This window comes from Bacteroidota bacterium (genome assembly GCA_016715425.1).
Taxonomy (GTDB): Bacteria; Bacteroidota; Bacteroidia; order Chitinophagales; family BACL12; genus JADKAC01.
Genome location: JADKAC010000006.1, coordinates 1 through 57671 on the forward strand (window position 1 = coordinate 1; position 57671 = coordinate 57671).

The window sequence follows — 57671 nt, forward strand, 5'->3', positions numbered from 1 at the left end:
GACACTGCTAACTTTGAACTGAATGCATAAACCAAACTTTTTCATTTACCATGACAAACAAATAATGATTAGAAAGATTCAACTTGGCAAAACAATCTGAGTTTTCAAGGACTACAAGTGGGACAATTCACAGACGGCATAAAAGACTTCAAGGAGAAGAATGTAATTTATGGCTGAACTATTCAGGCAAGACAACAACTTGCGAATATTTTCTTCGCTTCGGGACAAACAAATTCACGAAAAATATCCACGTGCAGGGAGCTTTAAGATTGTTTGCGATGATGACAAGAAAGAACTTTACACAGGCTGACTTGACAACATTTGGATATGGAGTGGTGTATTCAATCTAGAGCTTATCAAGCAACAAAAGGGATACGAATGAAAGTTTGGATGCAATTTCCTTTGATGTTGGACAGAATGTAGGAATCAGAGAAGAGATTGAAAAAATGAAGACCGAATAAATTCCATTGAGGGGACAGAAACTATTATTGGAAAAAAGGCAACCACCAACCTGCCTAGACGAGTTTAACAATCTCGAAGGATGGAAGCATACCAATGAGGCATTTGGACAATAAAGATTGATGCTTTTAACAGAGTCCAATAGAGTTCAACAAAGGACACTTAAAAGGAATAAAACACAAGTTGGAAAAATAACCTTGCAGCACAATATTAATTGTAGATGCGAACATCTTAGCAGAAATCAAAAGACTGCACTTGCAAGCAACGACAAAAACGAAATTGATAAAATAGTTTTACGCAAAGCGTAAACTATTTATGATAGCGTTGAGGCTATTCTAAAAGTAGAGCCACTTCAAACAGAAGTCATTGAAGTTTTAGAAAACAACAATGATATTTTATAAGTGGGCAAAAGAAGGGCTTGAATTGCATACCCACGATAACAAAGAAGATTGTTCCTTTTATGTGAAATAAAATTACAAAAGACAGATATAATTTACTTAACACCAAGCTAAATGCTTCTGCCAAACTCCTGCTCTGAAAGAAAATTGCAAGCTGTTACTAACAAACGAATCAACGGCACTTGACAATCCTAAAACATACCGAAAAGTAAAATGACTTTACTGATAAAATGCCACAAACGAATTTGAAAACAAGTTGAGAAATGGAAGGAAATAAAAAAGTATATAAGAAATTTTAAAGAGCTTTTCAGACGAATTAGATAGAAAAGAGAACGGAAATATTTTTAATTTCTCTCACAGTAATTGAATATGATTTGGTTTCTGTAGACGGTGTTAGGTGAACTGGATTGTTGGGACATCCAAAAATAATTGATACTCATAACGCTTTTGTAAAAACTTAATGAACAGCAAAATACAGCTCGGAGAAATTAAAAACATCCTGTTGCTGACTTCTTGGACAGAGAGATATGGTCAAAGAAAATGCGAAAAATTATTCTGTTGAATGTTTAAGAAAATACGATTGTCTAATTGCTAAAATTAAAATCTAAGAACAATGAACCCTTTAGCAAAACTTAAAAAGATGTTGTTGCTGGCAAAAAGAACTTGATAAATTTTATTAAGGCATTTTTTTAAATCGTGAAGACATAAAAATTCATCTAACAATGGACGACAGATTTGCATTGCAAAGAGGAAATGATTTTGCTGAAAATTTAAGCGAAGGTGGGAGACTGTACCTCATTCGCTTATTTTTAGTTACATTAGATGTTTTCACGGAGAGAAAGAAACGAAGAAACAATTATTTTATTGACGACCCAATCCCAAGTCTTGATGCAAATCATATAGCACAGATTTATTCTCTAATAAACTCTCGCTTCTTTAGAAAAGGCGAAGACCTATTGCAGCCAGAGGCCGCAATCAATTGTTTCAAGCAACTTTTTATTTCTACACACAATTTTGAATTTTTCTCCTTCCTAAAAGATTCATCACAACTCAATAAATACAACAGTAATCCTAAACACCCGTTGTCATTACTATTTTATCTACATTGAATCGGTGAAGACAACTCTTCAAATAATCCCTTTACCTAAAAGTTTGAGACTTAAATCTGAGTATGTTTATTTGTTTCAAATTCTATTCAAGTTTCATAAAGACGGTTGCAAATTGGAAGACGATAGCTTACACTTATGCCAAATGCTTTAAGACGATTTCGAAATTTATACTTTGATGAAATCTCTGACTCAACTGGAGAAGTTGATAACCGAATTGACTTATTATTGGCAACACTCATAATTTAAAAATACTGCATCACTTCTCTCATTTCACGACATTTGAAAAGGCAACAAAACATGATGAGTTAATTATGTTACTACCTGACGCAATGGAAGAAACTTATGGACATTGATAAAGAACACGCTCAAATATTTTGAATCATTAAAGAGAGCAATTAACGAACCTTAATAACATGACTACGAAACTTGAAACGATGATTCCTGATGACAGTAGCCCAGTAGATAACAGGCGTTTTGGCAAAAAAGCGGGTTCAAAGTGCTTAAATGAAGTTTTGTGCTTCGTATCAAGTTCATGCTGGCAGACAGTTTTGTGCTTCGAAATCCGCTTCTTCGCCAAGCGCCAAACGTTATAGCCAATGGTGGACGACCGTTACAACGACAAACGACCGACCGGAAAATTTAAACATAAAACAAAGACAAACCATTTGACAGGTGACCAAAGACATCAGAAACAATATTGCAAATGGACAGCATCTTAACCGACCCGCTGACCAACTTATATTTTTATTTTTCCCCACCGCACAAACAAATTGAAATGCTGCCGACACACAATTGGCACATTTACGCAAGCCGCACAAGCCGACACACAAACCCAAGCTTGCAAAAGAGCCAATTCTCCCACCCACCACGGAACGGTAACGGACTTTAAAACGTAATTTTGAGTATCTTAACCGACTGGAAATTGTATTGAATTAAATGGCAGAAAGAAGCAAAAGCCAAGAATAAAAATTAATAAACTCCTTGAGGAATCAGGGTGGAGCTTCTTTGACACTGGACAAGAGTAAGGCGACTATTAAACTTGAATCTTCCATCACAATGGACGATTTAGGCGAAGACTTTGAACATTCAAAAACGGTTTCATCGACTTTTTACTGGTTGACGAAAACCAAAACCCAATACTTGTTTTAGAAGCTAAGAAAGAAAGTTTGAATCCACTTGTTGGGAAAAGAACAAGCAAGAAATTATGCCAAATCTCAAAAGGTTAAATTCATTATCCTTTCCAAACGGAACGCTTCATTATTTATGGAACATTGAAACTGGAAACCCTGAACAAATACAAGTATTCCCGACACTTGAATCCATCAAACAATATTATCAATTTAATCCCGAGCCAAGTAAATTAGTTAGCGAAGAAATTAATGACGACTATGTTGTTTTAACTCAACTTCCGAACTACAAACAAATACCAGAGTTTCAAGACGAACACAAAAGAAGGATTTAATTTTCAATTTAGCGTCGTTTCCTTCGCTATTATCAAAAGTTGAAGCAGTCAAAAGCGGTTCAACAATCAGCAACGAAGGCAAAAAGCGTCTCTTATTGGAAATGGCAACAGGTACAGGAAAAACCTTGACTGCTGCTGCATTGATCAAACTCTTTTACAGAACTGGAAACGCAAGACGCATTTTATTTTTGGTTGACCGTTTGGAATTGGAAGAACAAGCAGAAAGATTTTACCAACTATTTAAAAAAACGACATTACAACAGTTGTTTACAAAGAGAAGAAAAACGGATTGGCGTAAAGCCGACATCGTTGTTACCACCATTCAATCGTTAATGGTAAACAACAAATACAAAACACTATTCTCACCGACCGACTTTGATTTAATTATTTCCCGATGAATCGCACCGACTTTTAGGTGGCGGAAACAGCAGAGCATTGTTTGAATATTTCTTGGGTTACAAACTAGGTTTTAACGCACACCAAAAGATTACTTAAAACATTTAGACACCAACAACATTGACGACCCAAGAGAAATGGAACGAAGAATGTTACTTGACACCTACACAACCTTCGGTTGTGAGAGTGGCATTCCTACGTATCGTTATACACTTGTGGACGGTGCTAAAGACGGCTATTTACGACAGCCGATTGTTGTTGATGCAAGAACGGATGTTACTACCAAACTTTTATCGGAACAAGGTTACGGGATTATGGTAACGGTTGCTAGTACCGAACAAGAAGACATTTTAGAAGAGGTAAATTACAAGCAAAATCATTTTGAACGGAAATTTTTCAGTGATGAAACCAACCGTGTTTTTTGCAAAACATTTATTGAAAACGGACTGAAAGACCCAATCAATGGAGAGTTTGGAAAGTTTGGTTTTTTTGTTTCGCAAAACCACGCTGCAAAAAATTGGCTCAATTGCTCAATGAATATGCACACCAATATTTCTGGCAAGTATCAAAGCGACTTTGCAGTTCAAGTAACTTCCAATGTGCAAAACAGTCAGCAAATGACTGTTGATTTTAGCAACGATAAATTACTAGGCTTTAGCAATTTTGCCAAAGACAAAGAAATTTTAGAATCTGCAAAACAAGTAAGGCAAGAGTTTGTGTAACCGTTGGAATGATGACAACTGGTTGGGATTGCCCAAATATTTTGAACCTTGGTTTTAATGAGACCAATTTTTTCTCCAACAGAATTTATTCAGATAAAAGGACGAGGAACTCATATTCAAATTTGAACACAAGTTCAAAATGACTTAGGCGAAGAAGAATCTGTTTCGATTGACAAAACAGCCTTTAAACTCTTTGACTTCTTTGCTACTTGCGAATACTTTGAAGAAAATATCAGTACGACCAAGTATTGAAATTGCCTGTAAACTTTGACAAAGGCGATGATATGCCGATGGTGGACAACAACACCCATTAAACCCAAAAGAGAAGGTTACGAATACAAAGAGGACGACAGAATCCATTCTTTCCACGAGCAGCAAAGTTGACTTTACAGGAATGAAAAGTTGACCGAATGTTTTTCAGTTTGAAGAAAAGGAAAACTGATGATGAAATAACACAACTGATGGAGGCAGGTGATGTGGAAGTAGCTGCAAGAGCCAAAGAAAAAATATGACAACAAACCTGAAGAATATTTTGACTTAGAAAAATTACCCAAGTCATTAAAAATTGACCGGTAAATTGGTTGGCGTGAATTGTTTGGAACTCATTTATTTCGGTAATCAAATAAAGGCAAAGACGATTTGTTAAGTGATGAATTTGAAAATTCATTAGCACCAACAACGTTTCCAACATCCAAGATTGCAAGGCTTACGCTATTTCTTTTGCGTGCATATATCACTGACCCAAGTGTGAGAAACATTATAGACCAACAAGATTTTACAGAATTATATCACAACCCAAGTTTTAATGTAGAAGACTTTAACCGTGTGGACGATGAAATGAAAAGCAAATTGCCTTACTACATTAAAACCTACGTTCCATTAAATAAATTTTTATCTGCCTAAGAAATGTTAGACGCAACTACAAAGAAGAATATTGACGATTGCCGTGATGTGTTGGTAGGTAAAGTGCCCGACCCGAAAAGCCAGATTGAGCAAATTACATTGGCTCTATCTATAAGTTTATGGACGATATGGATAAAAGCCGTTGAAGTTTAAAAGGCAAAGCAAAAAATTCTTTTCAGGCGAATATGCCAAATACGGTTGAGAAAATTATTTGACCCTTCGTTAAGCGGAATTGATATGCTTTTCGCTTATAGCGAAGCATTGGAAAAATTAAATACCAATCCCAACATTCCCGAACTGTTCCGTAACATTTTAAAAATGCTTATTTGCCTTACCGCGAACCAAGCACTTTAAAACTGTTTTAAAATACATTAACGAATTTGAATACAGCCACAGCGAGAAACTGGGTGATGCTTTTGAATACTTGTTGAGTGTAATGGGAAGCCAAAGGCGATGCAAGGGCAGTTTAGGACACCCCGACACATTATTGATTTTGTAACGGCTTGTGTAAACCCACAGAAAAACGAAACTGTACTTGACCCAGCTTGTGGAACAGCAGGTTTCTTATTGAGTGCCTACAAACACATATTAAATCAAAACACCGACAAACGCCAAGGCGATAAACTAAACCAGACGATAGAAAAACTCGCAACCAATTTTGTGGGTTACGACATAAGCCCCGATATGGTGCGGTTGAGTTTAGCAAATATGTATTTACACGGTTTTGCAACGCCACTTATCCACGAGTACGACAGTTTGAGTAGTGAAGACCGTTGGCAAGAAACCTTTGATGTATATTGGCTAATCCGCCATTTATGACACCGAAAGGCGGCATACGACCACACAAGAGATTTAGTGTAAGTGCAAAAAAAAGCGAAGTGTTATTTGTGGATTATATTGTTGAACATCTAAATACAAACGGTCGTGCAGGAATAATTGTGCCCGAAGGAATAATTTTTCAAAATGGTAGTGCTTATTCCAATTTAAGGAAAATAATGTTAGACAACAATCTTGTGGAGTTGTAAGCTTGCCAGTTGGTGTCTTTAATCCTTATACAAGAACAACCAAAACAAGCATTTTAATTTTTGACAAACAAATTAGGAACAACATTAATGGAGTTTTCTTTCTTAAAATAAGTAATGATGGCTTTGAGCTTGGTTCTGAACGCAAACCTATAGATTAAAATGACCACCTAATGCACTCCGATATAATTAATAAACTGCGTAAAACAAAACCAAAATGAAGTTCGCAATTCCGAATTGTCATTTACTATTCTCTCAAAAGAGCAAATACTAGAAAGACCAGGCTATAATCTTGCAATACTTAATGATGTAGAAGAAGCAGAAGATGAGAATTATGATAATATTGAAATTGGTAAAATACTTTAGCCGATTAAAAAATCAGTAAAGTTGGATGATTCAGTAATTTATAAACAGATTACTGTAAAAATGAATGGTAAAGGTGTAATTCTTAGGCAAGAAATAATTGGTTCTAAAATCAAAACTAAAAGCCAATTTCTTGCATCAAAAGGCAACTTCATTATGTCAAAAATTGATGCGAGAAATGGGGCATTTGGAATTGTTCCTGCTGAATTGAACGGTGCTATTGTAACTCAAGACTTTCCACTTTTTAAAGTGAATTCGGAGGTTATGTTACCTCAATTTTTAAACATCGTTATACAGTCCCCACAGTTTATAAAGATTTGCCAAACAACGAGTGTAGGCACTTCCAATAGAAGAAGATTGAAGGTTGACAAATTCTTAAAATCACGAATTCCACTTCCGAATATCGAAGAACAATCTAAATTTCTTGAGAGAATAAATGCAATTAATCAAAATTGATGACTTGAAAGGAAATAGGCATATTGAATGTTGAAATGAATATAGAAGTTTTAAATGTTTGGGGCGCAAAAATGAAGTGGAAATAAATTAATAATATACATACAATAATGACAGATAACGCAGCACATAATTTATTGAATCTGACTTTGCAAACTGGATGGTTGGTAAAGGAAAAAATAGAAAAAGAGATAATCAAACTGGTTCTTTCTTTTCGGTTTGTTACCTAGTTGAAAAGGACGGAGAAACTTGTTTCTTAAAGGCTTTTGATATCATGAAGTTTAATTCCATTTCTATTCCCGGAACTGGTATAATGGACGTTATGAATGATATGTCAACTGCATACAAATACGAAAGAGATTTATCAGAATTCTGTAAAAACAAACACGTTACAAAAGTTTCATTTGTACGTGAAGCTGGCGAGAAAAAATGTAAAAGGATATTCTTTTTCTATTGTTCCATATTTAATTTTTGATTTAGCTGAAGGTGATATAAGAAAGCGTTTAGATTTTTCCACAAAACTTGATTATGCTTGGCGATTGAAGTCATTACATGATATTGCAGTTGGCTTAAAACAACTACATCAAATTGAAGTTTCGCATCAAGATTTAAAGCCTTCAAATGTTTTGGTATTTAGTTCTGAAAGTAAATTAGGTGACTTAGGACGTTCAATGTGCAAGGATATGGATGGGCCTTATAATAAAATGGCATTTACGGGTGACAATACTTATGCACCACCTGAAATTATGTATGGATATTATGAAAAGGACTGGTTAAAACGTGTGTTTGCAACTGACTGTTATTTACTTGGTAGCTTAGTAGTTTTCTATTTTTCGGGAATAAGTATGTCTGCACTCATTGAAAGCAAATACCTGATAATTTTAGTTGGGAAAAATGGAAAGGAACATTTGACGAATTAAAATATTATCTTGAAGATGGATTCTCTAAAGCTTTGCGGGAGTTTGAAGATAATATTTCACAAGAGGAATTTAAAACAGATTTAAGAGTTCTTATTGAGTATTTGTGCCATCCATTTCGAAAAAAAGAGGACACCCAAAAAGTGTTTTATCAAAAGGAAGTAACTACAGTCTTGAGAGATTTGTAACTATGCTAGATGTTTTAAAACGTAAAGCTGAATTAATTGTAAAGAGTTAAGAATTGGCAAATCTATTTGAACATAAAGACCGAAGGGTAGTTCCAAACTGGAGAAGTTTTGGTAAAACTACCGTACTTGGCGAATTGAATTCGTTTCAGGAAGAAAGAGCAATACCATCAAATGTAGTTACAATTGATGATTATATTCTCGATTGGAAATTTAATAGAACTGTAATTCACGCTTCTGATTTACTGAGTGCAGCCTTAGTAAATAACTTCATCAATGATGGCAACGTAATTGAAGCAGCCAATTTTGTACTTCAAAATTCTGGCAAAGCAACAAAATCGCAAGTGTCTTTAGCCAATAAAATTCTGAACAAACCTGAAATTATTGACTTATCAGTTGCATTCAAGACTGTTACATTTGATAACTTAAGTGGACTAATTAATCCAGCTCCAATTCATCAAAAAATTAAGGAGACAAGAGATTTATTGAAATTCTATCCTTACAATGCAATATTGTATGTAGAACTTTCAAGGTATTATTCAATACTTGGAAATAGAGAAAAGGCAATAAAAGCAATGAAGACAGCATTGCATTTAACTGAAAATAACAGGTTTGTTTTAAGAAGTGCAACAAGATTATTTGCTCATTATGATGAATTAGATTATGTTCATGATATACTACGAAAAAGCCCACTAACGAACTTTGACCCTTGGTTAACATCAGCTGAAATTTCAATCTCCACAATTAGAAATCGGACATCAAGATTTATAAAAAGGGAATTGAACTTATAAACTCAAAAAACATTTCACCATTTAACTTTACTGAATTAGCCAGTTCACTTGGCACAGTTGAACTACTAAATGGTAGTGTTAAAAAAAGTAGAGAGTTATTCAATAAAGCATTGATAAACCCTAATGATAATTCATTAGCACAAGTTGAGTGGGCTACAATAAAAGATAATCAACTAAACTTAAATCCATCAATCTATAACGTAGGTTTAAATTTTGAAGCACAGGCACTTGATAATTTTCAAAATCATGATTATGAATTGGCTTTAGACAATGCTGCCAAATGGTTCATGGATATGCCATTTTCAAAAAGACCAATAATGTTTGGTTCAAACTTAGCAAGTACAATTCTTAAAGACCAAGAAAAATCTATTGCTTTTCTTAATGCAGGTTTACACAGTCATCCAAATGATCCTCAATTAATAAATAATTTAGCGTATGCTTTGGCACTTGACAATAGAGCAAAAGAAGCATTTGAACATTTAAATAAAATTAAACACGACATCCAATTAGACGAACCAACAAGAATTTGTTTAACAGCTACTAAAGGACTTGCAATGTTTCGTAGTGGTTTTGCTGACCCAGGCAGACACTTGTACATTGAAGCAATTGAAAGAACCAAACAAGCAAAAAACCAAACACTTAATTGGATTGCAATTCTAAACTATGCAAGAGAAGAAATAAGAATAGGTTCAGAATACATAGAACCAGTAATGGAAGCAGTTGCAAAATACCAATTGAAAGCAAAGACATTGAAGTAACAGTTTTAAGAAAAGATATAATGGAAGCATACGAAAAACATAAACAGACAAAGACATAGCCATCGCACAGGTGTAAGCACATTTGCAATTCGCACAAGCCAACGCACAGACCAAAAATTGCAAAAGAGCTTCCACCTCACCGACCCAAAAGAGAATTTCATTTTTTTTTCTCCAACGCTTTAAAAAATAAAAAACGCAACGCACAACCGACACTCAATGACACAGAAACTCAATACTGACAATGGTTTGCAAGGACGGTGGACAAAAACCACTGGCTATAACAGCACCTACCCAAAAGGCGGGGTTTCGTGTTCCAAAGACAGTTTTGTGGTTAATGGAAGTTTAGTTTTTCAAATCAAGTTTTGTGGTAAAAGTCCCGCCCTTCGGGTAGCTGCAAAACGTTAGGCGTAATGCTATGACGACCCTGCAAACAAAAGACATATGAATATTTTACAGAAAATATCAAGACAAATAATTAAGAAATCGTTTAACCTTTCGGTTTGGACAATCGAGCAATTTCACGACAAAAATTACTATGCTGACCAAGTAGAAAATTTAAGAAAATATCCAATTGGAACGTTAGGACACGACATTGCTAAATGCCTTGACGACAATAAGCTTGGACTTGTTCCTAAATATGAAAGTCACGACCTAAAACACGTATTGCTCGACTTTAAAATGACACCCGTTGACGAAATTAGAATGCAAGCGTTTATGTTAGGAAACGGCAATTATACAATTCCTTGTTTTGCTATTCTGACATTTGGAGCAATCCTTTTGCCAGACGAGTGGTTGACATTTTATAAGGATTTTAAAAGCGGACAAAAATCCAAACCTATTTCAAGTTGGACAATTGAAGAATGTGCTGATATCCAAACGCAATCTTTAAGAAAACAAGTAATCGAGACGAGAACTGAAAAACAAACAATATTAACAATGAAGACTATTACTAAATATGGAGCATTGGCTTCAATTATTGCTGGAATATTTGGAATGCTATTTTGCTTACCATTTCTATTTTCTTCAAACATTGCGGACTTAATTGGAGCAGGTTTTCCTTTTTATTGGTGGAGCAGTTTTGATAGTAGGCGGACTATTTACACTTTCAAATCTAACCCGACCAACTCCAAAATATGCTTAACGAAGGACGAGAAATGCCAGCCACTAATCGAGTAGACGGCTCCGTCAACTTTCGCTGACGGAGTGCGCCTCTCACACCACTAATCATACGGGTCTCGTAATTAGCGGTTCATTAAGTTGTGGGGATACACAGGTGTAATATTGCAGCATGGATTGATACCCTTTTTTTCTTAACCTTTCCAAAGTAATGGTTGTAGTGAGTATAGGTGATTGCGCTATCGCCCAGCCTCCTTTTCTCGTGCGACTTAACATATAGGCATGTCGCTGGTCAACTCCTAATCGGATCAGGTTTTCCGTTTCCTCTCCGGCTTTTCCAGTCATGCCAGATGCAGTAGCGCAGCCTGTTTCTTACCCAGCTATCCACAGCTTTGAGTTTGCCCGAAATACTCGCCATTCGGAAGTAGTTGATCCATCCCGTTGCACTTCTTTGAGTTTCTTTATCCGCTCATCAAAGCTGGCAGGTAGGGTCTTCGCTGGCAGGTAGGGTCTTCTTTGTAATGGCTTTGAGCTTTTCAAACTCCCTAAAAACTACCCACACATTTCTGTTGAATAGTAATTGCATTTTATGGGTGTTAATTTGCAATTTTATGTATGTAATACATACAAGGAACAAATAGAAATCAAGCTATCCTTTTTAGTGAAAACTTAGATGAAATTAATAGTACAGATAATGATGTGCGACTGATAGATTTATTTGCAGAAGGATATTAAGTTTAATATGCCAATTTGTTTTTTCAGCACAGAAAGTATTCTTATAAAAAAATCATCTCTGTAAGCCGCTTAAACCCCATTCAATAAGTTTTTAAAAGCGAGAATTATTACCTTTAAAAAGTAATGGAGGTTTTTAGACAGACTGACGTTAGCGGGTCATTGTAGGACGACAAACTTAACAGAACAAATAATGAATATTCAAGACCAAATCAAAGAATACATTGCTTCACAACCTGAGACAAAACGTTCAGACATCGAAACCTTGCATAAACGCATACTTAAAGCATTACCAAAATGTAAATTATGGTTTTTAGATGGTAAAGACGACAAAGGGAAAATTGTTACCAATCCTAATATTGGCTACGGACTTCTGATCATAAAATATGCTGACGGTAAAACCAAAGAATTCTACCAAGTTGGTATCAGTGCAAACACGACAGGAATATCTGTTTATATTATGGGTATTCAAGATAAAAAGTATTTACCTGAAACCTATGGAAAAACAATAGGTAAGGCAAGTGTAACGGGCTATTGTATTAAGTTCAAATCACTTGAAGACATTAATATTGAGATACTTGATGTTGCCATTCGAGACGGTGTTGAGCAGACAACAAACTGAAAATTATAAAGTAATTAAATGACAACAACCAATCAAGACAAAAAACAACGCAATATTTGTGGTGAAAATCGACACCTTCGCCAAGCTGCAAAACGTAAAACTGTCTAAAAGCCACCCACACATTTCCATTGAATAACAATTGCATTTTATAGGTTAGGATTTGCAATCTTATATATGCAATACATACTAGAATCCCATAGAAATAATGTGGTATTATCTGCATCGAAATAGATATACTTATCCAGATCCAGCATATCAAAATCCAGATTTCTTGAAATAAATCCTCAATGCTATGATGTGAGTGAAAATAATTCATTGATAGCTGTTGAAACAAAAGGTTAACTCAACTAAAAATCAAATTTTAAAAAAGAAGAAATTCATTTGCATATTTGCCTTCAGTCAATTGCAGTTAATTAATTTAATTCCTATTTAAATATTCATAATAAAGGCTTTCACGTGATTACTCAAATCACAACAGTATAATTTGAATTCACATTGATTAAGAAAGAAAAACAAACTACAGTATTTTGCAGCTAAACTTCACTATACTTTTAGACCTCATAGGCACATTCGCTTTTGCAATAAGTGGTATTCGGATAGCATCAGGTAAACAAATTGATTGGTTTGGTGCATTCGTTATTGGTTTGGTAACCGCTATTGGAGGAGGAACACTCAGAGACATATTGCTTGAAACTACCCCTTTTTGGATGACGGATGCCAAATATTTTCTGACCGTAGGAGTTGCCCTTGTTGTTACATTGCTGTTTAAAGAAAAACTATTTAAATGGGGCAATACATTGTTTTTGTTTGACACCATCGGACTTGGGTTATTTACAATAGTTGGTATTACCAAAAGCATCGATGCAGGACTACCTTTTTGGGTCTGTATTGTTATGGGAACAATTACAGGTTCTGTTGGTGGTGTAGTAAGAGATGTATTGCTAAACGAAGTGCCTTTGATTTTCCGAAAAGACATTTATGCTCTTGCGTGTGTTGCAGGTGGAGGAGTTTATTTCATATGTAGTTACCTTAACTTGCCGACAGGTTTGACAGAAATTATTGCTGCATTAACTGTAATTGTAATTCGATTGTTAGCCGTAAAATTTCATATTCATTTACCGCAGCTACAGCCAATGCACAAAAACTGAACGACTAAATGAATTAAAGAATGAGAAAATTTGCAGAAGAAACTGCGTTCAGAGAAACAAGTTTTTGTCCAAGAAGTGTCTCCCGCTGCAAGCGGTGACGCTGCGCAAATGAATTTAGTACTACTTCCGTTTCCGCAGGTTTCTTGTCTCCATTAAAAATAATTAATCCATAAAATCTCAATTCATCAGGGCGTAATTTCTTCCTGTCATCCATCCACAAATAGTAATCAACTTCTTCATCATAATGCATTATACATCGGCTTTTGAGTTTTTCAAACCACATGAAAACCCTAATTATGTTTTCGAATTCGAATGAGCGAAAACAATTATTGGAAAAAGCGGTTTTATAATTTTTAAATTTTATTGCCCGATCAAAAATTGGCTTGATAAATTCTGAAGACCAAGTTAAAGAGAACGTATAAAATGGATCATTTATAATAAATACAATAAGAAACCGAATTGGAATTAATTAATGTCCTTCAAAATAATTATTTGACTTAATAGAATATTATGAAAAAATCCTCAAAATTTATCCCTTTAATCTGTATAAGTGCATTGGCATTGATGACCAGTTGTAACCAAAACGATAAGAAAGCGGAAGATTCCAAATCTGAATTGGCACTGACTACTGAGGAAGTTAAGGATATCGCTGCTGACGGGTTCGTTTATGGTCTGCCTCTGGCAATGAACTATGCCGTAATGAATGAGTATGCGGTTGATTCAACTTCGAGTCAGTATAAAGCACCATTCAACCAAATAAAGAACGAGCCACGTGTTTATACTTATAAAGATGTGGCAATTCTCAGCGCAAACAGCGATACACCCTACTCGGTTGCATGGCTAGATTTACGTGCCGAGCCTGTAGTGATCACAGTACCGGAGGTAGAAAAAGGGCGCTACTATTCTGTACAATTGGTGGATGGTAACCTCTACAACAGAGGCTACATCGGCAGCCGTACAACAGGCAATGGAGCTGGAACTTATGTGGTGGTCGGTCCTGATTGGAAAGGCGAAATGCCAACTGGCTTCGGACAAGTATTTCATTCAACTACACCATTTATGTTGGTCATTTTCCGCACCCAGCTTTTCAATCCCAAGGATATGCCCAATGTGATAAAGATCCAATCTGGATACAATATCCAAACACTTTCAGCTTTTCAAAAACAACCTGCACCTGCTGCTGCACCTAAAATCAACTTCTTACCTGCGACTGCAGCCGAGGTGAAAAATAATTTTTGGAACTATCTAAATGCTGCGCTTAACTATATTCCTGAATCAGATATGGACAAGGACATTAGAGCCAGATTAGCCAAGTTAGGTATTGGTGCAGGGATGACATTTGACATGACAAAACTATCTACTGAGCAACAACAAGCTATGGCCGAAGGAATGAAAGCAGGCGATGCTAAAGTCACTGAATTTGTAGCTGCCGGCGCCACCGATGTGAATGGTTGGCAAGTAGGATCACTATGGGGAGATAGCGATTTCTATAATGGGGACTGGCTAAAACGTGCCGGAGGAGGCAGGGCAGGAATCTATGGAAATAATGCCGAAGAGGCTATGTATCTGTTAGGTCGAAAGGATGCAAAAGGTGAAATCCTGGATGGTAGCAAGCATAATTATACTCTCACTTTCCCAGCCGGTTCTTTACCACCTGTCAATGCATTTTGGTCGGTAACCATGTACTATGGCGACAATCAACTACTGGTCAAAAATCCGATTGACCGATATCTGATTAATACGCCAATGTTATCGGAAATGAAGAAAAACAAAGATGGCTCAATGACATTGTATATCCAGAAAGATTCTCCTGGCAAAGACAAAGAATCTAATTGGTTACCAGCACCGGATGGTCCTATCTATTTAGCACTGCGTTTATACTGGCCAACACCGGCGTCTGAAGCTTCTTCGGTATTACCTCCTGGTAAAGGAAGTTGGGGACCTCCGGGTGTGGAGGTTGCTGATTGATACTGACCATCAATAATTTTTATATAGCAAATATTTATACGCTATTAATATGGTATATGAAATTAAAAATTAAGAGCGCAGTAAATAGTGTGTCAAGACGCTGTTTACTGCGGTTTTGAAAAAAAAATAATAACATATTTTATTTTGTCCAAGCAGCGTCTCCCTCTGCAAGCGGTGACGCTGCGTAAATCAATTTAATACTACTTCCATTTCAACAGGGTTCTTGTCTTCATTAAAAAATAAATAATGCGCAAAATCTCGATAGTTATCGAGGCGCCATTCCTTCACTCCATAATTCTTAAAATGCAATCAAATTCCACAACCAGAAACTATCTGCGGCGGTTATTGAGAATCTGACCTCACAGAAAAAAGACATTTTTGTAATTCACGTAAATCCCTTTGAATAACTTTTTAAAAGCGAGATTTGCAATCTTTAAAAAGCAATTAAGGTTTGGAGACGGACTGACGTTGTATGCAAATAACATTAACTCAAACATTATTACATTCCTTGTATTCAAAACATTACTATCCATTTACTAAAAACCTAAATTCACTAAGACTAAAAGCATTATGAAACAACAATACTATCTTTCAATTGCAATCTGTTTGCTTACGCTGTTTGCTTGGAGTTGTCAAAATACAAATGAGAATAAAACAAACAAAAATGAAAGTGGAGAAACTTCAATAGAATCAATCAAAGAGAAGTATAATACAAACATCCCCGATAAAATATTGACGCCTGATGTGGTAGAGACAAGAATTGGAACTCTGAAATTCTTTGACGGATACCCATCAGTGGAAACCACAGAAAAACTTTATGACAACCTTGATTTTATGCGAGGAGTTGAGTCCTTCTTAAATGGAATTCCAGCAACGTCCATAGAAGGTTTGCGAACCGGTTTACAAGATGTGGGTGTAAAAAACTCTAATCAAGTATTAATTTTTGATGATCTGATGGATTCCAATCCCTTGTTTTTAACAGGTAACACCAGCACTGTATATGCCTTAGCTTTTTTGAACTTACTAGAAAGCGGACCCACAGTTGTGGAAGTGCCTGCGGGTTCTGGTCCAGGCACTGTAAATGATGCATATTTTAGGTTTGTGATTGATATGGGTGCGCCCGGACCAGACAGAGGAAAGGGAGGTAAATATTTGATTTTGCCACCGGATTATGAAGGAGAAATACCGGCAGGCTACTTTGTGGCGAAATCAACAAGCTATGTCAACTGCATTGTTCTTAGAGGATTTTTAGTGGATGGTAAAACCGATGTGTCTTCTAAAATGTATCGTGATGGCTTAAAAATATATCCACTTAAGGATAAAAGTAATCCTCCAGCAATGGAATTTATTAATGGTTCAAAGAATGATTTTAATACGATTCATGCTAACAACTATGATTTTTACACAGAATTAAATACCGTTATTCAGCGTGAACCTGTTTCATTTTTGGATCCTGAGTTAAGGGGACTATTTGCCAGTATTGGAATTCAAAAAGGATTGACTTTTGCTCCAGACGCACGAATGAAGGCTATCTTAATAGAAGCTGTTGCAGTTGGTAATGCTACTGCTCGTGCCATTACTTTTAAAACGAGAGAGGAATCTGCTGCATTATTTAAGACCGGACATTGGGAGTCAGCATTCATTGGCGGAAGCTATGAATGGTTAAAAGATGAAGGAAATGGAGGGCGTTTTTTAGATGCAAGAACAAGATTTTTCTATGGTGCTACTGTAAACACACCTGCCATGGTGTTAAAGATGGTTGGCTTAGGTTCGCAATATGCGTTAGCCGTTCTTGATTCAAAGGGAAATTATCTTGATGGCAATAAAAATTATACCCTAAACATTCCTGCAAATGTACCGGCAAAGGATTTTTGGTCGATTGTAATGTACGATCCTCAAACACGTTCAGAGCTGCAAACAGACCAACCTCTCCCAAGTATAAGTAGCCAAAGAACCCCACTTGTTAAGAATGAAGATGGCTCAGTTACTTTATTTTTTGGACCGACCAATAGTGCTCCCAAAGGAATGGAAGCCAACTGGTTACAGTCCGTATCCGGTAAAGGCTTTTTTGTTTTGTTTAGATTGTATGGCCCGCTAGAACCTTGGTTTGATAAAACATGGCAACCTGGTGATTTCGAGGTTGTAGAATAACTGTATTGAACAAAGTGTATGTGAACATGGTGAGGATTATGAAGTACCCTTATCTATACTTGAAAAAACCAAATCATTTAAAAATTCAACTATTTCAGTCTCATTATCCCTTTTGCTAAAGTCGGTAAGTGCTGAAAGATTATGCATAAAGAAGTTCTGAAAGTGTGCTATTTCAACAATCGTAGAAGCTAAAGATTTAGGAAATTTATAATTAGGATTGTATTCTAAAATAGCATTGCCAATCAATGTACTTAAATCCTTATACGGTTGAAAAAATTGTAATTTGTTATTTTCCTCTACTTGCTTGGTTAAATAGGCTTTCGAGCCTTCTGCAACAATTACATGATGTAGCAAGCTTTCATCAATATAACTTGTTAGTTTATCATCCTCAATTGGAGATGATAATATGCTTATTATTTTACGTAGTTTAACTTTAGGGACATCTATGTTATTTGTTTGAAATGCGATTTGAAATCCAATCCACCCAAAATACCATGCAGTAATGTAGATTAATAATTTATGTTTATTTTCAAAGTAACGATAAATACCTGCTTCTGTCGAACCAATATCTTCAGCGAGTTTTTTAAAGTTGAAAGCTTCAAAACCCAACTTATAAATTAGCTCTACACTATGTTTTAAAATTTTTCTTCCCAACTCGGTATCTTCAGGATTACGAATATATAAACCTGCATTCATTTTTATTTTGAACTGATATTCCATAGTTGTTGCGCTTTCCTCAAAAATTTAAACAAAGCTATGGAAATAAGTTTTACATTTTTATGTGATAGTAATGCTTTCATGTAGAATAGTTTGACTACTTTTGTTAGCCAAATATCTAAACCAATAAATGGATGTAATATTAGAATACCTTCAACACCTATTAGACCCTGATTGGATAATGAAAAATGGCGGATTATATTTAGTCTTGCTTATTTTATTTATTGAAACAGGCATTATAATTGGCTTTTTTCTGCCGGGGGATCCTCTTTTATTTATTTCGGGAATGATAATCTCCTCTGCTAATGAAACTCCATATCCTTTTGCCAATCAATTTCTTAATCTTCTGTTTTGGATGATGTTGTTTGCGGTCTCAACAATTCTGGGGAACTTCTTCGGGTACTGGTTTGGCTATAAATTCAAACATAAAGTAAACATAAAAGAAGACACCTGGTTTTTGAAAAGGAAACATATTCAAACAGCACACGATTTTTATGAAAAAAGAGGAGGCTTTGCCATTGCTATCGCCCGCTTTTTACCCATAGTAAGAACGTTTGCGCCAATCATAGCTGGAACAGTAGAAATGAACTATAAAAAGTTTGCATTTTATAATATTATCGGAGCGGTTGTATGGGTAGGCAGTATTACCTCACTAGGTTATGTTTTAGGCGATATTCCCTGGGTTAAAAGCAACTTAGAATATATTATTATAGGATTGGTTATAATAGTTACATCGCCTATAATAATAAAACTTGCCAAGAAAAAAGAAAAAATTAATCACACTTAAGTATATCGAATTTAATAATTGAATAAAAAAAAACTGAAAAATATGAAATGTCCTAATTGTAATGTATCCTTAGTAATGGCAGACCGTAGCGGGATAGAAATTGACTATTGTCCAGATTGTCGTGGAGTTTGGCTTGACCGTGGAGAACTTGATAAAATCATTGAACGATCTTCAACAAATGTCAAGAATATTCAGCCGGAAAGTTATTCTGAAAGGCAAAACCATTCAAAGGATAGTGACTATCGCTATAAGAAAAAGAAGGGATTATTGGGAGAATTATTTGACTTCTAATTCGCAAAACATTGAAAGCTATCGGGGCGCAATTCCTTCCTGCCATCCTAACCAAAGCACAATCTACTTTCTCAACCGGAAACTATCTGCGACTGCTACTGAGAATCTGCCCGGTTAGATTTTATGCAATGGGCTTTTAGAGACTTGTTTTAAATTGCAAAAGTGAGGTTTCGTATCTTTGTGCATTATTAAAAACATCTTAAGCCAATAATAAAGAAGATGCAAAATAGATTATACTTTAAATTCACTTCAATCTCCCTCGCATTAATTCTGGCAATTTCATTACCTCTATATTCCCAAAACTGTGAGAATGACTCAACAGGACTAATTCCTATTATTGATTTAGAGAGTGGCTATTTCTCAGGATTTCAAGGTGGATTATACTTTGGCAACAACCACAAACCTATTCAGCAAGTTAGCAATGTAAACAATGCCATTTCGAAAATCTCGCCACTAAATGCATCCGGAATTACTGACCTTGATAATGGAAGAGTAGTTCTACTTTCAATTGGTGCATCAAATCCTAAAACTGAATTTGAAAGTTTTCAAAAAATTACAGATACGTTTAGTTTAATCAACTCCTATCTCACTATTGTAAATGGATGCGATGGCGGTAATGGAATACAACAAATAAATCACCCAACTAATGATTATTGGTCATACGTTAGTAATCAGCTTAACTCAAGTGGAGTAAATAATTTACAAGTACAAGTGATTTGGATTGAACAAGAAAATACCACTTCGCAGAATTATACTTTCCCCTCCGCTCCTCTTGATTTAATGAATGATTTTAAAACCTTATTTAAACTTCTGCTTCAAACTTATCCTAATCTGCAAATTTGTTATTTAAGCAGTCGTGGCTATTCAGGATATATTGACAATTCGAGTACGCCAGGCTTAGGACTTCGACAACCCAGAGACTATTTTAATGGCTGGACTTTAAAATGGTTAATTGAAGCTCAAATTAAAGGTGATACTAGCTTAACATTTAGTGGTGTAAAAAGAAACGCACCTGTGTTAGATTGGGGTGCGTATTTATGGGCCGATGGCAAAAATCCAAGAAACGATGGCTTCAAAACTGAATGTCCAGATGATGTTAAACCTTATGATGGATTGCATTGGTCAGAATCCGGAAATGATAAATCAGGTAACGCCATCTTCCAAAAATTTTATAATGATACCGAAGCAATAAAATGGTTTCTAAAAGTGGATTACAACACCTCCTTTGAAGAATACAATAATACCAACTTTGAAATTTATCCCAACCCAAGTAAGGATTTCTTTTTTGTGAAATCAAATAACAATCAATTGTTCGATATCTACATTTATTCTACTTTGGGTGAGTTAATAAAAGTCGAGAAAAATATAACCAACAATCAAATAATTAAAACTGATTTTCCACAAGGAATGTATTTGCTTAAAATAAAAACTCAAACTAACGAGTTATGCACTACTAAGCTGATAATAGGTTGATAATAATACTCCTACTTTACAATTATTAATCAGAAATCCTTCAATTAATCCGACTAAAACAATATCATTTAATGCTTGTTTGATAAGCATAAGTTGAGAAGGTGAAATGTAAAGCATCGTTATTTTAATAAATAAACTAGCATCAAATTATTTAAGAGAAATTGAAAAATAAATTCATTTTTATAAACCTGGTATTATTTATTGTATTGTCTGCACAATTGCACTCACAAGACTGTTCGTTAGATTCAACCGGTTTAATTCCAATTACAGATTTAGGGAGCGGTTATTATGAAGGATTTCAAGGCGGATTATATTATGGAAGTAATGAAAAACCTGTTGTACAAATTGAAAATTTAAACTATGGCATTTCCAATATATCCCCCCGCAATACATACGGCGATTATGATATTAACAATGGTAATATTGTGCTGCTCTCTATAGGTGCATCCAATCCCAGAACTGAATTTGAAAGTTTTCAAAATATTACAGACACCTTTTGTTTAATTAATCCTTTTCTCAAAATTGTTAATGGCGGCGAAGGTGGACAAGCAATTCAAAAAATAATTGACACCAGTAATTATTATTGGCAATACGTAACCGACCAGTTAATTTCCAATGGCGTTAATAATAATCAAGTGCAAATAATTTGGCTTGAAAATGATAACTCTTCATCCGAAAATTATAACTTCCCTTCTGCACCTCAGGAATTAATGATTGAATTTAAACAGTTGTTTAAAATATTGATTGATAAATATCCGAATCTTCAAGTTTGTTATTTAAACGGTCGTGGATATGGAGGTTATATTGAAAGCGATAGTCAAGTAGGTAATGGACTTAGATTCCCCCGGGATTATTATAATGGTTGGGCAATGAAGTGGTTAATTGAAAATCAAATCATGGGCGATACTTCATTGGCATTTATAGGCACAAACAGAAATGCGCCTGTATTAGATTGGAGTGCTTATCTATGGACTGATGGTGCAAATCCACGAAGCGATGGTTTATATACGGAATGCACCACCGATTTAAAACCTGCAGATGGACTGCATTGGTCGCCGGCCGGAAATGACAAGTTAGGTATGGAAATCTTCGAAAGATTTTACAATGATGCTGAAGCAAGAAAATGGTTTCTAAAAGATAGCGCAACTATTTCCTATGATGAAAATAAGTCTAGTTATTTTAAATTTTATCCTAACCCAAGCGATGATTTATTTTATATAAGATCCAACTGCTCAGAGAGGTTTGATGTATATATGTATTCTGCAATTGGAGAATTAGTAAAAGAAGAAAAAAATCTGATAAATAATCCTATAATAAAATCAGATTTACCGCAGGGAGTTTATTTGCTGGTGATAAAAACAGAAACCAATGAAGAGTTCAGTTATAAAATGATAATACGCAGGTGAAAATACGTTTCAAATATCTGTCTATTCCTTTATCGTTTACTATCCATTTCAAATAAAACAATAATTATTAATACAGCATAAGAAGCAAAATTAAATTGCAATCTCAGTTTTGAAATTTCAATTTAAAATCTATACAATCCCTTTATCCGAAATCAATTTTATAAATTTTTCTTTTCTAAATATGCTAAATGCATACTATTTAATTAAAATAGTTTATGATTTAATATTATTTTCAATACCGGATAGTAGAGTTTCAAATAACTTACTATTTAACGTCGAAAATCAGATAGCAACAAATTAAATACATACAACTATGACTAAATCAATTAAAGTCCTGACAGTAATTGCGACAATTTTAATTATGTCTTCATTTGCAAACAAGAGTTCAGAAATGTTTATTGGTACCTATGGCGTATCAGACTCTGACCCTTCTCAAATTAAACTGACAATTAATTCTGACAACACTTTTTATTACCAGGATTTCTCAATTCCGGGAGAAGAAACTAACATTACTGGTAATTGGATTTTAGAGGGTAAAAAGGTGCTATTAAAGGATGATAACTCTAATGATAAGTTTCACAACGTGTGGACATTTATTGATAATGGAACAGTAGCCAAATCTCGTAAAGGACTTTCTTTTTATAGATTGTACAAAATTGACGGATAGCTAAACTGGCTTTAAAAGCATTTACCCAAATTGCAGCATATCATATTTCAAAAGCAGTTTTACTCGTAATTTTTTTTAATAGCATTCGTGAGTGCTTCGTGTGTAATTAATGGAATATTCATGTTCGGTCAAAACCTCCTTACCCAGTTGCAATCCTGTCAAAATCTAATAACACATAAACAAGCTACACACCGATAGAAAAAAGAAATGAAAGTATAGATTAATACCTTTAGCAAACATTCGAGTTGCCTTATTCAAAAAGCATAGCAGCTGAAAATTATAAGGCAAATTATTCACCTTTAAAATATTAAATCATGAAATGCTATTATTTTATTTTCTTAATAAGCATAACTGCTTTATGGAGTTGTAATAATTCAGAATCCGAAGAAAATATATTTGTACTTGTAAAGTATAAAACTCAACAAAACAAAAACGTAGAAGCAGTTTCTGCATTAAATACACTTATCAGTGAAGTTGAGAAAGAAGACCACTTCATACAGATAAATATGTATGTGGATCCTAATGATAATTCTAATATCCTGCTTTCTGAACAATGGGATAATGAAGACTACTATAAAACCGAACACATGAAAACAGAACACCTGCAAAATTTTATAGAAGCATCTTCCAATTTCCTTGCAGGGCCTCCCGAAATCAGCTTTTGGAAATTAAATTCAAGCTATAAATAATTTTCAGTACCATATACCATTTATCTTTTTATTCCACCTTTTAAAAAATTTCAAAATAAAATTCCAAATCTTATAAAATTCTATTGCAAATGCTATTTATTATTAGGATATATCTTTCATATTTTAATGGTTGACGAAACATCTATTATCTTTGCAGAAAATTTTATAAAATGAAAAATATCAAAATCAAATCCACATTATTAGTGCTTACTATTTGCGGTACATTCCTTTTTTCTTGCACATCTAAAGAAAAAACAGAAACTAAAAGCGATGAACCTGTTATTACTGAAAAGCAGGAAACACCTAAATCAGATACAGTGAGAATTACACTGAATGCTGACGATAAAATGAAATATGACAAGTCAGAAATCAGAGTATCAGAAGGTCAAACAGTAGTTTTAACATTACACCACACAGGCGTAATGCCAGTTGAAACAATGGGACATAATTTTGTACTATTGACACAAGGAACAAAGATTCCTGATTTTGCTAACGAAGCAATTAAAGCCAAAGACAATCATTACATTCCAACTGACGGCAGCCAAATAATTGCCCATACAGAGCAAATCGGTGGTGGTGGAACTACCTCGATTACTTTTAAGGCTCCGGCAAAAGGCGAGTATGATTTCTTATGTACTTTCCCAGGACATTGGGCTACAATGAAAGGAAAGTTTATCGTTGAATAAATTCTTATCAAAATTGATTTTTCATCAACATCTCTAATATCATTTAGAGATGTTGACGATAATCAAATTACTCTATTGCCATACTCCCCTTATCTAATTCCTTCCTCTAATTCAGAATCAATGATTCTTTTATTGATTTCATAAAAAAACAATTTGAAATTATTTTTTCGTTAGAAAATTCAAATTGAATCCACAAAATATTTTTCTTAATTTGGTTTTTGCTTTACTGACTCCGAATAAATCGGTAAGTTGAGAGTGTTGATTTTTTTTATAAAATAAACTAATACAAAGACATGAAACCTTTACACTTAATACTTATAACATTCTTAGTTTCTGTTAATGGATATGGGCAAGAACAAGTACATGATTTTGAAAGAAAGAATTATTACGAACTACAAGGAAGGGCAAACTTTTATGAAATAAATAATCGCTACGAAATTTTTAAGGATACTATTTATTATTCAATCACAGGCTTCCTTGTAAACACCGATTGGGATGAAGTGAGTATAGATAATATCATTTATATCGTGCTTACTTATCCTAATTTTTTGGATGGTAAACAGAGTAGTGGTGAACGATCGTATAAATTAACTGACGTAGAGAATCCTGTGAGATTTCCTATTACAAATATGAATGATAAAATGCTTTGCATTTCAAAAGAAGAGTTTGAAAAGATTGATAAAAAACCACTTTATTCCGTGAGCTTTAAAAATCCAAGAAACTATCAAATAACAGCAGGGCAACTAACGCTTCCATTTAAGATAAGACCCGGGGAGGGTGATATAAAATACCAAATGACAACGGATGTAACAATTGGTGCTTATGGTGGAATTAGAAAAAGAATATCAAAATATAGCCCTACTTATTTAACCATTCCTTTGGTTCTTGGGCTTTCTTTTATCAATGTAAATGAAAATACTACTACCAATACCGGTGCTGCAGATTTTAAATCAGGTATTACTCCGGGGTGGACTTGGGCTACCGGTTTAATAGTTCAAACCAATAGACTTTCTTTGGGTTTTGTATTAGGAAAAGATTATGCAAGTGGATATGCTAATGATTGGATTTACAATAATAAAATATGGTACTCCTTTGGAATTGGATATGCCTTCTTGCAATAATATTTGTTTATTTTAAGAAGCATTCTTTTTCTAAAAATAAAAACAATTGCTATCAGATTATGGTTTATCTAACTGTTATGTAATTTGAAACACAGTATCATAATCAAATTACATTTTACATAACACATGTTATAATTTATTTTTTACATCCCCTGTTGCTACAGGCAAATTTATTCTATGAAAATATTACTTACGGGAGTAACCGGATATATTGCACAACACCTATTGCCGGTTTTATTGAAAAACGGAAATGAAGTAATCTGTTGCGTGAGAAATAAAAATAAATTTGATTATGAGAAATATTCTACCTCTAAGCTTTCAGTTATTGAAACCGATTTTTTAAAAGAAGAAACTTTACAGCATATTCCAATTGATATTGATGTAGCATATTATCTCATTCATTCCATGTCAACACAAAGTGGTGACTTTGAAACTATGGAAGAAAAATGTGCAACAAATTTTAAAAATCGCATTGCACAAACAAATGTCAAACAAGTAATTTATCTAAGTGGAATAAGTAATGCTGATGAGTTATCTAAGCATTTGACTTCCAGAAAAAATGTTGAAAGCATTTTATCAAACTCCACGTTTGCACTCACTACTCTAAAAGCAGGAATAATTGTGGGGTCCGGAAGTGCTTCGTTTGAAATCATTCGGGATTTGGTAGAAAAATTACCAATGATGATTGCGCCCCGATGGTTAAAAACAAAATGTCAACCTATATCAATTCGAAATGTAGTTGAGTTTTTAGTTGGTGTAATTGGTAACACTGAAACTTATAATAAGAGCTATGATATTGGTGGTCCGGATATTTTAAGTTATAAAGAAATGCTTTTGCGATTTGCTAAAATAAGAGGGCTAAAAAGAAAAATATTTATCGTTCCGGTGATGACACCAAAAATATCTTCATACTGGTTATACTTTGTAACTTCTACCTCTTATGCACTTGCAACGAATTTGGTAAACAGTATGAAAATTGAAGTAATTTGCCAACCTAATAATTTAGCAGTAATGCTTAACATTCAACCACTGAATTATTACGACTCAATTAAACTAGCCTTTGACAAGATAGAACAAACACAAGTGTTTTTAAGCTGGAATGATTTTCAAACAAATAATATATTTCGTGAAGGCTCAACCAAATTAATTGAAGTTCCGGTGCATGGTTGTTTTAAAGAAATACGTTCTGTTAAGTTGGAAAACAGCGCAACATCACTCGAAAAAATATGGGCTATTGGTGGAAAAAGAGGTTGGTATTATAACAACTGGTTATGGAAAGTAAGAGGGTATTTAGATCAGTTCGCAGGAGGTGTTGGTTTGAGAAGAGGAAGAATAAACGACACCGAAATATTTTCAAATGATACGCTTGATTTTTGGCGTGTGCTTATAGCAAATAAAAAAGAAAAACGGTTGCTCTTGTTTGCAGAAATGAAATTGCCCGGCGAGGCTTGGTTAGAATTTAAAATTGATGAAAATGATATACTTACTCAAACTGCAACCCTTAGACCTTTAGGTTTATGGGGACGATTATATTGGTATGCAGTTTTTCCGTTTCACAAATTAATATTTAATGGAATGATTAATAAAATTGCGGAACCTAAGCCGTATAAATAAGTTGCTTTTATAGATGTTGTTTAAATCTAAATATTTTATCTTATTTTAAAGCAACAAAGAATGTTATTAAAATTTTCTAACAAAAGTTTTAATTCAATTTTACACCTTGGCGGTTTAAAAAAATATCACAATGAATTCAGAAGATATAATTATTAAACTCAATGCATTAAACGAGTTAAGTCAGAAACTTGATATTGCAGAACCAGAGCGTTTGGAAATGATTACAAGCGTGACAGAATATGCAAATCAATTTATAGAAGGACTTGAAAATGTAAAAGGATATAATGAGAAAGAACCCACTTCTTTAGCAATCACAAATCAAAAAAGACCAATCTCTGAACTTCTAAAACTATATCAAAAAGAAGTAGCTGAAACAGGTATCAATGCAGCATCAGGAAAGCACTTAGGATATATACCAGGTGGTGGAGTATTTACTGCCGCTCTTGCAGATTTTATTGCAGCAGTTACTAATCCGTTTGCCAGTGTGCATTATGCTTCACCAGGTGCAGCCACTATTGAACTTGAAGTAATTAATTGGTTAAAAAAAATATTTTTATTTCCGGATAATGCCACAGGATGTTTATCATCCGGCGGTTCAATATCTACACTAATTGCTTTTACAGCAGCAAGAGATAAACATAAAGTAAAAAATGAATTCATAAAAAAAAATGTAGTTTATTTAAGCGAACAAGTGCATCATTCCACTCAAAAAGCATTGCGAATTATTGGTTTGGAAGATGTGATTATCCGCTATGTGGCTTTAAATGAAAATCATAAAATAAAAACAGAATCATTAGAAGCACTTATACTAAAAGATATTTCATCCGGACTTCAACCTTTTTTAATTGTAGCGTCAGCGGGAACTACGGATACAGGTGCAGTAGATCCATTAAATGCAATAGCAACGATTGCAGAAAAACATCACATGTGGTTTCATGTGGATGCAGCTTATGGTGGCTTTTTTATTATGACATCAAAGAAGGAATTATTCAAAGGAATTGAAAAAGCGGATTCAATAATTATTGATCCGCATAAAGGATTATTTCTACCTTATGGTGTTGGTGCTGTTTTAGTAAAAGATAGTGCTGCCGTTTTACATTCAAATTATTACACAGCGAATTATATGCAAGACGGAGATAGTGAAGAATTACTGAAAAGCTCTGCAAATCTTTCACCTGAGTTAACAAAACATTTCAGAGGGCTTCGTGTATGGTTGCCTTTACAAATTCATGGAATAGAACCTTTCATTGCATGTCTTGAAGAAAAAATATTATTAGTACATTATTTTAGAAATAAAATTTCTGAACTTGGTTTTTGTCTCGGACCGGAACCGGATTTATCTGTTAGTTATTTTTGGTTTCCATTTGAATTAGATTCAGATAAAAAAAACAGAATGCTTATGGATGAAATTCATGTAGATGGTTCTGTGTTTTTAAGCTCATCAATAATCAATAATCGCTTTGTAATACGCATTGCTATATTAGCCTTTAGAACAAAAAAGGAAATTATAGATGAAGCCATTGCAATGATAAAGTCTTGTTTGAGAAAAGTGCATGAAGCAGACTTGAAAAGAATTAAATGAACAGAATATATTTTTCAATCTTCAATTATAACATGTATATACACCTAAGTATGTATTCACATCCAACAAATTAAAAAAAAAATTGAATTTAATTATGTAAATTTGATGATGTCAAACACAAATGCTCGCTCCGCCCAAAAAAAGAATTACACAATTACAAACGCACAAATGCTCGGCTTTATCGAAAAGTTGCCAAGTTTAAAAGATAACAATAAGAACACAGAATTTAATCTTCCTGTGCGTTTACATGAGAATGAAATTATTCAAGGTTCAGATGTTGCTATTGCATCACAAACAACTTCAGATATTAAATTTGTAAATATTCATTTCAGTTATGATTTCGTAAATGATCGCTGGTTTCTAAACGATAAAAATATTGAAGTGATTGATATGCATCGTGATTAATTTTTACAAAATAATTATCGCTATTAACATTAATTAATACTATATCTCAATAGTAAGTAAAGCGATATTAATAAAGTATGAACTCATAACTAAGCATAAATAGATCAACACATCTTTACGGTGAAGACGAATAGATTATCTAATTTATAATTGTAACTTTACATCCGACTTATCCTCCTCTACCCGGTTTTCAAACTTGTGTTCAGGCGAAAAGTAAAGTATTGATCAGAGGATTTTTAAAACAAAACCATAAGGCAGTTTCTCGAAATTAGAAGAACACAACAGGAAGCGAACAGCTCTGTATCTGGTTCAAAAAGCCCCCCTTATACAAACCATTTTAATTTATGTTATTTAATGATCTCGGTATCATTGAGCCCATATTGAAGGCTCTTGCGCAGGAAGGTTATACTCAGCCTACGCCTATTCAACAACAAGCTATTCCCGCTGCATTGCAAGGAAGAGACATTTTGGGATGTGCCCAAACAGGAACAGGGAAAACAGCAGCATTTGCTATTCCTATTATTCAACAACTCACATTAAACAAACCAAAAGATCAACGTAAACAAGTGCGTGCTTTGATACTTACACCTACCAGAGAGTTGGCTATTCAAATTGCAGAAAGTTTTGCGGTGTATGGCAAAAACACACAAATACACAACACAGTTATTTTTGGAGGGGTATCTCAATTTAATCAAACACAACAGTTGCGAAAAGGTATTGATGTAATCATTGCAACACCAGGTCGTTTACTCGATCTAATGAATCAAGGATTTATTCATTTAAATCAATTACAACATTTTGTTTTAGATGAAGCAGACCGAATGTTGGATATGGGTTTTATCAATGATGTAAAAAAAGTAATTGCAAAGTTGCCAGCGAAAAAACAAACATTATTCTTTTCAGCAACAATGCCACCTGAGATTGCTTCACTTGCAAATGCATTATTAGTGAACCCGGAACAGGTTACAGTTACGCCAGTTTCTTCAACCGTGGAAATAATAGATCAATCAATTTTCCAAGTATCGAAAGAAAATAAAAAAGCATTGCTTTTGCATTTACTTCAAGATGAAAATATTAAAAACGCATTGGTATTTACACGTACAAAACATGGTGCAGATAAAGTAGCAAAAGATTTAAATCGCAGTGGTATTCGTGCTGAAGCATTACATGGAAATAAATCGCAGAACGCTCGACAGAATGCACTCAATAATTTTAAGAATAACAAATGTCGTGTATTAGTCGCAACAGAAATTGCTGCACGTGGAATTGATATTGATGAGTTGTCGCATGTAATTAATTTTGACTTGCCCAACATTCCCGAAAGCTATGTGCATCGTATTGGCCGCACCGGTCGTGCAGGATTATCCGGTAAAGCAATTTCTTTTTGTGATCATGAAGAGCATGCTTATCTGAAGGATATACAGAAGCTCACCAAGCAAATAATTCCTGTGGTGAGTGAGCATCCTTTTCATTTGCATATTGCCAGTAAAACAATTCCTGCTGAGAATAAAACTCAAGGTTCAAATGGAAATCGCAATAAGTGGAATAAATTTAAAAGCAATCGCAACTTTAATCGCAAAGCGGTTTAGGAAGTAATAGTTACAATAAAAAACTGGCAAGTGTAATGAATACATTTTGTCAGTTTTTTTTTTACAAAAAAATCACTCAGTGAATAGTATAAAAAATATAATTTGTAAACAGAAATAAACTAATTTTATACTAATTCTACCCTATGAATATGAAAGTAAATGCTATTATGACTGGCGCCACAGGAATGGTTGGCAAAGGTGTTCTGTTAACCTGTCTGGAAAACGAAAATGTAGATTCCATTTTATTAATAAGCCGAAAACCCATTGGAATTAAGCATCCCAAAATGAAAGAAATTCTTCCTCAGGATTTTTATGACTTGAGTTCAATCAGTAATCAACTGAATGGATATAACGCATGTTTTTTCTGTCTGGGTATTTCTGCTCTTGGAATGAAGGAAGTGGATTACAAATGGATAACTTTTGACCTTACACTTTCTATTGCAAACACTTTAATTGCTTTAAATCCGGATATGGTATTTTGCTATGTTTCTGGACAAGGCACAGATACTTCCGGAAAGAAAAAAATTATGTGGGCAAGAGTGAAAGGCTCAACAGAAAATGCATTGCTTGCCATGCCTTTTAAAGGCGCTTATATGTTCCGGCCCGGGTTTATACAGCGAATGAAAGGAGTGCGATCAAGTACTGCTTTTTACAATGGAATTTATAGTGTAATCAATCCCATACTGCCGGCTGCAAAATCCTTGTTTCCAAATAGTATAACCAGTAATTATCAAATTGGAATGGCAATGATAAATTGTGTTTTGTTTGGATATGAAAAACATCAATTGGGAAATACAGACATAAATTTATTAGCTGCAATGAAGTGATGAATTATATTGTAAGCAAGTATTTTATTTTCTATAACTTCTACCATATTTTAGTCTTATAAAAAGATTTAAAAATATAATTTAAAAAAATATTACAGGATGTTGAAGGACAAATAAAAATGGCTTTCCTGATTTACAAAAAAGCCATTAATAATATATAAGTCCAATTACAGAATCTTAACGTCTGCCTTTTGATTTACTTCTTTTAATTTTATTTTCATGATCACCTCGTGATTCATTGCGTTGTTCTCCTCTTTGTTCTAATCTCACCTTTCTACCTTGATAAATAATTTTACCTGAAAATGCTTTTACCACTTTAGGAGTTACCTGTTGTTTTACTTCAAAAAAGGAATACGCCCCTTTCACATTTAACCATACAATATCATGCTTATCAATACCTGCAGTGGAAGCAATAAAACTGGCTAATGATTTATTATCCAGTCCATCCATTTTACCAATATTTAAAAACAATTTGGCTACATCCCCACCACGGGAATCATAATTTCTATCATCTCTTGATGCATCCACATTCAGATCGGGAGCATTTTTATAGTAGTCCAAAAAGCGATTAAACTCCAGCGAAACAAAACGCTTTATTAATTCCTGCTTACTCAATTCTTGCAACTCAGTATAGATGCCATCCATAAATTTTGAAATAGCCTCCTCATTCACTTCCACATCATGCACTTTATGAATCATGGCCATTAACTGACGCTCACATACTTCAAACCCGTTAGGAATTTTCATTAAAGTAAACTTGCGTTTTATCTTTTTTTCAAGCTGCGAAATTTTACCTTTTTCCCGTAAATTAATTATTGAAATAGAAACACCTTTTTTTCCCGCTCTTGCTGTACGTCCGCTGCGGTGAATATAATTTTCTAACTCGTCGGGTAAATTATAATTAATGACATGCGACACATCGTTCACATCAATACCACGAGCTGCCACATCAGTTGCAATCAACATTTGCAAGGAGCGACTACGATAGCGACTCATCACATAATCACGCTGTTGTTGAGAGAGATCTCCATGCAATGAATCGGCATTATAACCATCCTTTATTAATGCATCAGCCACTTGTTGCGTTTCTATTTTTGTACGACAAAAAACGATTGCAAAAATCTCAGGATTATAATCCGCAATTCTTTTTAATGCCGCATATTTATCTTTTGCCTGCACCACATAATACAAGTGTTCAATATTTTCATTTCCCTGATTTTTTATGCCCGCTGTTAACTCCACCGGGTTATGCATATACTTGCGAGAAATACGCAACACTTCATCCGGCATTGTTGCAGAAAACAACCATGTAGTTTTATTAGAAGCAGTGGCTGATAATATCATGTCCAAATCTTCTTTGAAACCCATATTCAACATTTCATCTGCCTCATCGAGTACTACATATTTTATAGCAGAGAGATTGATAATATTTTTTCTTGATAACAAATCAACCATACGACCGGGAGTAGCTACAATAATTTGTGAGCCCCGTTTTATTTCTGTTATCTGATCACGGATACTTGCGCCGCCATACACAGCAGTTACATTTACTCCAAACTGATATTTTGCAAAGCTTTTCAGATCACGTGTTATCTGCATGCAAAGTTCACGGGTGGGACATAGTATAAGTGCTTGTGTGTTATCCGAAGTAAAATCTAATAAGGTAAGCATTGGTAAACCAAAAGCAGCAGTTTTTCCTGTGCCTGTTTGTGCAAGAGCCACTATATCGGAATTACCGGTAAGCAGTTGAGGAATTACTTTTTGTTGGATGGGTGTTGGCGTTTCATAGCCCATTTCGGCTATTGCCTGAAGAACAGATTTATTCAGTCCTCCTTCTGAAAATGATTGCATATAAATTTGTTTAGGTTGCCCGTGAGTAGAATTCGACAACCATTTTTGAATCTTACCGACTAAAGTGTATTCTGAATGGAACTGTAAACTCGCCTCGGTGTAGGCTTATAAGTTTTAACAGTGCAAAAGTAGTGGATTAGCGGCAATTTTTTTTCTAATTGATAAATACATTGTATGATAAGATTGATAATTGACTATAACAATCTCCCATTATCTTTTAACAATCATTCATAATTTTTATTAAATGGCTATCCTATTATTATTATTATTCCACATTGCAATTATATAAATAAAAAAAGCCGGAATACTCAGGAGAGATTTATCACTTCAATTATAAAAATCGAAGTTATGAATCGCTGAATATTCCGGCAGCAATTAGAGCCTGCTATAAAAGAAAGTTTAGAATATTACTAACTTATCTGTTACAAAAGTTTCGCTATTACTTGCTTTAATAATATAAGTACCGGCTGCAATATCACTGATATCAAATTGCACTACTGAATTACCAGTATCACCCGTAACAGTTTTACTCACAATCAATTTTCCTGCAAGATCATATATACTCAGTTTTACATCCTGCTCTGTTTCGCAATACATCATTACTTGTATTACTTCATCTGCCGGATTAGGATATACGCTTGCGAGTAAATCGTTTTCGTTGTCAATGCCATTACCTTCTCTGGTCAACAAAGTTGTAAAGGACATTCCACTTGAATTCGGCTTCCAACCTTCAGCACATTCAGTGCGTACTCCCCATGTATAAGAAGCGCCACTATTAAGTCCTGTAATAGTTATTGAGTTTTTCAAAGTGTAGGCAATAGTCCATTTTGTATCGGTATCCAATTTATAAGAAACCTTATAGTTTAATGCACCCGGAATTGCATTCCAGCTAAACATGGCAGTATTATCAGTAACATAATTTGTTGCCAATATTGTTGGTGAAGTACATTCGCTTCCATCTATCGGAGTAGTGAATTTATTAGTTAAAGAATATTCAGTATAAACGTCATCGCATAACGCACTCACCATCCACTGATAACGAGTATTCGGAGTTAAACTTTTCAACTCTAAATAGGTGTTGTTGACAGTATCAATTATCCAAATTCCACTATTTGCTTTGTGTTTAACAAGGTAAGAATTTGCACCTACATTGTCCCATACTAAAGTTGCAGATGTAGAAAATAATTCGTCGGCAAAACCACCTTCAGGTATTTCACATTTACAAGGCAGACAAACATTATCCAAAGCAGAAGTATCACTTTGTCCTGATTTTAAATTACTGGATGAGAAACGGACAATGATAAACTGATAGCCATCGCCAAAATCTACATCTCTTTTAAATGTTGTCCAGCCAAAAGCAGCAGTTCCAAAATCTTCCTGAAAAAGTAAGTCATAAGAAAATGTAGAATCATTATTATTCCACTTTGTAATCTGTCCGGATACTGCAGGATCTTTATATTCAAATTCACCATTCACACCATATACTTCGGCTATTAACTGATTATCATCCGGAGTTCTTCCTTGATTTTTTGCTTGAAAAGAAAACTCTACTATTCCTTTTCTTAAGTAATCATCTTGTATAACTTGTAGAATGGGTTTTTGATTTCCCACACTCAAGCCAAGACTAATTTTTCCATTTACTAGTCTCCAGTTACCCGTATTTATCCAACCTTTTGCAATAGAAGCCGGGCTGGAATTGGCCATACTGGTTACATCAATTTCACTACCTTCAAAACCGGAATTTACAATTGCATTTTTATAATCTGCTGTTTCCACATACACATTTTTTGTAATGGAACTTGTCTGGCCTTTACAATCGTAAACAGTTAGTGTAACAGGAAAGGAACCATTCGAAGGAAATTGATAGTACGCATCTGTACCATAAAACTCTGATCCATCGGATAATGTCCAAACAGCGGCAGCAATACCATTACCGGCAGTATTTACCACTTGGTCCAGATCATAAGATAACATGGAAGCATCCAGATGAATTGTTTTGTTACCGCTTTGAGTATAAGTAAAATCTGCAATTGGACTTAAATCAGGTAATGTAGAACTAAAAGAAGGGTTACCTGAAACCTCGAAATATTTCGCAAAAACAAATGATTCAGTTTCATAATATTCATTGATGCCATCCTCGGGAACAATTACGTAATTAATATTTGATAATGATCCGCCAATTAATTTTGTAGTGCGATAATTATTTTCTTTATCATCCCACATTAATTTATCATCCGTACGGAAAGATAATATTCCTTTATTCCATCCTTCCACTTGTAAATTCTCATAAATATAATTGCTTCCACCTGCACCTGCTCCGGAATAAAATGCATATCCTGATGAAGGAGCTGCCGCATCTACTGTTTCAAATCTATTTTCAAGATCGCCGAGTAATAATCCGCTTTTAAAGTGTACCTGACTGGAATAGGATAAATGAAATCCGGTAGTATAAATAGCCCAAAATTTAAAACCTTCAATTACTGTGTGTTTATCATGTGTGAAATCCTGATACTTGTTTGAAGCAAAACCTCCTACATCATCATCATTGGTCATATGTGCCCAAATAGAAAACCCAATAGATGAATTATACACGATAGAACCTACATTACTTCTTAATGGAATTACAGCCTGATACATTGATTCATTTGCACCGGCAATGGTGTGATCTAGTAATGTGCTGGTTGGAATAAGGTATCTTTTGTTATCAGGAAGTAATTCATGCTCTGTAAATAGGAAAAAGCCTGACCCTGCGCATGATGCTGCAATATTATAAGCGTAATCAATATTAGGTGATTGAAGCCAATAGCCTGTTCCATCATATCCAAAATCAAACACTAAAACTCTGTCTGTCATTATAAAACCGGAATTATCAAACAAACCTTTTACTGCCATATTATATGTCATGGAACCTATTTCATTTCCATCTTCGGTAACAAAAGCCGAACCTTTGAAATTATAAGCAACATTATGATCCATAGTTACAAAGCTCTGATGATTTACAAAGCCCCAACCCGGTGTACCATCAACCACACAGTCATACACATTTGCAGGTGTTACAGTATTATCAGACGGACCACCATGATGAAAATGGCATGCATATCTACCTCGTGGATTTCCACCCCCACTAATTAAATCTCCCATATCATTTACGATAGGATCGGTAACTAACATCCCTTTATTTGTGCGGCCGCAACCGAGAAACAATGTATTATTTATATCTACATTTAATGTATGCATGAACATACAATGTCCTCTTTCGCTAAATGGAACTGTCTCCCAATTTTCAGTTCTGAATATTACATTGCGGGTAAGATTTGAAACATGCATTTTCAATCCATATCCATCAGGTGGAGTATGATTAAATAATAACACAGAAGATAAATCCTGCATATTTTGAAAATATATTTCATTACCTGAAATTGCTGTAATTATAAGCACTTCATCATGCTGCTTATTCTCATTATCTATTGCACCTGTAGTGCCGGTTGTAATACCTGCAATTACAAGCTTATCCCCCACATTCCATCCTTCAGGAATGCTTGCCAATGTTAATTTATTACTACCTGCACTAGTACCGGAATTCATTTCAACATAAGGCGTTTTAAATGCACCACGACTTTCATATTCACCTTGCATAATAATGCCTTTACTCAATTTATAAGGATCCCAAATAGTGTTAATAGGACCTTGATCGGAGAATACAACTTCGCAGGTATAACTGCTTTGAACAGGATTTGCACTTGTACCCATCCTCAACTTACCTTCTGTGTCCACTACAATAGTTTCCACTACAAGTTTAGTATTGATGTTAGTGCTGAATTTTAATTCACCATTAATACGCAGCCAATTAATTGCTTCGTTGCTGCTTCCATTATAGGTAATTGTAATATCATCGGGTATATATACATTTTCACCTGCTACAGGTACATTACCGGAACTCCAGGTGGAGCCCGAAAACCAATTGCCATTTGCAATTGCAGTTTGTGTAGCACAGCAAATAGGCACTAATGCCATTACTTTACAATGCTCACGTGTCATTGGATCCATCTCATCGCCGGTACAATCCATATCCATTACCATTTGACTGTGTAATGAAGTTGAAAAAAGAAGGCAGAGAATGAGTGTGTTGAGGAAAATTGAATTAGACTTTAGCATACTAAATAATTAAAGGGTTAAGCAATAAAATTCTTCGTGTGTGTAGAGAAAAACTTAAATATTGTGTGTATGCTTCACAATCTGGTTCGACCGACTAAAATGATTAATTTCTTATCCGTTAATCAAATTATTAAGGCGAATGTAGAGTGTTATAAAATTCAGGGAAGAATCAAAAAACCGCTTGTGTGACAGTTATGAGGACGGGCAAAATTATTGTTTAGATTGAAAGATTTTCTATAAAGTTGTGGATTACTAAACGTCTTACAAATATTTGACAGAAAACAACTATCTCAAAATGTAACCTTTGTTGAATTCAGGTAACTTATTTAGTACTATTCTAAATTTTGGCAATGTGTATAACATTTCAAATAAAGCCATTGATAATTAAAAGTAATCGCTCTACTTTGTAATCATAAACAAAATAAAACAATTATGAAATTAAGATTATTTACAGTTGCCGCTGCTCTAATCATAGTAAGCATGGCACACGCTCAAATCTCAGTTGGTGTTGAAGTAGGACCTAACTTCGCTTCTCAATCCAGCGATGCTGATGGGTTCGAGGCTGGTTCAACTACAGGATTTTACTTCGGAATTCCGGTTGATATTATGCTGAGTGATAATATTTGTATTCAACCTTCTCTTGCGTTTATGCAGAAAGGATCTTCATCAGAATATGAGTTTTCAGTACCAAATTTTTATGAAACATCTGTTGAAGCAGATTTTAAATTGAATTATCTTGAAATTCCAATTCTTGTTAATTATCTTATTGGAAGCGGTAATATCAGACCTGTAATTGGCGTAGGCCCTTCTATTGGATTTGGAATGGGATATAAATCATCAGGAACATCTACCACAAAAACTACTGATCCTTTTACGGGAGATGTTACTACTACCACTGATGACATAGATGATAGTGGTTCTTTTGAAGATGCAGGATTAAGTGGAATTGATTTCAGTGTTTTAATTCAGGCAGGGGTATTGATGAGTGATGTAGGTCCTGGAAGTTTAGGTTTAAATTTAGGTTATATGCTTGGCCTTGCTAATATAAATGACGGTGGAGCTAATACATTAAATAACCGTGGGGTTAAAGTTGCGCTGATGTATAAATTTCCTATTGGAGGATAAAAATTAATAATAAATTTTTAGAAGCCGGTTCCATTGAGCCGGCTTTTTTTATATGGTAATTCTTACCTGAAAAGCATATGGTAAACCAGGAGAATAAAAATTTATGAATCAACATCATTGTCCAGTTTACTGACACAATACTAAAGGGATATTGTGTAAAAGAAAAAGTGTAGTGTCTTGCATTAAATCTGTTAGTTGTGGAAGTTTGCAAAGCATAGAGTAGAGCAGTTAGGAAAGCAGCTCTACAATTTTGGTAATCGAGAAGGATTTCATTTTTAAAGTTTTATTTATTCAAGTAATTAAACAATACTCTTATATAATATTTATCATGAAGACAATTTTCTTTTTTAAAATTTAAACAACTAAAACAAATGATTATGAAAAGATTAACAACAACAGCATTTGCTGTACTTCTATTAACTGCATCTTTTGCGCAAAAGCCGGATGCAGGTGCTTTTACCATTGAAACACAAATAAATTTTCAAACCGGTACTGCACCCATAAATATTTTCACCCCAAATATCCGGGTAAGATATTTTATGTCTCAAGATTTAGCCTTGCGTCTTCAATTCGCTTATTTAAGTGATAAAAACACTACAACAGTTACAGAAAATTTTGATGGAACCGGAGCCGAAGGTTCAGCAACTATGTCAAGTTCACTATTCACATTCAGACCGGGAATAGAAAAGCATTTTGCAGGCACTAATCGATTGGCTCCTTATATAGGTGCAGAACTAAATATACAAATGGGTAGCGCTAAAGAAACCTGGGATCAGGCCAACTTTGATGGCTTCAATTATTATTATGAAGAAGGAACCACTGCTGAAATTACAGGTGACTGGGCTTCTTCATTTCCAAATTGGAGTGCCGGTTCTACTATTGGACTTAACCTGTTAGCTGGTTTAGATTTCTATGTTATGGAAAATTTATATATCGGTGGTGAATTAGGCTGGGGCTTTAATTCCTTTTCCGGTAAAGATGTAGAGGGAACTCAAACAATTGATGGTGATACTTTTACTTTTACTTCTCCAGGTGCTAAATCAAGTGGTTTTGCTATGGTGCCTTCCGGCTTTATAAGAGTGGGTTGGTTAATACAATAATATAAATTGGAATTAATTTTCAAGAGACTGTTTCTTTATTGATTCAGTCTCTTTCTTTTTTAGAATATAATCACTTTTACAGAACAAAACATCTTAAGTATTCCCTTCCTGTTTTTACTCTACACTTGCATAGTTTTCCAATTGCCTTTCTTCAGATAATACCAACATAAAATTGCCAATGTAAACCAATACAAGAGTTCACTTGTCCAGGCGATAGTGAGATTAACATGTAATACCGGAACCAGAATTACAACATAAATTACATATACTACTAAGGTTATTACTTCCAGTAATAAAGAATACTTAGTGGCCCCTGTACCGGTAACAGCTCGGAATAACACACTTGCTACCGCCATCATTACAAGGCATAAACCGCATATTCGCACCGGATTTTTTGCGAGCTCAGTAATATGGGGATCATTGGTAAATATGCCGATAAATAATTCCGGCATCAATACAATTAACAAACAAAACAGCATTGAAAACGAAATACTGATAACCAAAACTTTTTTCAATAAATCAAACATTTCCTCATGTCGGTTTTGACCAAGGATATTACTCACTAAAGAATTAGTGGCATTTGCAAATCCCCAGGTAGTTACGCCCAATACCATGTACACCTCTTTAGCCACATTAGATGCCGCCAAAGCCCCGCTACCCATGCGTTCAATCAACAAAAAAAACAATACCCATGTACCAGTAGAAAGCACATGCTGCATCACAACAGGTCCTGATAATTTTAATCCACTATATATCGCCCGCCAATCGAATCTCTTAAACTGAAATAAACCAAATTTTTTGCGAAAAGGCGATACAATAAGATATGCAAAGTTGATGATTATTGCCACACAACTTGAAATCAGAGAAGCCAAACCTGCACCTGCAATTCCCATAGGAGGAAATCCAAACTTTCCAAACACCAAACTATAATTGAAAAATATATTTACTACCAACATAGATAATGCACTCCAGGTGATAATTTGATTTTTCCCAATACTGGTATAAAAGGCTATAAATAGAAAAGCAAATGCCGCTAGAAATAACTCCCAAACTCTGTAATTCAGATAAACCATTGCTGCTTCATACACTTCTTGCGAAGAAAATATGGGCTGAAGAAAAGAAGGCACTGCCCATTTTAATATTGCAAACATTACAAAACCCACAAAGAACATAAACAGAAAATTGTTATTAAATATGGTTCCTATACTCCTTTCATCCTTCTCTCCTGCTCTTCTCGAAATAATAATTTGAATCCCTACTGACAATCCATAAGGTATCATAGTGAGCGTAATAAACAACAATGCCCCAATACCGCAAGCGGCTAATTCTGTCTCACCTACTCTACCCATGAAAGCTACTCCAATCAGATTGATAATATTATTAAACAGACTGCTAATCATCAGCGGTAGGGAGATGTTGAAGATTTGACGATATGTTATCTGAAGTTGCAAATACCTATTATTGATAGTATGTTACGGCGGCCAAAGATATTTTAAAACAGCTTGTGATAAGTAATGTTTCCTTTGGCTCACCCCGATTTTAATCCGGCAAATATGCCTCTATTTTGCAACATACAGAATCGCTTATACTTAAATACAAATCAAGGTTTATAAATAAATTCATAGATTAATCCAATAGCAGTTTTGGAAATTTAACTAAAATATTACACGCTGTAAACATCGATTAAGCAGGCAGGTATTCAAATAAAGTTATTATTATTGCGTGCACTTAAAATTCTTAAAAAGAAGCTATGAAGCGTTCTACATCAATGATTATTATCTCCGTACTCGGTATCGTGATTATTTATCTCGTTTATTCACTTATTACAGGAATCAGTGGTCCTATTAAGTTTGATAAAGAAAGTAAAATAAGATTCGCCGCCGTTGAACCTAAACTGGATGCTATTCGTAACCTGCAATTTGCTTATAAAGAAGTAAAAGGTACATACGCCTCCTCCTGGGATTCTTTATTTTATGTTATTGATCATGACAGCATGACTATTGAACGTAAATTATTAATTCCAAAAGCAAAATACAATGCAGAGCTTTATGGTAAAGATCCTAAAGTTGCGGATGATACCACAAAATTTGAAGTAACTTTTAATTCTCGTATTGCATTAAAGGATACTTTATTTAAAGACAATAAATATAAAAGAGAAACTATTGCCGATATCCCTTTCAGTGGCGGACAAAAATTTTATATGAATGCCGGACTTATTGATGCAGGTGGTGGCAGAATTAAAGTGCCTGTGTTTATTGTTACAGCACCAAATAAATATTTATTAAAAGGATTAAATACTAAATATTTTAAACCTGATGAAGGATATCAAATGGGGAGTATGTATGAAACCACTACTGAATATTTATACAAAAGAGAAGCGGTTGAATTTGAATAAAAATAATTTTCAAAAAAAGCCCTGCTCAACTAGCAGGGCTTTTTTTATGTAAAGTAATTAAGCTTTAATTTTTAACTTTAATCGCTTATGCAGTCCTATATACATCCGGATTTTAATATCGCTTTCACAAGACATCTTTCTCTTTTTTTTGAGATTGATTACACGCATTTTAGCTACTGTATTTACAATGCTTCTTCGGGTGAAATTTCTGTGATAAAAAAAATTGTATTCAATCAACAATCAGAAATGCAATTCGATTTTGAAAAATTTCAGATTGCAGTGAATACCGAAGATACTCTGCATTGCCCGTATCACGAACAACATGCAGCTATTGCCTGGAGCCCCTTTACAGTAGTGCCTGCACAATTATTCGATTCAAACAATGTAAATAAATATCTCGATTTTATTTGCAATGATGATGTGGATTCCGCTACTCATTTTGAATTTGCAGAATCATTGGATATGTATATTGTTTTTACACTACATCATAAACTCCGCTATTTTTTTGAGAAGGTTCAACCAAAAGTAATTTGGCATCATGCAATCTTACCGTTCATGTTTTCTAATAAAACAATTGTTGAAAGTACAGATTCGGATCAAGTGTTTTTAGATGTAAAAGATGGCTATTATTTCCTAACATTATTTCGCAATACAAAACTTGTTTTTATCAATCGTTTTAATTTTAGTAATGCAGATGATTTTATGTATTACCTGTTATTAGCATGCGAACAAAAATCTTTCGATCGCAATATTTTGAACTTAAATATCTCAGGAGAATTGATTCAGGATTCTTTAATTTATAAAGAGCTATATAAATTTTTCATGCATATTTCTTTTAATCAAAATCATGGGAATCTTCAGATTCCTGTTGATCTCGAAATTCCTTTTCATACTTTTTATACACTTTCAGGATTGCAATTATGCGAATCATTTCAGGCGATTTAAAAGGCAGAAGATTTAATCCGCCGGCAAAAATTCCGGCACGGCCTACAACAGATTCTGCAAAAGAAGGATTGTTTAATATTCTGATGAATATTATTGATTTTGAATCCGTAAGTTTTCTCGATTTATTTGGCGGCACCGGAAGTATCAGTTATGAGATGGGCTCTCGTGGTTGTACTGAAATAGTATGTATTGAAAAAGATGTGAAGAGTGTAAATTTTATTCGTCAAACCGCAACAGAATTTCAATTGCCGGTGAATGTAATTCAAATGGATGTATTTGAATATATGCGAAGCACACGCACTGCATTTGATGTAATATTTGCAGGGCCACCTTATAAGTTGGATTTATTAGATCAAATTCCGGAAGAAATTTTTGCTGCTGAATTATTAAAGCCCGGTGGTTTATTTATTTTAGAACATAATCCCCATCATAATTTTGATGCACATCCACATTTTAAACGCAAGCGAAATTACGGCACCACGATTTTCAGTATTTTTGAATTGTGAAAAATAATATAGCAGTTTTCCCGGGATCTTTTGACCCAATCACTCTTGGTCATGTAAACCTTGTGGAGCGCAGTCTTGCATTATACGATACTGTAATTATTGCAATTGGAAAAAATGCTCAAAAGCAAAATCTTTTCAGTCTGGAACAACGGATGATTTGGATTGCAGAAATTTTTTCAAAATATCCTCAAGTCGAAATTGCAAGCTATGAAGGATTGACAATTGATTTTTGTAAAAGCTGCAATTCAAAAGTATTATTGCGGGGATTAAGAAGCTCAGGTGATTTTGAATATGAAAAAAATATCGCATTAATAAACCGCACTTTAGTTCCGGAAATTGAAACTGTTTTTATGCTGAGCATTCCTGAGTTTGCACATATAAGCTCTACAATTGTGCGAGAACTTGTAAGATATAAAGGCAATATTGAGAACCTGGTTCCAGCTTGTGTTATAAGAGATATGCAGCAATAATTCCCGCATCCAGCACACTCTGAATATTCTTATATGTTTGTTTATACTTATTTTCCAATTCCGAAGTAGTCACCCATTTTACATGTTCAATACCTTCTGCAATTTGTGGTATAAAATCAGTTTCATTACTGCGCATTAAAAACCAATGTGTGATTTTTAAAACTTTATTGCCATTAATCAAATAGGTATGATATGTCTTCATCAATTTTTTAATTATCACCACATCTTCCAAACCTGTTTCTTCCATTACTTCACGAATTGCAGCTTCAGGAATTTTTTCATTCAATTCTAATTTTCCTTTTGGCAAATCCCACATGCCATGTCGGTAAATCATCAACACATCTTTAGCATTATTCATCACAATTCCTCCCGCTGCTTTTATGATTTTATAATCGGAAAATAAATGTGAGCGAATTGCTTTAGCATCATCACCATACACTGTTAAACTGCGCACAAGACCACCGGCTTCAATTTGTTGCATGGCTTTCTTAATCTCTTTACGCTGTGTAAAAAAAAATACCGGACTGGTTTCGGTAGATTCAATTTCAGGTGCAGGTTTATCTTCATGGATAAATACAGGGATCTCGTTTATAAATATTTTATACATTTGGCTCATGTTGTTTGATTTACAAATTGCAAAGCAATTCACAAAAAATTTACTGGAAATAGAAGCTGTTAAACTCAGCCCTCAGAAACCGTTTACATGGGCTTCCGGGTGGCAGTCACCAATCTATTGTGATAACAGGTTAACACTTTCTTATCCGGCAATACGCAAGTTTATAAAAAATAACTTAGCAGAGATAGTGCGGCAAAAATTTCCTAATACAGAAATTGTTGCAGGTGTTGCTACTGCCGGAATCCCACATGGGTTGCTGGTGGCTGAACATTTGGGTTTGCCTTTTATTTATATTCGTTCCGAATCAAAAAAACATGGATTGACAAATATGATTGAAGGAAAAATTGCCAAAGGAAATAAAGTGGTGGTGATAGAAGATTTAATTTCCACAGGTGGCAGCAGTTTAAAAGCAGTGGAAGCATTGCGCAATGTTGGAGCCCATGTTACAGGATTAGCTGCTTTATTTACTTATGCATTTCCCGTTTCTGAACAAGCATTTCAAGATGCAGATTGTCCGTTTTTTACTTTAACCGATTATCCGGTTACAATTGAATTTGCAATGACGAATGGTATAATTCCAAATGAAACAGAAGCCTTATTAAAATCCTGGCGGCAAAATCCTTCTGTATGGATGAATTAAACAACTTGTTGCCATTAATTGCAACCGGCTTTGCAGCGGCTGGTATTACAATTATGCTTACCAGTGTTTTTATCTTTATTATCCTGCGCCGTTTTTGGTTGCACTTCCGAAAGAGTTTTCAAAATGACTTATTGAAATATGTAAGTAATGAATTAAGTGATTTGTCTTTGCACGAAAAAATATTAGCGCCGATGCAAGTTGATATGTTGCTTCATTTTGATACGTTTATGCAAACAACATTACCTGCCGAATTACCTGTTTTAAAAATGTTTATTGATGAAAAACTTACTGAAGAATTGAAAGTGGTATTTAATACTGAAATGAAAAAAGCGTTGCCACAAATACTTGAAAAAAACTTCAGTGAATCAAAACAATTAAAATATTATTTTAAAGAAGGTGTGCGGGATTTAGCAAATCTTGTAACCGAAAAATTATATGAACGATTAATTCGCAAACTCCCGCTTTATATTTTCATTGCACTTTGTTGTTCTGTTATAGGTGCTGTATTAGCTGCATTATTAGCGGGTGTAATATTCGCACAGTAATTTACTTCTTATCATGTTGCCTTCTCAAATACAAATTAAAAAACATAAAGAATACAGCGGACACACTGCTGCTATTTACCGATTAATTGAAGGTTACAATACCAATACATTTATTTCTGCCGGTGGTGATGGCTTAGTTGCTGTATGGAATTTATCAGAAGATAATGTCGGCAATGCAATAGCGAAAACTACATCCTCTATTTTCAGTGTGTGTAAATTACCCGGCACTTCACTTATTGCTGTTGGTCAACTAACAGGTGCATTACAAATTATTGATACAGAAACGCATTCTATAATTATAGATATCACACAAAGTCCGCATATTATTTTTGATATCACAGTAAATGAAAACTATCTATTTGCATCATCAGGAAAAGGAAATGTATTTGTGTTTGATATTTCAAATTTTCAATTAATACATACAATTTTATTAAGCGAAAAAAGTATTCGCTGTTTGCATATAATAAATGAAAATATGTATGCAGGTGCAAGCGATAATTATTTATATAAAATTTCTTTGCATGATTTCAGTTTCGAGAAAATAGAAACCCCACATACCAATTCTATTTTTTCATTAACATACATTCCAAACACACAGCAATTAATTTCCGGATCAAGAGATGCGCAATTGGGAATAATTAATTTAAATGATGAAACACATTCCATGCGATTAATACCCGCACATTTAAACACCATAAATCATATTGCATATTGCGCCGGCAATGGCATTATAGCCACGGCATCTCGTGATAAAACAATCCGGCTTTGGAATGCCGAAGATTTTACTTTGCTGAAAGTGATAGATACTAAATACGAAGCACATAAAAATTCTGTGAACAATGTATTTTGGACAGCGGATTCCAAGTTCCTAATTTCGTGCGGCGATGATCGTCGCATAATTCAATGGCAAATTTTAATAGATAACAAATGATACTTACCGACAAGGGGATTTTAGAAGAAATGGAAAAAGGCACGATACTGATTGAACCCTATCGTGAGGACTGTCTTGGAACCAATAGTTACGATGTGCATCTGGGCCGCTACCTTGCCGTATATAAAGATCATATCCTGGATGCAAAAAAGCATAATCTGATTGATGAAATAATTATTCCCGACGAAGGCATCGTCATTTTTCCCGGCACACTTTATCTTGGCGTAACTGAGGAATATACCGAAACACATGCACACGTTCCTTTCTTAGAAGGCAAGTCCAGTGTTGGTCGTTTGGGTATTGATATCCATGCCACAGCCGGCAAAGGCGATGTCGGTTTTTGCAACACATGGACACTCGAAATTTCGTGTGCGCAGCCAGTGCGTATTTATTACGGCATGCCTATCGGACAATTAATTTATTTCGAAGTAAATGGCGAAATACAGAATTACTACAACAAAAAGAAAGACGCCAAATACATTAACCGCACCATCCGCCCGGTGGAAAGTATGATGTTTAAGAATAAGTTTTGAGGAAATTAGATTTCGGTTGGTAGGGATATTAACCAATAAGGAAAAAATGATATATAAATTATTCTCTACCATGAAAAAATTATTTGTATTATTTAAAAATATAACACTAGTATGGAGAGCCATTCTAATTACTTTAATTGTTGCAATTGCTATTTCATTTTTCATCTATTATTCTAATACAAAGGAAAACGATCTTGGAAATTTTGGTGATGCTATTTCAGGAATAGTTGGAACTATACTAACCTTTTTTTCAGGTGTATTGATTTACTTTTCATTTAGAGAGCAATCTAAAACAAATATTAAGGCGGATAAAGAATTAACCCATATTAGGGCAGTACACTATTATGGCTTGTTGGAAAAGCAACTCCCAGAATTTGAACCTTCATTATTAGAGTGGATAAATGAAATTCCTTCTGTTTACCTAAGTTACACTGCTAATAGGTTTCATGAATTAAGTCAAAACCCTCCTATTATTAAATTAAGAAACTATATCCAAGATATTCTTGAATATATTGTATTTCGTTCCAAAGCTGGTGCACCAATAGATAAGCACATGCATCAATTTAGACATCTGCTTTTAAGGTTTGAGGCGATATCGAATCTACAGTTACGCATGCTTCAAAGTGATACTTTCTTAGGAAAAATTTTAATCTCCTCATATCACCGAATTTATGACGAATATATTGTTCAAATCGATGTTAACTTATTTAGTCTTGGCATTTTAGATTTGAATGAACTTATTGAGATAGATAATAATGATCGTAATAATAGCCGTAACCGTGCTTTTGCAACAGTTTATATTAATTTTTTAATGACCACTAGACAAATAATTGAAAGAATCAGAGAAATCAATATCAAGATTTCAATTATTGATGAGTAAAGTAAAGAACCAAACTTATGTTATTCCTTCCCCCATGTTCCCTTGCCTGTCCAAGCCGGTTCCTCAACCAGAAGCTATGTGCGGTGGCTGTTGAGTACCTGCGTAAATATTAAGAATTGTTTTTATCAATACGCAGGTTCCCACTGGCAGTCGCACAAAGGCAAAATGCGGGGAACCTGCTGAGACATAAGAGATAAGCTACCTTGTCTGCCTAATTGAATTTGGTCAATTCAAAATAATGTAATTACTTTGTAATCACACTTAAATAAATTTTATGGACATATCAGTAATATCAATTGGAAATTCTAAAGGCATTCGATTAACAAAAACCTTAATTGAGAAATATAACATCAAGGATACTCTTGAAGTGATTCTTGAAAAGGACTATATCATTCTAAAACCAAAAACAGCTTCAAGAATTGGCTGGGATAAGGCTTTCAAAAAAATGCATAATAATGGTGATGATAAGCTTTTTATTTCGGATGTGTTTGAAGATGAAAACTTTGAAGAATGGAGTTAAAACAATATCAAATTGTTCTGGTTAACCTTGACCCTACAATAGGTAGTGAAATGAAAAAGACCCGGCCATGTGTAATTATTTCACCTAATGAAATGAACAGATACTTGCAGACTATTGTAATTGCGCCTATGACAAGTAGCTCAAAACCATATCCAACAAGAATTGCGATTAAGCATAAAACAGGAAAGGGATATATAGTTTTAGATCAAATCAGAACAGTGGATAGGCAACGAATTATAAAAATATTGAACACCTTAACAGAAAAGGAAATATCCCTGGTTAAAGAAATTCTACAAGAAACTTACGTTGATTAAAAAGTGCACCCCATAACTGATTTCATTCCCACCCTATTCCCTTGCCTGTGCAAGCAGGTTCCTCAACCAGAAGCTATGTGCTGTGGCTGTTGAGAACCTGCGTGAATAATAAGAATTGTTTTTATCAATACGCAGGTTCCCGCTGGCATGTAAAAAACACCAAAAAGAATTTATCCGAAAGTATATATATAATCAAAATTTCATTAATTTGCAGATATGTTATCCATTATAGATATAGAAAAGAAATTAAAGCAAATTAAACCTGAAATTTCTGAAAAATTTCATGTGACCAATATTGGTTATTTTGGTTCTTATAGTAAAAACCAACAGAATGAAAATAGTGATCTTGATATCCTTGTTGAATTTTCACGCCCAGTAGGATGGGAATTTTTTACTTTAGAACAGTTCCTTGAGAGCAAATTGGGACTACGAATTGACTTAGTAACTTCGAATGCTTTGAAGGATCGTATTAAAGAAATCATACTTAAAGAAGTTAAATACATTTGAAACCCGAGGATAGAAATCAAATATTATTTCTTGAAGATATATTACTCTCAATACCCGATACCCAATACCCAATACCCAACACCCAATACCCGATACCAACTATCCTTCTAAATGAATCGTAAATAAAATTGTCCGGGCAAAAAGTTTGTCAATCATTCTGGAATAAATCAGATTCTCATCAGGTGTATTCAGATTTATTAAACCGTGAGAAATTTTTATCTGCGGCGAGAAAATAAAGTAGGGAAAATATATTTCTATTCCGGCGCCGTAATCTAAAGAAACATCATGCGAACCGACTTTTAAAATATCTTCTGCATTACGTGCTTTTGCATTGGAGGATAAGTCGTAAGAATAAGTGGCGCCCACAATTGCAAATGCCTTCATTTCTTTATATGCATTGCTCTTAAATTTAAAAGCAACCGGAAAATTGAAATAGATAGATTCAATTAATTGTGTTTCCTCTTTGCCATCTGCGAGTGTATAAAGAATAGATTTTTCTGCAAAGGATAAAGATGGGATTGCACGCAAATCAAAATGATCGCCCAAATGCAAATTTGAAATTATACCAAGATTAAATCCCGGACCATTTTGGCTATCGGCGCTTAATATAGAATCGCTGTATAAAAATGCAGGGTTGTATTGAATTTTATAATAGCTGGTATTGTAAGCAAGTGAAATTCCGAAGTGAAATGGTTTTCTGGAAAACCTGTTTTCATAATCACGCACTGTTAATTGGCTGAATGCAGAATTCGCCATCAACAACACAATAATCAATATTATTTTATTGCGGTGTAAAGCGAGCAAATTCCAAATGTGAGTCTTGTACATGTACATGATTTAAATCCTGCTGTTTCCAGATGTGTTATAAATGCATCTCCTTCAGGGAAAGCAAGAACCGATTCGTAAAGATAAGTATAGGCTCTTGCATCTTTCGACACTAAACGACCTATAAATGGGCATATTGCCTTAAAATAAAAATTGAATAATTGTTTAACGGGAAATACTTTTGGTTTGGAAAATTCCAGTATTACCAACTTGCCACCGGGCTTCAACACTCTGTTTATTTCTGTTAATCCAATTACAAGATGTTCGAAATTGCGCACACCAAAAGCCACAGTGGAAGCATCAAAACTGTTGTTTGCAAAAGGCATATTTTCAGAATCACCATTTATAAATTCCATCTGTTTTGTAAAGCCGGCCTTTGCAATTTTTTGTCGGCCAATTTCCAGCATCTCTTCTGAAATATCTAAACCGGTAATTTTTTCAGGATGCAATTTCATGGCAGCAAAACTAAAATCACCGGTTCCGCAAGCTACATCCAAAATAGTATTATGAGGCATTTTCCGCAACTCACGAATTGCTCTTTTTCGCCAATAATTATCTACACCCAACGAAAGCAATCTGTTTAAGAAATCATATTTCGGTGCGATGTTATCAAACATACTTTGCACCTGTTCTTTCTTGGTGGAATCTGTATTATATGGTGTAACCGGATTTGACATGCAGCCGCAAAAATAGAAATATCGCAATTGTTAAACGCAGGGTTTTAACTTTGGCGCATGATCATTCATGAAGTAACCTACTCCGGCAGTTTTGTAAAAAACGCTGCATGTCCTACAGATCAACTACCTGAGTTTGCTTTCATCGGTCGGTCGAATGTGGGGAAGTCATCACTTATTAATTATTTAACCGGACATAAAAACTTAGCGAGAATATCATCTAACCCCGGCAAAACACAAACGCTGAATTTTTATTTGCTGAATAAAATTTGTTATCTCGTTGATTTACCGGGATACGGTTATGCAAAAGTGTCGCAAGTGCAGCGCAAGAAATGGGAAACGATGATTCGCACTTATTTATCCGAAAGAGAAACATTACAAACTACATTTTTATTGGTAGATGGATCTATACCTCCACAGAATTCAGATTTAGAATTTGCAAATTGGTTGGGAGAATCGGGATTACCGTTTTCAATTATCTACACAAAAACGGATAAGCGACGAAAGGAAGGAAAGACATCAGATTTTGAAAAAAAATTATCGGAAAACTGGGAAGCAATGCCTCCGATATTTATTACATCTGCTGAAAAAAAATTGGGCAAAGAAAAAGTGCTGCAATACATTTCCGAAATAATAAATAAGTAATTATTGAATAGCAATGGTAACCGGCGCAGAAGAATAAGTTTTTCCGTTATGTGTCATTTCAATTGCAGGAATTAAATACTCACCTGCAACATCTGCAATACAAATATATTCAACAGTGCCTTCCGTATATTTTCTAAAGCCATTTGATTTGGAATGCAGTCTTTTATTTGGCCCTTCTAATACGGTTATTCCATCTAGTTCCTCGGGAGCAGTTATTTCTACTGAGGCATTGAATTGAACTACTTCCGCTTCACGATACACATTGAAAACCACTGTAAACTCCTCACCCACTTTTGCAGTAACATTTTCAGATACCGGAATAATTTCCATTGCATCTACTCCTCTGCCAAAAGAATTTATTGTAGTAGAGTTTCCACCTACGCCTGTATTGGATGTAGGTTTATTATAATTAACTGCAGTTTTTGTCGGTGTATAAGGTTTATCATTGCCACGAAAACCTGTAAACTTTTGTGCAACGGCGGTACTGTCTTCCCAGGAAACTTTTCTATTCTCCACTTCAATGGTTATAGAATTAGTTTTCATTAATTTTTTACCATTCAAAACAGAAACACCATCCACTTTAAATTTTCCGGTAGAAGTAGGAACTACCAAAGCTGTATAAGTGGATATTTCAATTTTCTCTACATCATCCGTAATTCCCCGCATTTCAGAATACACCATCGGTGGACCGAAAGGAGCTATTACAATAAAATCTGTAAGCTCGGGTAATACCACAGCATCAGGTCTGTCCTGCACTTTCACTATTATTTGAATTGGTTGATTTAGTGCGGCATTCTCTGGTTCGGAATGCATTGATATTTCTACTTTCTGCGCACTGATACTGAATGAAAATAAAATAAAAAATACGGTGAATAAATCTCTCTTCCTATACATACATTCAAAAGTAAAAGGCACAGCAATTAATGCCTATTCATTTGATAAAAAGAAGTGACGTATTAAACAACCTTATTGGCGCAACTGGAAGAGGCGAATGAATCAGGCTTTGCTTTAAAAACAAAACCCATACTCAGGATATAACCCATTGCTTCACTGAGTGCAGCATTACTTTGGAACTGCGGATTTGTATTAATATCTGCATGTACTTCCAAATCAATTTTATATCTATCCAACAAATCACATAACTCGTATGCAATAGCAATGGATAAGCTTACCTCATAAAGCAACCGTTCTTTTAAAGACATGGGTTGAGAGGTGTTTTCATTTGCGATATACATAAATCCACCATGACCTTTGCGAAGAAATACGACGACAGTTCCAAATTCGATATTCCTGCCATATACCTGCGAGTCCGAACCGATACAAACTTTTAATTTATTTCCGGCGGCAAGTTCTCTTTCAATAGTTTGCTGCACTACCTCTTTGATAGGTTGTGTAAGACTTTGTCCGTTGAGTGTTCGCCAGTGCATGATTCTTTAAAGGTAGAAATCCTTTGATAAATGATAATTATTGGAGCTTTGAAAGATTTACTGATTTTGCTTAACTTCGCCCCAATATCTAGAAAAGAAATGAAAAAAGAAATACATCCTAAGAATTACAGAGCCGTTGTCTTCAAAGATTTCTCAACGGATTATTCATTTTTAAGCCGCTCAACTGCAGCAAGCAACGAAACCATTAAATGGGAAGATGGCAATGAATACCCACTGATTAAGCTGGAAATATCTCATATGTCACATCCATTTTACACAGGTAAAATGAAATTTGTGGATACAGCAGGTCGTATTGAGAAATTCCAAAAGAAATACGCTAAGAAGTAAATTACTTATTCACTTAACTCTTAACCCTGCTTTATGAGCGGGGTTTTTATTTTTGTAAGATGTCAATTCACCAGATTACATTCTTTGATGATGAGCGCCGGAATAAATTGCTGCCACTCACCTTTACCCGGCCGGTTGCAGAAATGAGGGTGGGAATTACAACAATTGCAGAAAAGTGGATTCAATATACCGACGCAACTATCAGCTATTGCACTGAAGATTATTTACAAAAAAAATTCCTTTCCCCACAATCATCTCCAAACATTTATATTAATGGTGCTTGTATTCCCGATGATTTAATTATTGATGCGCTACAAAAATTAAATATTGGTGAAGCATTAATAAAAGAGGAAACTGTGATTGGTTTTAAATCAGATGTGGTTTTAAAAAATGCGCAGGAATGCATTGCTTTTACAAAATCGTTGAAAGCAATTAATTACACCGATGCATTAATTGAAATTAAAAACACCTGGGATATTTTTAAATTGAATGATGCAGTGTTGCGTCAGGATTTTTTACAAATAACAAAAGACAGAACTTCTGAAAAATTTAGCGATACAAATACAATCATTGGTAATCAAATATTTATAGAAGAAGGTGCAATTATTCAAGCTGCAATAATAAATACAGAAACAGGTCCGGTGTATATTGGTAAAGATGCGGAGGTGATGGAAGGTTCTGTTATTCGTGGGCCAATTGCATTGTGTGATCACAGCACTTTAAAAATGTCGTCTAAAATTTATGGTGCAACTACAATTGGTCCGCATTGTAAAGTGGGTGGTGAAGTAAATAACTCTGTAATTTTTGGATACAGCAATAAAGCGCATGATGGTTTTCTGGGAAATTCTGTTATTGGCGAATGGTGTAATCTGGGCGCAGATACAAACAATAGCAATTTAAAAAACAATTATGCTGAAGTAAAACTTTGGGATTATTCCACACAAAAATTTGCTGCTACCGGTTTACAATTTTGTGGATTAATTATGGGCGATCATTCTAAGTGTGGAATTAATACGATGTTTAATACAGGAACAGTTGTAGGTGTGAGTGCGAATATTTTTGGTGCAGGATTTCCAAGAAATTATATACCATCATTCAGTTGGGGAGGTGCCATTGGATTTACAGAATTTAAAATTAATCAGGCATTAGAAGTTGCAGAACAAGTAATGGGCAGAAGACAAATTGAATTAACAGAAACTGATAAAGAAATTTTACAATATTTATTTGAAACTCGAATTTCAAAATAAAAAATTATTTAATTTATAAAACGGAATAAAGCAGATGAGAAAAAAATTAGTCGCCGGAAATTGGAAGATGCATAAAACATTAAATGAAGCAGAAGCAACAGTTGCGGAAATAGCAAATGGATTAAGCAGATTGAAAAACTATGGAGATATATGGATAGCCCCAACCACTGTTTTTATCAGACATTTATTCCAAAGATTTGGTGAGACAGGAATTTTATTTGGTGCCCAGAATCTGAATGAACACGATCAGGGTGCATATACTGGTGAAATTTCTGCACCGCAATTACTTTCCATTTTCGCTTCTTTTGTTATTGTTGGTCATAGCGAACGGCGACAGATTTATAAGGAATCAGATTATACAATTCATCAAAAAGTACTTGCAGGTCTGCGACATGAATTGCCTGTAATTCTTTGTTGTGGGGAAACAATTGAAGAGCGCAATGCAAACAATCATTTTAAAATTGTGGAATCACAATTAAAAGAAGCATTTACCGGAGTAAGTCATGATGCATTTCGTATGATAATAATTGCATACGAACCGGTTTGGGCAATTGGAACAGGTGTAAATGCATCTCCTGCACAAGCACAGGAAATGCATGCATTCATTCGCTCTCAATTACAAAAAATGTTGGGTGAAACGGTTGCGGAACAAACAAGAATTTTATATGGCGGCAGCGTAAAACCAAATAATGCAGCAGAATTATTTGGACAAAAAGATATTGATGGTGCTTTAGTAGGTGGTGCATCATTGCAGGCAGAAGATTTTCTTAAAATAATTGAAGCTTCCCGAACACCATGATGCAATATATTGAATATCATTTTACCACTGCCGATGAAAATACGGTTGAAATTCTGGTGGCATTATTAGCCGATTTAGGCTTTGATACTTTTGAGCAGGATACCAATACATTATTTGCTTACATACTTGAAAAAGATCATACCGAAGAATTAAAACATGAAATTGAAAATCTGCAATCACAATTTATTTTTAATTATAAATCTCAATCTATTGCAGAAAAAAATTGGAATGAAGAGTGGGAGAAAAATTTCCAACCAGTTAATGTAGAAAACCGTTGTCTAATTCGTGCTACTTTTCATCCTGAGCAAACGGGTTTTGAAGAAGTAATTGTAATTGAACCACGCATGGCTTTCGGCACAGGACATCACGATAGCACATATTTAATGATTCAGGAAATGATGAATATGGACTTTAAAAATAAACAAGTGTGTGATGCAGGAAGTGGAACAGGAATATTAGCAATATTAGCAGCTAAACGAGGAGCTGATTTTGTATTTGCTATTGACAATAACGAATGGGCTTATCATAATGCCATTGATAATATCGGATTGAATGCTGTGGTAGATATTATTGAAACTGAACTCGGTGAATTAGATATGCTCACCAATAAATCCTTTGATATTATACTTGCAAATATTAATAAAACAGTGATTCAGGAAAATATTACATTATTGAGTAATGCTATAAAAAAAGATGGTATAATATTAATTAGCGGAATACTAATTCCAGACCTTCAGGATATTACAAATGTTGCAGAAAAAAACGGATTGCATCTTTATAATTCATGGAAACGCAACGAATGGATATCCGCAGTATTCACAAAATCTTAAAACAATTTTTAACTGTATTTGCCGATTTATCTGACAACCGGAATACCCACTCATTAGAATTTTGCTTACCACTTAATATGGCTAATTTAACAACATGAAAAAAATCATACTTCCGATAATTTTAATGTGCTGCATGCAAACTGTATTCGGGCAAATAAAATCTTTTTCATATGATCCAACAACGTTTTATAAAGAATTAAGTACGTTTCTGAAAGCGAATAATAATGAGGCCGGACAAATTGCATGGGATGCGTTTTCAACTCAACTCAACAAAGGGAATATTTCAGCCGAACAAACAGATAAGCTTATTGATTTATGTAATAGCATGCTCGATAAAAAAATGCGCCCCTCTCCTGCTTTTTCTGAAATGCTAAATGCCGTTACTTCTTTTTTAAACTCCGGCCAAACGTATGATCAATACGATAACTGGATGACAGCTTCTGCTGAAATTATTAAAACAGGAACCACATCACAGTTTGTAAACTTCATGAAATTCTCCGGTCCATTTTACAGTGAAAGCGCATTATATTTTTCTCAATCAAAAGTGTGGAGACATGATGCCTATGAATTTCAAATGAAGGTGGAAAATGGTCAACCTGAAATATTTTTTCCTGCATTAAATATTATTGGACAAACCACAGGTGACAGAACATTTATTTTTAACACCACCGGAACTTACTTCCCACTTGATAATATATTTATTGGCAGTGGAGGTAGAGTTAATTGGATGAAAGCACAATTGGATAGTAACAATGTGTATGGAACTCTTGGTGAGTTTACAATCAACTTGGAGAAAGCAGAATTGCGTATTGACTCCATTACATTTAATTACATCGGCTATTTGAATAAACCACTGCAAGGAACGTATGTAGATAAATTGATTGTGAATCCAGACCCAGGTAAATTTGATTATCCGCAGTTTAAATCTTACGACAATCAAATTAAAATTGAGAATGTAATTGATAAGGTTGATTACTATGGTAACTTTTTTTTGAAAGGAAATAAAGTAATTGGAGCCTCCGAAGATTCCAGTTATGCACGACTAGAATTTCGTGATAATCTTGATCGTAAAGTAATGACTGCCCGATCAAAATCTTTTTTAATAAAACCCGATGATATTTTTTCACAACATGCATCAGTAACATTGCATGTTGGTCAGGATTCAATTTATCATCCGGATGTGAATTTAAATTATAAAGCAAACAATCAAACAGTAACATTATCTCGTGGAGAAATTGGTGCAGCAGGTGCCGCTTATTACAGTTCGTTTCACAGAATTGATATAGACATAGATCAACTTGTTTGGGCATTGAA

At 34.5% G+C, this 57671-nt stretch carries 57 protein-coding genes and 2 pseudogenes (1 of these 59 running past the window's edge); 48 read left to right on the top strand and 11 right to left on the bottom strand.

What is annotated here, in order from left to right:
- Positions 1-1579: 1579 nt before the first annotated feature.
- From IPN31_11580 to IPN31_11630, 11 genes and pseudogenes are all read left to right on the top strand, one after another.
- Complete coding sequence (locus IPN31_11580) at positions 1580-1966, top strand: AAA family ATPase (protein MBK8682523.1); 387 nt, start codon at positions 1580-1582, stop codon at positions 1964-1966.
- A 1204-nt stretch (positions 1967-3170) separates the two neighbouring features.
- Positions 3171-3428 (top strand): hypothetical protein, encoded by a 258-nt coding sequence (locus IPN31_11585; protein ID MBK8682524.1) that lies wholly within the window; start codon positions 3171-3173, stop codon positions 3426-3428.
- A complete protein-coding gene (locus tag IPN31_11590) occupies positions 3428-3826 on the top strand; it encodes a DEAD/DEAH box helicase family protein (GenBank protein MBK8682525.1) in 399 nt (132 codons plus the stop codon). The genes IPN31_11585 and IPN31_11590 overlap by 1 nt, the downstream gene beginning before the upstream one ends.
- Before the next feature lie 135 nt (positions 3827-3961).
- On the top strand, positions 3962-4546 hold the full coding sequence (locus tag IPN31_11595; GenBank protein ID MBK8682526.1) for a hypothetical protein: 585 nt from the start codon (positions 3962-3964) through the stop codon (positions 4544-4546).
- Between the two features lie 639 nt (positions 4547-5185).
- On the top strand, positions 5186-5449 hold the full coding sequence (locus IPN31_11600; protein ID MBK8682527.1) for a hypothetical protein: 264 nt from the start codon (positions 5186-5188) through the stop codon (positions 5447-5449).
- 3 nt (positions 5450-5452) lie between these two features.
- Positions 5453-6632 (top strand): annotated as a pseudogene (locus IPN31_11605) (SAM-dependent DNA methyltransferase).
- Between the two features lie 226 nt (positions 6633-6858).
- The gene (locus IPN31_11610; protein MBK8682528.1) at positions 6859-7290 is read left to right on the top strand and encodes a restriction endonuclease subunit S; all 432 of its coding nucleotides are present in this window, start codon (positions 6859-6861) and stop codon (positions 7288-7290) included.
- Positions 7291-7697: 407 nt separating this feature from the next.
- Positions 7698-8207: a protein kinase family protein gene (locus IPN31_11615; protein MBK8682529.1), complete on the top strand. Its 510-nt coding sequence runs from the start codon at positions 7698-7700 to the stop codon at positions 8205-8207.
- Positions 8208-8445: 238 nt separating this feature from the next.
- Complete coding sequence (locus IPN31_11620) at positions 8446-9180, top strand: hypothetical protein (protein MBK8682530.1); 735 nt, start codon at positions 8446-8448, stop codon at positions 9178-9180.
- Between the two features lie 110 nt (positions 9181-9290).
- Positions 9291-9938, top strand: a complete 648-nt coding sequence (locus IPN31_11625) for a hypothetical protein (protein MBK8682531.1) — start codon at positions 9291-9293, stop codon at positions 9936-9938.
- Between the two features lie 441 nt (positions 9939-10379).
- Positions 10380-11114, top strand: coding sequence for a hypothetical protein (locus IPN31_11630; protein MBK8682532.1), 735 nt, complete (start codon positions 10380-10382; stop codon positions 11112-11114).
- A gap of 48 nt (positions 11115-11162) precedes the next feature.
- Here IPN31_11630 and IPN31_11635 read toward each other — a convergent pair.
- A pseudogene (locus IPN31_11635) lies at positions 11163-11640 on the bottom strand (hypothetical protein).
- A 339-nt stretch (positions 11641-11979) separates the two neighbouring features.
- Between IPN31_11635 and IPN31_11640 the strand changes: the two are divergent.
- The gene (locus IPN31_11640) at positions 11980-12408 is read left to right on the top strand and encodes a DUF1801 domain-containing protein (protein ID MBK8682533.1); all 429 of its coding nucleotides are present in this window, start codon (positions 11980-11982) and stop codon (positions 12406-12408) included.
- 527 nt (positions 12409-12935) lie between these two features.
- Positions 12936-13556, top strand: coding sequence for a trimeric intracellular cation channel family protein (locus tag IPN31_11645; GenBank protein ID MBK8682534.1), 621 nt, complete (start codon positions 12936-12938; stop codon positions 13554-13556).
- Between the two features lie 13 nt (positions 13557-13569).
- Here the strand turns inward: IPN31_11645 and IPN31_11650 are convergent, their stop codons facing one another.
- Positions 13570-13839: a hypothetical protein gene (locus IPN31_11650; GenBank protein ID MBK8682535.1), complete on the bottom strand. Its 270-nt coding sequence runs from the start codon at positions 13837-13839 to the stop codon at positions 13570-13572.
- Positions 13840-14066: 227 nt separating this feature from the next.
- Here IPN31_11650 and IPN31_11655 point away from each other — a divergent pair, with 227 nt between their 5' ends.
- Positions 14067-15524, top strand: a complete 1458-nt coding sequence (locus tag IPN31_11655; protein MBK8682536.1) for a DUF1254 domain-containing protein — start codon at positions 14067-14069, stop codon at positions 15522-15524.
- Positions 15525-16094: 570 nt separating this feature from the next.
- Positions 16095-17675 (top strand): DUF1254 domain-containing protein, encoded by a 1581-nt coding sequence (locus tag IPN31_11660; protein ID MBK8682537.1) that lies wholly within the window; start codon positions 16095-16097, stop codon positions 17673-17675.
- Between the two features lie 36 nt (positions 17676-17711).
- Here the strand turns inward: IPN31_11660 and IPN31_11665 are convergent, their stop codons facing one another.
- The gene (locus IPN31_11665) at positions 17712-18395 is read right to left on the bottom strand and encodes a TetR/AcrR family transcriptional regulator (GenBank protein MBK8682538.1); all 684 of its coding nucleotides are present in this window, start codon (positions 18393-18395) and stop codon (positions 17712-17714) included.
- 127 nt (positions 18396-18522) lie between these two features.
- Here IPN31_11665 and IPN31_11670 point away from each other — a divergent pair, with 127 nt between their 5' ends.
- The 13 genes from IPN31_11670 (at position 18523) to IPN31_11730 (ending at position 31529) form a co-directional block, all read left to right on the top strand.
- Entirely contained in the window at positions 18523-19179 is a 657-nt protein-coding gene (locus IPN31_11670) for a VTT domain-containing protein (protein MBK8682539.1), read from the top strand.
- Positions 19180-19221: 42 nt separating this feature from the next.
- Entirely contained in the window at positions 19222-19470 is a 249-nt protein-coding gene (locus IPN31_11675) for a zf-TFIIB domain-containing protein (GenBank protein MBK8682540.1), read from the top strand.
- Positions 19471-19689: 219 nt separating this feature from the next.
- A complete protein-coding gene (locus IPN31_11680; protein MBK8682541.1) occupies positions 19690-20943 on the top strand; it encodes a T9SS type A sorting domain-containing protein in 1254 nt (417 codons plus the stop codon).
- 161 nt (positions 20944-21104) lie between these two features.
- Positions 21105-22349 carry a T9SS type A sorting domain-containing protein gene (locus tag IPN31_11685; GenBank protein ID MBK8682542.1) on the top strand — a complete coding sequence of 415 codons (1245 nt, stop codon included), beginning with the start codon at positions 21105-21107 and terminating at the stop codon, positions 22347-22349.
- 313 nt (positions 22350-22662) lie between these two features.
- Entirely contained in the window at positions 22663-23016 is a 354-nt protein-coding gene (locus tag IPN31_11690) for a hypothetical protein (GenBank protein MBK8682543.1), read from the top strand.
- A 314-nt stretch (positions 23017-23330) separates the two neighbouring features.
- Entirely contained in the window at positions 23331-23705 is a 375-nt protein-coding gene (locus IPN31_11695; protein ID MBK8682544.1) for an antibiotic biosynthesis monooxygenase, read from the top strand.
- Between the two features lie 170 nt (positions 23706-23875).
- Positions 23876-24391, top strand: coding sequence for an azurin (azu, locus tag IPN31_11700; GenBank protein MBK8682545.1), 516 nt, complete (start codon positions 23876-23878; stop codon positions 24389-24391).
- A 293-nt stretch (positions 24392-24684) separates the two neighbouring features.
- Positions 24685-25512, top strand: a complete 828-nt coding sequence (locus IPN31_11705) for a hypothetical protein (protein MBK8682546.1) — start codon at positions 24685-24687, stop codon at positions 25510-25512.
- A 177-nt stretch (positions 25513-25689) separates the two neighbouring features.
- Positions 25690-27126, top strand: coding sequence for an SDR family oxidoreductase (locus IPN31_11710; GenBank protein MBK8682547.1), 1437 nt, complete (start codon positions 25690-25692; stop codon positions 27124-27126).
- Between the two features lie 130 nt (positions 27127-27256).
- Positions 27257-28708 (top strand): aminotransferase class V-fold PLP-dependent enzyme, encoded by a 1452-nt coding sequence (locus tag IPN31_11715; protein MBK8682548.1) that lies wholly within the window; start codon positions 27257-27259, stop codon positions 28706-28708.
- Positions 28709-28816: 108 nt separating this feature from the next.
- On the top strand, positions 28817-29113 hold the full coding sequence (locus IPN31_11720) for a hypothetical protein (protein MBK8682549.1): 297 nt from the start codon (positions 28817-28819) through the stop codon (positions 29111-29113).
- A 344-nt stretch (positions 29114-29457) separates the two neighbouring features.
- A complete protein-coding gene (locus IPN31_11725; GenBank protein MBK8682550.1) occupies positions 29458-30702 on the top strand; it encodes a DEAD/DEAH box helicase in 1245 nt (414 codons plus the stop codon).
- Positions 30703-30851: 149 nt separating this feature from the next.
- Positions 30852-31529 carry an epimerase gene (locus IPN31_11730; GenBank protein ID MBK8682551.1) on the top strand — a complete coding sequence of 226 codons (678 nt, stop codon included), beginning with the start codon at positions 30852-30854 and terminating at the stop codon, positions 31527-31529.
- 177 nt (positions 31530-31706) lie between these two features.
- Here IPN31_11730 and IPN31_11735 read toward each other — a convergent pair whose 3' ends face one another.
- Together IPN31_11735 and IPN31_11740 are read right to left on the bottom strand one after the other, a co-directional pair.
- Complete coding sequence (locus tag IPN31_11735; protein ID MBK8682552.1) at positions 31707-33380, bottom strand: DEAD/DEAH box helicase; 1674 nt, start codon at positions 33378-33380, stop codon at positions 31707-31709.
- 399 nt (positions 33381-33779) lie between these two features.
- Entirely contained in the window at positions 33780-37535 is a 3756-nt protein-coding gene (locus tag IPN31_11740; protein ID MBK8682553.1) for a T9SS type A sorting domain-containing protein, read from the bottom strand.
- 432 nt (positions 37536-37967) lie between these two features.
- Here IPN31_11740 and IPN31_11745 point away from each other — a divergent pair, with 432 nt between their 5' ends.
- Together IPN31_11745 and IPN31_11750 are read left to right on the top strand one after the other, a co-directional pair.
- Positions 37968-38660 carry a PorT family protein gene (locus IPN31_11745; GenBank protein ID MBK8682554.1) on the top strand — a complete coding sequence of 231 codons (693 nt, stop codon included), beginning with the start codon at positions 37968-37970 and terminating at the stop codon, positions 38658-38660.
- A 377-nt stretch (positions 38661-39037) separates the two neighbouring features.
- Positions 39038-39760 carry a hypothetical protein gene (locus IPN31_11750; protein ID MBK8682555.1) on the top strand — a complete coding sequence of 241 codons (723 nt, stop codon included), beginning with the start codon at positions 39038-39040 and terminating at the stop codon, positions 39758-39760.
- A gap of 119 nt (positions 39761-39879) precedes the next feature.
- On the opposite strand, the gene IPN31_11755 is transcribed toward IPN31_11750, so the two are convergent.
- Positions 39880-41211 (bottom strand): MATE family efflux transporter, encoded by a 1332-nt coding sequence (locus IPN31_11755; GenBank protein ID MBK8682556.1) that lies wholly within the window; start codon positions 41209-41211, stop codon positions 39880-39882.
- Positions 41212-41510: 299 nt separating this feature from the next.
- On the opposite strand from IPN31_11755, the gene IPN31_11760 reads away from it, so the two are divergent.
- From IPN31_11760 to coaD, 4 genes are all read left to right on the top strand, one after another.
- Entirely contained in the window at positions 41511-42155 is a 645-nt protein-coding gene (locus IPN31_11760; GenBank protein ID MBK8682557.1) for a hypothetical protein, read from the top strand.
- Positions 42156-42242: 87 nt separating this feature from the next.
- Positions 42243-43100, top strand: coding sequence for a DUF3822 family protein (locus tag IPN31_11765; GenBank protein MBK8682558.1), 858 nt, complete (start codon positions 42243-42245; stop codon positions 43098-43100).
- Positions 43076-43606 (top strand): RsmD family RNA methyltransferase, encoded by a 531-nt coding sequence (locus tag IPN31_11770; protein ID MBK8682559.1) that lies wholly within the window; start codon positions 43076-43078, stop codon positions 43604-43606. The genes IPN31_11765 and IPN31_11770 overlap by 25 nt, the downstream gene beginning before the upstream one ends.
- 8 nt (positions 43607-43614) lie before the next feature.
- The gene (gene coaD, locus IPN31_11775) at positions 43615-44076 is read left to right on the top strand and encodes a pantetheine-phosphate adenylyltransferase (GenBank protein MBK8682560.1); all 462 of its coding nucleotides are present in this window, start codon (positions 43615-43617) and stop codon (positions 44074-44076) included.
- Here coaD and IPN31_11780 read toward each other — a convergent pair.
- Positions 44054-44683: an NUDIX domain-containing protein gene (locus tag IPN31_11780; GenBank protein MBK8682561.1), complete on the bottom strand. Its 630-nt coding sequence runs from the start codon at positions 44681-44683 to the stop codon at positions 44054-44056. The two genes, coaD and IPN31_11780, sit on opposite strands and share 23 nt — an antisense overlap.
- Positions 44684-44690: 7 nt before the next feature.
- On the opposite strand from IPN31_11780, the gene IPN31_11785 reads away from it, so the two are divergent.
- The 8 genes from IPN31_11785 (at position 44691) to IPN31_11820 (ending at position 49562) form a co-directional block, all read left to right on the top strand.
- Positions 44691-45332: an orotate phosphoribosyltransferase gene (locus tag IPN31_11785; GenBank protein MBK8682562.1), complete on the top strand. Its 642-nt coding sequence runs from the start codon at positions 44691-44693 to the stop codon at positions 45330-45332.
- Complete coding sequence (locus tag IPN31_11790) at positions 45320-45877, top strand: hypothetical protein (protein MBK8682563.1); 558 nt, start codon at positions 45320-45322, stop codon at positions 45875-45877. Before IPN31_11785 ends, IPN31_11790 begins: the two co-directional genes overlap by 13 nt.
- A 13-nt stretch (positions 45878-45890) precedes the next feature.
- Positions 45891-46808, top strand: a complete 918-nt coding sequence (locus IPN31_11795) for a hypothetical protein (GenBank protein MBK8682564.1) — start codon at positions 45891-45893, stop codon at positions 46806-46808.
- On the top strand, positions 46805-47341 hold the full coding sequence (locus IPN31_11800) for a dCTP deaminase (protein MBK8682565.1): 537 nt from the start codon (positions 46805-46807) through the stop codon (positions 47339-47341). The genes IPN31_11795 and IPN31_11800 overlap by 4 nt, the downstream gene beginning before the upstream one ends.
- A 70-nt stretch (positions 47342-47411) precedes the next feature.
- Entirely contained in the window at positions 47412-48221 is an 810-nt protein-coding gene (locus tag IPN31_11805) for a hypothetical protein (protein MBK8682566.1), read from the top strand.
- A 274-nt stretch (positions 48222-48495) separates the two neighbouring features.
- Entirely contained in the window at positions 48496-48741 is a 246-nt protein-coding gene (locus IPN31_11810) for an AbrB/MazE/SpoVT family DNA-binding domain-containing protein (GenBank protein MBK8682567.1), read from the top strand.
- Positions 48732-49055 carry a type II toxin-antitoxin system PemK/MazF family toxin gene (locus IPN31_11815; protein MBK8682568.1) on the top strand — a complete coding sequence of 108 codons (324 nt, stop codon included), beginning with the start codon at positions 48732-48734 and terminating at the stop codon, positions 49053-49055. Before IPN31_11810 ends, IPN31_11815 begins: the two co-directional genes overlap by 10 nt.
- Positions 49056-49271: 216 nt before the next feature.
- A complete protein-coding gene (locus IPN31_11820; GenBank protein ID MBK8682569.1) occupies positions 49272-49562 on the top strand; it encodes a nucleotidyltransferase family protein in 291 nt (96 codons plus the stop codon).
- A gap of 99 nt (positions 49563-49661) precedes the next feature.
- On the opposite strand, the gene IPN31_11825 is transcribed toward IPN31_11820, so the two are convergent.
- Positions 49662-50390 (bottom strand): PorT family protein, encoded by a 729-nt coding sequence (locus tag IPN31_11825; GenBank protein MBK8682570.1) that lies wholly within the window; start codon positions 50388-50390, stop codon positions 49662-49664.
- Positions 50339-51064, bottom strand: coding sequence for a bifunctional demethylmenaquinone methyltransferase/2-methoxy-6-polyprenyl-1,4-benzoquinol methylase UbiE (gene ubiE, locus IPN31_11830; GenBank protein ID MBK8682571.1), 726 nt, complete (start codon positions 51062-51064; stop codon positions 50339-50341). Before ubiE ends, IPN31_11825 begins: the two co-directional genes overlap by 52 nt.
- A gap of 57 nt (positions 51065-51121) precedes the next feature.
- On the opposite strand from ubiE, the gene IPN31_11835 reads away from it, so the two are divergent.
- Entirely contained in the window at positions 51122-51706 is a 585-nt protein-coding gene (locus IPN31_11835; GenBank protein ID MBK8682572.1) for a YihA family ribosome biogenesis GTP-binding protein, read from the top strand.
- On the opposite strand, the gene IPN31_11840 is transcribed toward IPN31_11835, so the two are convergent.
- Both IPN31_11840 and IPN31_11845 read right to left on the bottom strand, forming a co-directional pair.
- Positions 51707-52600, bottom strand: a complete 894-nt coding sequence (locus tag IPN31_11840; GenBank protein ID MBK8682573.1) for a BatD family protein — start codon at positions 52598-52600, stop codon at positions 51707-51709.
- A 62-nt stretch (positions 52601-52662) separates the two neighbouring features.
- A complete protein-coding gene (locus IPN31_11845) occupies positions 52663-53133 on the bottom strand; it encodes a hypothetical protein (GenBank protein MBK8682574.1) in 471 nt (156 codons plus the stop codon).
- A gap of 99 nt (positions 53134-53232) precedes the next feature.
- Between IPN31_11845 and IPN31_11850 the strand changes: the two genes are divergently transcribed.
- The 5 genes from IPN31_11850 to IPN31_11870 form a co-directional block, all read left to right on the top strand.
- Complete coding sequence (locus tag IPN31_11850) at positions 53233-53481, top strand: type B 50S ribosomal protein L31 (GenBank protein ID MBK8682575.1); 249 nt, start codon at positions 53233-53235, stop codon at positions 53479-53481.
- A 59-nt stretch (positions 53482-53540) separates the two neighbouring features.
- Complete coding sequence (locus IPN31_11855) at positions 53541-54728, top strand: GlmU family protein (GenBank protein MBK8682576.1); 1188 nt, start codon at positions 53541-53543, stop codon at positions 54726-54728.
- A 34-nt stretch (positions 54729-54762) separates the two neighbouring features.
- Positions 54763-55527, top strand: a complete 765-nt coding sequence (locus IPN31_11860; GenBank protein ID MBK8682577.1) for a triose-phosphate isomerase — start codon at positions 54763-54765, stop codon at positions 55525-55527.
- Positions 55524-56357, top strand: a complete 834-nt coding sequence (gene prmA, locus IPN31_11865; GenBank protein MBK8682578.1) for a 50S ribosomal protein L11 methyltransferase — start codon at positions 55524-55526, stop codon at positions 56355-56357. Before IPN31_11860 ends, prmA begins: the two co-directional genes overlap by 4 nt.
- A gap of 94 nt (positions 56358-56451) precedes the next feature.
- On the top strand, positions 56452-57671 hold the beginning of the coding sequence (locus tag IPN31_11870; protein ID MBK8682579.1) for a hypothetical protein. The gene runs 3259 nt beyond the window's last position; the window shows 1220 of its 4479 coding nt (coding positions 1-1220); the start codon lies at positions 56452-56454; the stop codon falls past the right edge of the window.

What these genes read in the sequence shown, in the direction of transcription:
- IPN31_11580 (MBK8682523.1), top strand. Translation starts at nt 1,580, where the DNA reads ATGGACGACAGATTTGCATTGCAAAGAGGAAATGATTTTGCTGAAAAT.
- IPN31_11585 (MBK8682524.1), top strand. Translation starts at nt 3,171, where the DNA reads ATGCCAAATCTCAAAAGGTTAAATTCATTATCCTTTCCAAACGGAACG.
- IPN31_11595 (MBK8682526.1), top strand. Translation starts at nt 3,962, where the DNA reads ATGGAACGAAGAATGTTACTTGACACCTACACAACCTTCGGTTGTGAG.
- IPN31_11630 (MBK8682532.1), top strand. Translation starts at nt 10,380, where the DNA reads ATGAATATTTTACAGAAAATATCAAGACAAATAATTAAGAAATCGTTT.
- IPN31_11640 (MBK8682533.1), top strand. Translation starts at nt 11,980, where the DNA reads ATGAATATTCAAGACCAAATCAAAGAATACATTGCTTCACAACCTGAG.
- IPN31_11650 (MBK8682535.1), bottom strand. Translation starts at nt 13,839, where the DNA reads ATGTGGTTTGAAAAACTCAAAAGCCGATGTATAATGCATTATGATGAA.
- IPN31_11655 (MBK8682536.1), top strand. Translation starts at nt 14,067, where the DNA reads ATGAAAAAATCCTCAAAATTTATCCCTTTAATCTGTATAAGTGCATTG.
- IPN31_11660 (MBK8682537.1), top strand. Translation starts at nt 16,095, where the DNA reads ATGAAACAACAATACTATCTTTCAATTGCAATCTGTTTGCTTACGCTG.
- IPN31_11665 (MBK8682538.1), bottom strand. Translation starts at nt 18,395, where the DNA reads ATGGAATATCAGTTCAAAATAAAAATGAATGCAGGTTTATATATTCGT.
- IPN31_11670 (MBK8682539.1), top strand. Translation starts at nt 18,523, where the DNA reads ATGGATGTAATATTAGAATACCTTCAACACCTATTAGACCCTGATTGG.
- IPN31_11675 (MBK8682540.1), top strand. Translation starts at nt 19,222, where the DNA reads ATGAAATGTCCTAATTGTAATGTATCCTTAGTAATGGCAGACCGTAGC.
- IPN31_11680 (MBK8682541.1), top strand. Translation starts at nt 19,690, where the DNA reads ATGCAAAATAGATTATACTTTAAATTCACTTCAATCTCCCTCGCATTA.
- IPN31_11690 (MBK8682543.1), top strand. Translation starts at nt 22,663, where the DNA reads ATGACTAAATCAATTAAAGTCCTGACAGTAATTGCGACAATTTTAATT.
- IPN31_11695 (MBK8682544.1), top strand. Translation starts at nt 23,331, where the DNA reads ATGAAATGCTATTATTTTATTTTCTTAATAAGCATAACTGCTTTATGG.
- azu (MBK8682545.1), top strand. Translation starts at nt 23,876, where the DNA reads ATGAAAAATATCAAAATCAAATCCACATTATTAGTGCTTACTATTTGC.
- IPN31_11705 (MBK8682546.1), top strand. Translation starts at nt 24,685, where the DNA reads ATGAAACCTTTACACTTAATACTTATAACATTCTTAGTTTCTGTTAAT.
- IPN31_11710 (MBK8682547.1), top strand. Translation starts at nt 25,690, where the DNA reads ATGAAAATATTACTTACGGGAGTAACCGGATATATTGCACAACACCTA.
- IPN31_11715 (MBK8682548.1), top strand. Translation starts at nt 27,257, where the DNA reads ATGAATTCAGAAGATATAATTATTAAACTCAATGCATTAAACGAGTTA.
- IPN31_11720 (MBK8682549.1), top strand. Translation starts at nt 28,817, where the DNA reads ATGTCAAACACAAATGCTCGCTCCGCCCAAAAAAAGAATTACACAATT.
- IPN31_11725 (MBK8682550.1), top strand. Translation starts at nt 29,458, where the DNA reads ATGTTATTTAATGATCTCGGTATCATTGAGCCCATATTGAAGGCTCTT.
- IPN31_11730 (MBK8682551.1), top strand. Translation starts at nt 30,852, where the DNA reads ATGAAAGTAAATGCTATTATGACTGGCGCCACAGGAATGGTTGGCAAA.
- IPN31_11735 (MBK8682552.1), bottom strand. Translation starts at nt 33,380, where the DNA reads ATGCAATCATTTTCAGAAGGAGGACTGAATAAATCTGTTCTTCAGGCA.
- IPN31_11740 (MBK8682553.1), bottom strand. Translation starts at nt 37,535, where the DNA reads ATGCTAAAGTCTAATTCAATTTTCCTCAACACACTCATTCTCTGCCTT.
- IPN31_11745 (MBK8682554.1), top strand. Translation starts at nt 37,968, where the DNA reads ATGAAATTAAGATTATTTACAGTTGCCGCTGCTCTAATCATAGTAAGC.
- IPN31_11750 (MBK8682555.1), top strand. Translation starts at nt 39,038, where the DNA reads ATGAAAAGATTAACAACAACAGCATTTGCTGTACTTCTATTAACTGCA.
- IPN31_11760 (MBK8682557.1), top strand. Translation starts at nt 41,511, where the DNA reads ATGAAGCGTTCTACATCAATGATTATTATCTCCGTACTCGGTATCGTG.
- IPN31_11765 (MBK8682558.1), top strand. Translation starts at nt 42,243, where the DNA reads ATGCAGTCCTATATACATCCGGATTTTAATATCGCTTTCACAAGACAT.
- IPN31_11770 (MBK8682559.1), top strand. Translation starts at nt 43,076, where the DNA reads ATGCGAATCATTTCAGGCGATTTAAAAGGCAGAAGATTTAATCCGCCG.
- IPN31_11780 (MBK8682561.1), bottom strand. Translation starts at nt 44,683, where the DNA reads ATGTATAAAATATTTATAAACGAGATCCCTGTATTTATCCATGAAGAT.
- IPN31_11785 (MBK8682562.1), top strand. Translation starts at nt 44,691, where the DNA reads ATGTTGTTTGATTTACAAATTGCAAAGCAATTCACAAAAAATTTACTG.
- IPN31_11790 (MBK8682563.1), top strand. Translation starts at nt 45,320, where the DNA reads ATGGATGAATTAAACAACTTGTTGCCATTAATTGCAACCGGCTTTGCA.
- IPN31_11795 (MBK8682564.1), top strand. Translation starts at nt 45,891, where the DNA reads ATGTTGCCTTCTCAAATACAAATTAAAAAACATAAAGAATACAGCGGA.
- IPN31_11800 (MBK8682565.1), top strand. Translation starts at nt 46,805, where the DNA reads ATGATACTTACCGACAAGGGGATTTTAGAAGAAATGGAAAAAGGCACG.
- IPN31_11805 (MBK8682566.1), top strand. Translation starts at nt 47,412, where the DNA reads ATGAAAAAATTATTTGTATTATTTAAAAATATAACACTAGTATGGAGA.
- IPN31_11810 (MBK8682567.1), top strand. Translation starts at nt 48,496, where the DNA reads ATGGACATATCAGTAATATCAATTGGAAATTCTAAAGGCATTCGATTA.
- IPN31_11815 (MBK8682568.1), top strand. Translation starts at nt 48,732, where the DNA reads ATGGAGTTAAAACAATATCAAATTGTTCTGGTTAACCTTGACCCTACA.
- IPN31_11820 (MBK8682569.1), top strand. Translation starts at nt 49,272, where the DNA reads ATGTTATCCATTATAGATATAGAAAAGAAATTAAAGCAAATTAAACCT.
- IPN31_11825 (MBK8682570.1), bottom strand. Translation starts at nt 50,390, where the DNA reads ATGTACAAGACTCACATTTGGAATTTGCTCGCTTTACACCGCAATAAA.
- ubiE (MBK8682571.1), bottom strand. Translation starts at nt 51,064, where the DNA reads ATGTCAAATCCGGTTACACCATATAATACAGATTCCACCAAGAAAGAA.
- IPN31_11835 (MBK8682572.1), top strand. Translation starts at nt 51,122, where the DNA reads ATGATCATTCATGAAGTAACCTACTCCGGCAGTTTTGTAAAAAACGCT.
- IPN31_11840 (MBK8682573.1), bottom strand. Translation starts at nt 52,600, where the DNA reads ATGTATAGGAAGAGAGATTTATTCACCGTATTTTTTATTTTATTTTCA.
- IPN31_11845 (MBK8682574.1), bottom strand. Translation starts at nt 53,133, where the DNA reads ATGCACTGGCGAACACTCAACGGACAAAGTCTTACACAACCTATCAAA.
- IPN31_11850 (MBK8682575.1), top strand. Translation starts at nt 53,233, where the DNA reads ATGAAAAAAGAAATACATCCTAAGAATTACAGAGCCGTTGTCTTCAAA.
- IPN31_11855 (MBK8682576.1), top strand. Translation starts at nt 53,541, where the DNA reads ATGTCAATTCACCAGATTACATTCTTTGATGATGAGCGCCGGAATAAA.
- IPN31_11860 (MBK8682577.1), top strand. Translation starts at nt 54,763, where the DNA reads ATGAGAAAAAAATTAGTCGCCGGAAATTGGAAGATGCATAAAACATTA.
- prmA (MBK8682578.1), top strand. Translation starts at nt 55,524, where the DNA reads ATGATGCAATATATTGAATATCATTTTACCACTGCCGATGAAAATACG.